Origin of the sequence: Vibrio sp. A8-1 (assembly GCF_013048685.1) — a bacterium.
Taxonomy (GTDB): Bacteria; Pseudomonadota; Gammaproteobacteria; order Enterobacterales; family Vibrionaceae; genus Vibrio; species Vibrio metschnikovii.
Genome location: NZ_VHTC01000022.1, coordinates 1 through 57671, shown reverse-complemented (window position 1 = coordinate 57671; position 57671 = coordinate 1). Strand labels below are relative to the sequence as shown.

The following is a 57671-nucleotide window of genomic DNA, read 5'->3' as shown; positions in this document are numbered from 1 at the left end:
AGCACGCTCAGCAACAATGTCCGCGTAAGCATTAATATTAGCAGCACTTGGCGTATTTTTAACCAGATCAGCCAAATAGGCAAAGCCGCCAACATCTTCTAACTGTTCGCGCAACTCGAGGTATTCGGAAAGGGTAATTAAGTCCAGCGGTTGCCCAGATTCAAGTAGGCTTTTCACTGCTTCAAAGATTAACCGATGAGGTCGACTATAAAAGTCTTGAGCAATCACACGTTCAGAAACTGTGTCCCAACGTTGATTATCTAGCAATAAACCGCCAATAACGGATTGCTCAGCCTCTAATGAATGAGGAGGAGTTTTCATTGCTTCAACTTGTGCATCGGCAGGTTTACGATTTCGGTTATCTATTCGGGGATCAGCCATCACTTCACTCAGTCACTCTTTTTAATAACCGCTCATTATAGCGAGAATAGAACATTTGTAATTAGGCATCGAAAAGTTTGTCTATGACTTAAATAGAATTAACCTTAATATGACCCAATTTCAAAAACTGATGCTTATTATTCAGCGATTCTATTCTTTGAGAGAGGTTTCATGTGTCCAAAACTTGGCTTCTAAGTCTGGCTCTGTTGACAAGTTTCCATGTCCACGCCAACAAACAGACAAATCGCAGTAAGGACATTAACGCACCCTCACCTTGGCAAAGTCAAATCGAATTTGGCTATCAAGCGCACTCTGGTAACACAGACTCAGAAGCCCTTAATACGCGTGTTAAAGGGGAATACACCCGTGGTCGTCATCGAACCAATGGCGAGTGGCGTTTTTATAAATTAGATAAAAATGGCAAAGAGAATAAACGGCAATCCAGCTACAGCTTACAAAGCGACTATAAGCTAGGTCCTAAAACCTACTTATATGGCAGTTTTAAAGGGTCTGATTCACGCTATAGCGCCTACTTTTCAGATTACACTTGGTCTGGTGGTCTTGGCTATCAGTTTACTCATACCGACGATTTACTGATTGAACTCGAAGTCGGACCGGGCTACCGCTATCAAGAGCCGAATTTGGATAAAATTAGCAGTGGCGACGTCGTCTTCCCACACTTAGTCAAAGAGCCGATTTATCGCGGCAACCTTAAAGTTGAATGGCAAGCACTGAGCAATTTTAAATTACTCACCGATCTAACCTTGGTTGGCGGAGAAAGTAACACTCGATTTGACAGTGATATCAGCATTATCAACAATATTACCGATGACATTGCTCTTAAAGTAAGTCAATCACGTCAATACCATAACCGAGTCCCTACGGGTTTAAGTAAAGCTGATAGCGTGATATCAGTAAGTTTGATTTTCTTATTCTAACCATCAACACTCAATATCCCACCTCGCCAAACTTATTATCTTCATCGCTAAACGACATAAATTGGACATAAAAAAACACCAGCCTGAGCTGGTGTTTAAACGAGTTTAGAAACTGAAATTATTCAGCAACAACTTGTAATTTCACTGTAGCGAAAACTTCTGAATGAAGTTGAACGCTAACTTCGAATTCACCTGTAGTACGTAGAGCACCTTCAGGTAGACGAACTTCGCTTTTCTCAAGCTTAACACCGGCTGCAGTTACTGCATCAGCGATGTCACGAGTCCCGATAGAACCGAACAGTTTGCCTTCATCACCAGCTTTAGAAGCAATAACAACCGCTTCTAGTGCGTTAACTTGGTCAGCACGAGCTTGTGCAGCAGTAAGTTGCTCAGCAACTTTTGCTTCAAGTTCAGCGCGACGAGTTTCAAACATCTCAACGTTAGATTTGGTTGCCATTACAGCCTTACCTTGTGGGATAAGGAAGTTACGAGCGTAACCAGATTTAACATTAACTGCATCGCCAAGGCTGCCTAGGTTACCGATTTTATCAAGTAGAATAACTTGCATTACTTAATCCTCTTTCTTAATAAACGGTGCCGATTACTGATGCTTGTCAGTATATGGCAGTAGAGCTAGGTAGCGAGAGCGTTTGATTGCACGAGCTAGCTGACGCTGATACTTAGCACTTGTGCCAGTGATGCGGCTAGGTACAATTTTACCAGCTTCAGTGATGTAATTCTTAAGAGTCGCTACATCTTTGTAATCAATCTCTTGAACGCCTTCTGCTGTAAAACGGCAGAATTTACGACGGCGGAAGAAACGAGCCATGGGCTATCTCCTGATCTAAATTTGAAAAATGTTGTAGACGTTAAGTATGGCTATAACGAACACTTTGTTTCGACTGGAGAATGAATCATTCTCTATAGCAATACCGCCTAATACTAAATGATGAGTGAATGCGTTTGACCGTTGCCTACATCCTACGTTAAGGAACCGAAATTCGCTTAACCCAACATGACTTATCACTAAAAGAGGAAGACCACGATTAATAATAAGAGTTAGCTTGATTCAACCTTCTTTAATGATCAAGAACGTTGACTCAGACGGTCATCTGAAATTACTCAGCGTCTGCTTCAAATTTCACTTCTTCACGCTTAGAACGCTCGTCACGAGCTTTAAGCATGATTGAAGGTTCAGTGATAGCAGCTTTAGTACGCATGATCATGTTACGTAGAACAGCATCGTTAAAACGGAATGCAGTTTCTAACTCATCAATCACAGCTTGATCAGCTTCAACGTTCATTAGAACGTAGTGAGCTTTATGAAGCTTGTTAATTGGGTAAGCCATTTGACGGCGGCCCCAATCTTCTAGACGGTGAACTGTACCGCCAGCTTCAGTGATTGAACCAGTGTAACGCTCGATCATGCCAGCAACTTGCTCGCTTTGATCAGGGTGCACCATGAATACGATTTCGTAATGACGCATTGATTTTGCTCCTTACGGATTATTCAGCTTCCAGATTTGGCCCGGTCATCCAAAGGAAGCAAGGAACGAATGAAAATTGACCGAGAATTAAGGAGCGAGAATAGTACAGAATGGCTAGTCGTTTAGCAAGTGAAATATACTTGTCGCAGACTAAAGATAGACAGGCCGTCTAAAGAGAAAGATGAAGAGAATGTGAAAAGAAAAAGACTGAGAAAAGACCGGATTTACAGGCGATAAAAAAGGGAAGCAAGGCTTCCCTTTTAATAGTGATAACAAAAGATTATCGAAATTAAGCGATAACTTTAGCTACAACACCAGCGCCTACTGTACGGCCACCTTCACGGATAGCAAAACGTAGACCTTCGTCCATCGCGATTGGTGCAATTAGCTCTACAACCATCTTGATGTTGTCGCCTGGCATTACCATCTCTACGCCTTCTGGTAGAGAAATGTCACCAGTTACGTCCGTTGTACGGAAGTAGAACTGTGGACGGTAGCCTTTGAAGAATGGAGTATGACGGCCACCTTCATCTTTTGACAGTACGTATACTTCTGATTCAAACTTCGTGTGTGGAGTGATTGAACCAGGCTTCGCTAGTACTTGACCACGTTCTACGTCATCACGCTTAGTACCACGTAGTAGTGCACCTACGTTCTCACCTGCACGACCTTCGTCAAGCAGCTTACGGAACATCTCTACACCTGTACAAGTAGTAGTCGTTGTATCTTTGATACCAACGATAGCAACTTCGTCACCTACACGTAGAATACCACGCTCGATACGACCTGTTACTACGGTACCACGACCTTGAATTGAGAATACGTCTTCGATTGGCATTAGGAATGCTTGGTCTACTGCACGCTCAGGCTCTGGAATGTATGAATCTAGCGCTTCTGCTAGTTCTACAATCTTCGCTTCCCACTGCTCTTCACCGTTCAATGCACCTAGTGCTGAACCTTGAATTACTGGTAGGTCGTCGCCTGGGAAATCGTACTCAGAAAGAAGTTCACGAACTTCCATCTCTACAAGCTCTAGCAACTCTTCATCGTCTACCATGTCACATTTGTTCATGAATACAACGATGTAAGGAATACCAACCTGACGGCCTAGTAGGATGTGCTCACGAGTTTGTGGCATTGGGCCATCTGTCGCAGCTACAACTAGGATACCACCGTCCATTTGCGCAGCACCAGTGATCATGTTTTTAACATAGTCAGCGTGTCCTGGGCAGTCTACGTGTGCGTAGTGACGTGATGGAGTTTGGTATTCTACGTGTGAAGTAGAAATAGTAATACCGCGCTCACGCTCTTCTGGAGCGTTATCGATTGACGCGAAGTCTTTCGCTTCACCGCCGTATACTTTTGCAAGTACAGTACAGATAGCTGCTGTTAGAGTGGTTTTACCGTGGTCAACGTGGCCGATAGTACCAACGTTTACGTGCGGTTTCGTACGTTCAAATTTTGCTTTAGACACGATCGTGTTCCTTCCTAGTTATGATTCGCCTTAAGTCAAGTGCACTCAAAGCGCGCCAGAAATTGCTATTTTATGCGCCAACGCTCGTTAGCGCAATAGATTCGTTATTAATCAAATAACAACTACCCACGTTCAGCAATGATTGCATCGGCAACATTTTTCGGAACCTCGGCGTACTCAGCAAACTCCATTGAGTAAGAAGCACGGCCTTGGGTCGCAGAACGTAGATCTGTTGCGTAACCAAACATCTCTGAGAGTGGAACTCGAGCACGGATAATTTTGAGGCCAGCATTGCCATCATCCATGCCTTCAATGATGCCACGACGACGATTTAAATCGCCGACTACATCACCCATCCAATCTTCAGGTGTGGTTATTTCAACTTTCATTAGCGGTTCAAGAATGACTGGGTTTGCTTCTAGCGCGCCCTTCTTGAATGCCATTGAGCCGGCGATTTTAAACGCCATTTCACTTGAGTCGACATCGTGGAATGAACCGTCGAAGAGTGTCGCTTTAACATCCAAAATAGGATATCCCGCTAACACACCGTTGTTCATTTGCTCCTCGATCCCTTTCGCTACCGGGTTGATGAACTCTTTAGGAATTGCACCGCCCACGATGGCGTCAACAAAGACAAAGCCTTGTCCTAACTCTGCAGGTTCAACTTTCAACCATACGTGACCGTATTGACCACGGCCACCAGACTGGCGAACAAACTTGCCTTCAACTTCCGCTTGACCACGAATGGTTTCACGATACGCAACCTGAGGTTTACCCACGTTGCAATCAACGCTGAACTCACGTTTCATACGGTCAACGATGATGTCTAAGTGAAGCTCGCCCATACCAGAAATTAGCGTTTGTCCTGTTTCCTTATCCGTTTCGACTCGGAATGACGGGTCTTCAGCCGCTAATTTACCTAGCGCAATCCCCATTCGTTCCTGATCCGCTTTTGAGCGAGGCTCAACGGCGATTTGGATAACAGGCTCAGGAAACTCCATGCGTTCAAGAATCACTTTATGATCTTGATGACAGAGCGTGTCACCCGTGGTGACATCTTTCAAGCCAATAGCGGCGGCGATATCGCCAGCACGAACTTCTTTAATTTCTTCACGTTTATTAGCATGCATTTGTACAATGCGCCCAAAACGCTCTTTCTTTTGTTTGACTGAGTTATAGACCGCATCACCCGAGTTAACCACTCCAGAATAGACACGAATAAACGTCAAAGTCCCAACAAATGGGTCGGTGGCAATTTTAAATGCCAAAGCAGAAAATGGTTCGTTATCGTCAGCGTGACGTTCTACTTCATTCTCGTTCTCATCAATACCTTTGATCGCCGGAACTTCTACTGGCGATGGCAAAAATTCGACAACCGCATCCAAAACCGCTTGCACACCTTTATTTTTAAACGCACTGCCACAAGTGGCAAGAACGATTTCGTTATTCAGCGTGCGCTGACGGAGCGCTTGTTTGATTTCAGCTTCAGTAAGTACGCCGTCTTCAAGGTATTTATCCATCAATTCTTCGCTCGCTTCCGCAGCGACTTCAACTAAGTTGTTGTGCCACTCTTCAGCCAGCTCTAGCATATCATCCGGAATCGCTTCATAAGTAAAGCTCATGCCTTGATCGGCTTCATTCCAGTTGATGGCTTTCATCTTGATAAGGTCGATGACACCTCTAAAATCCTCTTCTGCACCAATATTTAATTGGATAGGAACGGGAGTTGCACCAAGACGATGTTTAATTTGATCTACTACGCGTAGGAAGTCTGCGCCAGTACGGTCCATCTTATTAACAAACACAATGCGAGGAACATGGTATTTATCTGCTTGACGCCACACTGTTTCAGACTGAGGTTCAACACCAGATGAACCACAAAAGACAACCACAGCTCCATCAAGTACACGCAGCGAACGCTCTACTTCGATGGTGAAGTCAACGTGTCCAGGGGTATCAATGATGTTAATGCGATGATCTTGGAATTGTGCATCCATACCACGCCAGAAGGCAGTTGTTGCAGCAGAGGTAATAGTAATACCACGTTCCTGCTCCTGCTCCATCCAGTCCATGGTGGCAGCACCATCGTGAACTTCGCCAAGTTTGTGAGAAAGGCCGGTATAGAACAGAATACGCTCAGTAGTGGTTGTTTTTCCTGCATCTACGTGAGCACAGATACCGATATTACGGTAGCGCTCAATAGGAGTTTTACGAGCCACGATTGTATCCTCTTACTAAGGGAAACCTTAGAAAATAGAAATGTGCTGCGAGAGGACCTCGCAGCACAGAAGGTATTACCAGCGGTAATGAGCGAAAGCTTTGTTCGCTTCTGCCATACGGTGAACGTCTTCACGTTTCTTAACAGCAGTACCTTTGTTTTCTGACGCATCTAGCATTTCTGCAGCTAAGCGACCAGCCATAGATTTTTCACCACGCTTACGCGCAGCTTCAACCAACCAACGCATAGCAAGTGCGTTACGGCGAACCGGACGTACTTCTACTGGCACTTGGTAAGTTGAACCACCCACACGGCGAGATTTAACTTCTACCGCTGGACGTACGTTTTCAAGAGCTTGTTCAAAAACAGCCAAGTGATCTTTACCAGATTTCTCAGCCATAGTGTCTAGTGCAGTGTAAACAATTTTCTCTGCAGTAGATTTTTTACCGTCAACCATAAGGATGTTAACGAATTTTGCCAGCAGTTCAGATTTGAACTTTGGATCTGGAAGGATCTTACGCTGACCAATAACGCGACGACGTGGCATGGAATATTCTCCGTTGTCTTCTTCAGGTTTTTTCCAAAACTATACAGTTTTTTCAAAATAACAAATTAATTTAGTGTTTGGCCTTACTTAACGGAATCCATTAAGACTTAGGACGCTTCACACCGTACTTAGAACGACCTTGTTTACGGTCGTTAACGCCTGAACAGTCAAGCGCACCACGAACAGTGTGGTAACGAACACCCGGAAGGTCTTTTACACGACCGCCACGGATAAGAACAACGCTGTGCTCTTGTAGGTTGTGACCTTCACCGCCGATGTATGAAGTCACTTCGTAACCATTGGTTAGACGAACACGACATACTTTACGTAGTGCTGAGTTAGGTTTCTTTGGTGTAGTAGTATATACGCGAGTACATACACCACGTTTTTGTGGGCACGCTTCGAGTGCAGGCACGTTGTTTTTTGCAACTTGCTTCACACGTGGCTTGCGTACCAACTGGTTAATAGTTGCCATTAGCTAGCTCCTGAATTTACTTAACGTAAGCTTTATGAAAAATCTAGCCCTGATTGTGATTTGCACAAATAGGGACGCAAAATTCTATGCAGCAGTGAGAGGTGTGTCAAGAAATATACAGATCTTTTTTATCCACCAACATCAGTATGGTGGATACTTTTACGGACACTCGATAAAAATCAAGACCAACTTATTGATTTATCTTCATTTACTGTCATTTCAACAAAATCATTCATCGTGACTTGCTCAATAGAACCTGAACACATTTCTAACCAACCACGAGCAGAAAGATCCTCACGCAATGCATAGACCGACTTAATGGTCTGTAAATCGGTGAAATAAGGGCTGTTTGGGTTAGTAAGATAAACGGCATTTTCGACCAGCAATAGGCTATCATGAGCTTGAAAATAACGACGAACTAATTTTAGCTGTTGAGGATGTTTAATAATATGCAGCACACGTCTATCCTGTGGTATTAAAAAGTCACAATGTGATCAAAAGATTGCCACATTGCCCCAATAGCTTGAGGAGAAAGTGGCGAGACATCAATAAGTAATGCTTCGCTGGTTAAGCCCCATTCGGCAAGGCTTTGTTCACAGACATAACACGACTCAATCTCATACAAATCGAGCAGTTTGAATGTGCTAATGTAGTCTCGACTTAAAATCGCCTTAGGATCTTGCCCAGAGACCAATTGCAAAACCCCTTCACCGACAAAAAAGACCGCTAAATCATCACTGTAAGCCGATGCCGCGAGCACGGCATCGAGTCCTTCTCGTCCAGCACTGGTGGCGTGAGGAGGAGAATGAAAAACAAAGGCGATTTTCTTCAAAATTGTACCACTCTATCCTCAGTTAATAGCGCTTCTGCCAGCGCTCCCAGCCCCGCTTGTGTCACTCCCATCGCCAAACTCGATGTTGATAATTGATGCTGTTCAGCTTCGCTTTGGCTGACAATACCACGTCGTAACGCTGCAGCAACGCAGGTTTCTAAGCGAATCTGATGCTTCATCGCCATGGCTTGCCATGCTTTCACAAGATCAAATTCATCGTTAGCAGGCACAGTTAAGCCCGACCCATTCAGCACACCTTCTTGATAGAAGAAAATACGCTTAATACTATGGCCTTTCTCGAGCACCGATTGAGCAAAAAGATAAGCATTACGGGCAGACTGAGTTCCATAAGCTGGACCCGTTACCAATAGAGCATAGGTCAATGGTGTACTTGACTGACTCACGATCACTCATCCTCGGTTTTACGTTGGCGGATATACAAATAGACCGTATGTTTGGAGATATTTAATCGTTCAGCAACACGATTAATCGCATCTTTAATATCAAAAATACCTTTATCATACAACGCCATGACAATCTGACGATTTTTAGTATTGTTTGAGACTGATTTATCGGCATTAATCTCTTCAATAGTCCGCTCAACAGTTTGATCAACCAACTCGACCACATCACTGGCAAAGTTAACCGGAGCAGCAGCCTCTTGAGCTTCTGGTGTCGGCATAAAAGAGTGCAACACCTGTGAAAAAGGCGCATCAAGATTGACGTTAATGCATAACAAACCAATCACTCGATGTTCTCCATTACGAATGGCAACCGTAATAGATTTCATCAATACCCCACCTTTCGCTCTGGTGAAATACGAGCGAGAAAAGTTGCGTTCGGAGCCTTCAATATCACGCAGCATTTTTAACGCTAAATCGGTGATCGGCGATCCCACTTGACGACCTGTATTCTCGCCATTGGCAATTTTTATCGCCGAAGTATTCAGATCTTCTAACGAGTGCAAAACAATTTCACAAAAGGGGCCAATTAAACTCGCTAAACCATCCACCATCGCTTCATAGGAACGTAAAATCACTTTATCGTGCTCAGTAAATGGCTTTACATGCACAAATTCCATATCCATGAGCATATCGGCGTTAATGCTTTCTGTCGTTGTCACTGTATCTAGACCTTAGAACGTAAAATCAACAAATTGATGTAAGTTTATCAGAAAATTTTAAACCTAGACTAGGCTATCTTACGATGCAGTGACTTAGAACAAATTATACGATGAATATCTCCCTAGCAAAGCATCAGTACTTTTACCATTTGACAAGGGATGATAAAAAATTGGTTAAACAAGTGAGTTTTACTTATAAAAAAGGCCTGAATCTTCAGGCCTTTGATACTTTTAATAAAGGATGAATGGCTATCCCTTATTTATTGCGCTGCATCGCCATTTTCTACTTTCAACAGCTCCACTTCAAAAACTAGAGTAGAGTTTGCAGGAATGGTTGGCGTATCTTGCTCGCCATAGGCTAATTCTGGCGGAATGACGAACTTATATTTAGAACCTACTTGCATCAGTTGCACGCCTTCTGTCCAACCAGGGATCACACGGTTTAGCGGAAAAGTTGCAGGCTCACCACGATCGTAAGAGCTATCAAACTGAGTACCATCAGTCAGAGTGCCTTTGTAATGCACTTGTACGGTATCGGTCTCTTTTGGTGACTCGCCTTGCGCTTCAGTTAAGACTTGATAAAGCAATCCTGAATCAGTTTTTTTGACGCCTTCTTGCTTCTCAAACTCAGCACGGAACGCATCTCCAGTTTGCTTATTGGTGGCGGCTTTTTCAGCCGCTTGTGCTTGCATTGACGCAGCAACACGCTTATCCAACGCTTCTAATGCTTCACGAGTCTGCTGTTCATCCATTTGCGGTGCACCAGCAAAAACATGCTCGATACCTCTCAGCACCATGTCTTTATTAAGATCAATACCAATTTCATTAGGCTTTTCGATACTACTGGTTAAATAATTAGCAAAAGAAACACCTATCGCGTAAGCCGCTTTATCATCCTCTGACTTAAAAGTGACACTTTGAACGGCAACAGAGGCATTTGGGGTAGCCGTTGTCTCTTCTTTCTGACAACCAGCAGCTAGCGCAACCGTAGCGGCAAGCAATGACACTTTAAAAAACGATTTCATTCAATTCTCCAACTTTGTAGGTAAACCTTTCTGTTATTGAGCACAAACCGACGAATTAAACTGGTGCACAATAGTATGTTGTACCAATATAACGGTATGTTTCGTAATTGTCTTTACTACTCAACGGATAATTAATTGTGCTGCGGATAATTTCTCATTTCATAGTACCAACGGTTGTCATTTTTCTGTTAAATGGCTGTTTCTTCTTTAATCAAGAGACTGACCGCTGGGTTTTAGAACCCAATGGTTCGACCGGATTTGGCTTAAGCCGCGACGGACGCTTTGCATTAATTTATTCCCAAGAGCACCAACTGGTCTTATGGGATTTAGCACAACGGCAAATTCTAGCAGAGCTAGGCGCACAAGACCCAGAAGCCAACCCTGTCTCGTACATTCGTATTACTGATAATGGCCGTTATGCGATTACTGCCACACAAATTAATTTTGCCGTATGGGACTTAAGCTGGACCCAAGCTCAAGGGTTATGGTCCATTTCTGATGGTTTAATCATGGATGTCGCTCTGAGTAACGACGGGCAACAAGTGTTGCTGGGTGTATCCAACGGTAAAGCCATTTACGTTGATTTAGTCACTGGACGACGACTTGAGTTCCTTGCTCACCAAGAAAAAGTAAATTCTGTCGCTTTATCCCCCAACGGGCGTTATGCCTTAACTGGCGGAAATGATTATACCGCTTATCTATGGGATACTCAGAGTGGACAGATTATCTACAGCTTTGAACATCAACAGCGGGTTAACCGGGTTGCTTTACAGCGTGATGGTCAGTTAGCTTTTACTTCTGATGGCGGTAATCAATCGATTATTTGGAATTTACAAACGGGTGAAAAGCAAGCCAAACTACGTAGTCTTTCTAGACAGCTTATTTTCTCTAGCGCACGATTTTCAGATGATGGGCGTTATCTACTCACTGGAACGCCATCTAGTCGCATCGAAGTATGGTCTACTGATCACGGCAAAAAATTAGCTCGCTTCGAAGCTCAACCACAAAAAGATGCGCGCCCGCCAAGAGCGGTGGTGTATGATGCGGTTTTTAATCCACAATCCAGCGTTATTTCTGGCACCTCTGCGGGAATCGCTCAAGAATGGGAGTTCAATCCATGATCATGCAAAACGCAACCGAACAACAACTACAACAACTACAACAACTACAACAACGAATTGATGATTTAGAGTGTAAACTCGCTTTTCAAGAACAAACCATTGACGAACTCAATGCTGCTCTAACCCAACAGCAGCTATTAATTAATAAAATGCAAGATCAGATGAAATATGTGGTCGGGAAAATGAAAAATATGGATACATCAAACTTAGCGGATCCAGCCAATGAAACGCCACCACCACACTATTAATAACCTTGAATAACTCAAAAACCGTCACTCAAAGCATGAAGACATAAACGATTACCGCCCCTATTACAACTAAACACCCCCCTATTCGCCGCAATTGATTATCTTCTTGCTGTGCGAGTTGCTGCATCATAGTCCGCCACCCTTGAGGAGCAATCAGCGGCCCTAAGCCTTCAGCGATAAGCAATAATCCTATCGCAATCCATAATGATGTAGTCATGTTCTGCCTTACTAAAAAAGAAAGGCTCCTTAGGAGCCTTTCTGAATAATATTCTAATAATCAGTTTGTTATCATCTCTATAATGGTATTAAACCGCTTAGAATAGGCGTCTAGCCATTATTTTGCTGATGAACCTTTAGCGCTATTCATGTATTGGAAGAAGTCACTCTTTGGATCCAAGACTAAGATATCACTTTTCTGGCTAAATGAGTTTTCATACGCTTGCAAAGAACGCAAGAAGCTAAAGAACTCAGGATCTTTGCTATAAGCGTCAGCATAAACTTTGGCTGATGTCGCATCAGCCTGACCACGAGTAATTCGCGCAGTTCTGTCTGCTTCAGCTAAAATAGTTGCCACTTCAAGATCCGCCTGAGCACGAATTACTTCTGCTCTTTCACGGCCTTGTGAACGGTGACGACGAGCAACCGCTTCACGCTCAGCACGCATACGACGATAAATCGACTCACTGATTTCATCTGGAAGGTTAATCTTCTTCATTCTGAAATCAACCACATAAACACCCAAGTCTTTGCTTGCATTGACTCGAGTATCTTTCAGAACATTCGCCATGATCTGATCGCGTTGGCCATCGACTTCTAAAGCTTGTCTCGCGGCTTCTGTGGTGACAATCTCATCATCAGGACTATCAGGGAGTACTGCATCATTACGTGGGCCCGATACAATTTGTTTGATGTCTCGAGAACCGATCTCTGCCCTTAATACGTCCGTAACCCGACGTTCAAGGAGAGCTTGTGCGGTAAAAATGTTACCTCCTCCCGTCGCTAAGTAGAATTGGCCAAAATCTTCAATTCGCCACTTAACGTAGGTATCGATAATAACGTCTTTTTGCTCAGAGGTTACAAAACGGTCTGAACGTCCATCCATGGTTTGAATACGAGCATCAAGAGTTTGCACTCGATCAAAGATCGGCATTTTAAAATGCAAACCAGGTTCATAGATTTTAGACATTTCATTGTCGTCTTGAATCACTCGTCCAAAACGAATGACAATGCCTCTCTCACCTTCTGGAACCACAAACATCGACATCAAGAGCAATGCTAAAAAGACGACAATGACCGGGATCATTAACTTACGCATGTTTAGTTTCTCCCTTGACGAGTATTAGTTGAGCGAGGAGGCGTATTACTGCTTGGGTCATTACGTTGTGACTGCAGTCCAGCTTCATCTTGCAATGATAATGAGCGAGTCTGACGAGACTGGCTAGCCCCTTCTTGACCTGCGAGTTTATCAATCGGCAAGTAGAGCAAGTTACCACTCGATTCTGAATCAATCAAAATCTTCGAACTATTGGTATACACTTGTTCCATTGTATCGAGATACATACGATTACGCGTTACTTCTGGAGCGGCTTGATACTCAGGTAACAGTTTCTCAAATTGAGCAACCTGACCAAATGCTTCATTAATGATTCGCTCGCTGTAACCTAATGCTTCTCGTTTAACACGTTCAGCACGACCTGTGGCTTGAGGTAAAATCTCATTCATGTACGCCTCAGCTTCACGAATGAAACGCTCTTCATCTTCTCGAGCAGCAATCGCGTCATCAAAAGCATCTTTAACTTGCTCTGGTGGACGTGATGACTGGAAGTTAACGCCAACCACTAATAAACCCATATCATAATCATCGATGATTTGGTTGAGTGTTTGTTGAGTACTTTGACGAATTTGTTGACGACCTACCGTTAAGATACTATCCATCAATGAGTCACCAATCACCGCACGTAGCGCTGAATCGGTGGCTTGATGCAAACTATCATCAGGATTAACAACTCGATACAAATACTTGTATGGGTCAACGATACGATATTGGACATCCATCGCCACGTTGACGACGTTTTCATCTTTGGTCAACATGATACCAGAAGCGCTCAACGAACGAATCGTTTGAATATTGACGGGAGTTACTTCATCAATAAAACGAGGGCGCCAGTTCAAACCAGGATTAACTACACGATCGTATTGACCCAATCTTAAGACAACGCCTCGTTCGGCTTCTCCAATTGTATAGAAGCCTGAGAAAAACCAAATGGCAACAGCAAGCACGGCGATAACGCCAAAACCCATTGCTCCACCACCAGCAAACGAAGGCCCATTGCCTCCTTTACCAAACTTTCCGCCCAGCTTCTGACTCAGTTTATTAAACACTTCGTCTAAATCTGGCGGACCTTGATCACGACCACCTTTGTTACCGCGATTATTATTTCCCCAAGGGTCATTATCGCGGCCGTTGTTGCCGTTGTTATTTCCGGGCTCATTCCACGCCATTAGAAAGCTCCATCATTTGATATGACGTTATACTCTAGCAGTCCTTTAAGTGACGATAAAGTCACGTAAAACTGCCTCTTCTCTTTTCTCTAGTCTAGACCAATCCACTTGTTGCATACGAACTGATATTAGCAGATTGCCCTCTGGATCATACTCTTCCTTTTCAATGCAGTTCATTTGGAAGAAAGTGCTCCGAATTCGACCTTGATGTTCAGGAGGAACGCGTAAACAATATTGGACGATGTTACTGGCCAGACGTTCGGTCAGCGCAGTAAACAACTGATCCATCCCCAGCCCATCCATCGCCGATACCCAAACAGCTCTAGGAACACCTTCATCATCTCTTTCTATACGAGGATATTGGCCTTCTAGATTATCGATTTTGTTCATAACCAGTAAACTTGGCACTTCATGTGCGTCAATCTCTAGTAGAACATCATCAACCGCTTGGATATTCTCACGAAAGCGGTCGTCACTGGCATCCACAACATGTAACAAAATGTCAGCTTGCTGAGTTTCTTGTAACGTTGCTTTGAATGCCGCCACTAAATCGTGGGGTAAATGACGAATGAACCCTACCGTATCAGCCAAAATAGCTGGCCCAACATCCAGTAGTTCGATCTTTCGTAGCGTTGGGTCTAACGTAGCGAACAGTTGATCCGCAGCGTACACTCCAGCGGAGGTAATTTGATTAAACAGAGTCGACTTACCTGCATTGGTATAACCAACCAGTGAAATCGTTGGAATTTCTGCACGGTTTCTCGCTCGGCGTCCTTGTTCACGCTGTTTTGCCACTTTCTCTAAACGGCGTAAGATCGCTTTAATTCGCTCACGCAATAAACGTCGGTCAGTTTCTAACTGAGTTTCTCCTGGCCCACGTAAGCCAATCCCACCTTTTTGTCTTTCTAAGTGAGTCCAACCTCGAACTAAACGGGTCGAAATATGACGCAACTGAGCTAATTCAACTTGCAACTTCCCTTCGTGAGTACGAGCTCGCTGAGCAAAGATATCCAGAATAAGACCGGTTCTATCAATCACTCGACATTGGCAAAGTTGTTCTAAATTTCGCTCTTGAGCAGGAGAAAGGGAATGGTTAAAAATCACCACGTCGGCTTCAGTTGATTGCACAGCTTGAGCAATCTCTTGAGCTTTACCCTCTCCAACGAAATATTTAGGGTGAGGAGACTGGCGGCTACCAGTCACTACCTGCAGAGTTGATACTCCAGCAGAAGAGACCAGCATTTCGCACTCTTTGAGATTTTCCCACTCACCCTTTTGCGTAAAGTTGATATGAACAAGTACCGCTCGCTCACCGGCTTCATAACGGTCAAACAAGCGTTCAACTCCTTAATGAATGATAATATGACGTCAAATAATTAATCGTCGGATTTCTCTGTGCCACGCTCACCTGCAGGTCGATCACCAGTGTGATGGCTAACCGGGCGCGCAGGTACAACGGTAGAGATAGCATGCTTATAAACCATCTGATTTACGGTGTTTTTTAACAAGATCACGAATTGATCAAACGATTCAATTTGACCTTGTAACTTAATGCCGTTTACTAAATAGATAGAAACTGGAATACGCTCGCGGCGTAGTGCATTTAAGAATGGGTCTTGTAGAGATTGCCCCTTAGCCATTTTATTTTCCTTATTTGTATTTTGTTGTAGTTATTTAGCTAGTGGTGCACATAAGTTGGTGCGGCCTTTACATCTGAGCTAAACGATAAAAACACCCTATGCCACTGATCTATCAACACAATATTGATCAACAAGTGACGGTTCCTTTACAGGGTACATCACGCAAAAGCGATCACATTATACACAGCTTACTCAATCAGATGCTATGGCATTTGCAAGAGTTTCTACCGCGCGTTCAATGTTCTCACTATCCAACCAAGTTAACTCATCCCAGCTGCGTAACCAGGTGAGCTGACGCTTGGCTAACTGACGGGTGGCACAAATACCACGATAAATAGCCTCATCAAGCGTGCTATTTCCGTCAAAGTAATCCCACATCTGTCGATAACCGACACAACGTATTGAAGGTAGATCAGGATGAAGATCATTACGATCATAGAGCGCTTTAACTTCTTCTTCAAAACCTGATTTGACCATCTTCTCGAAGCGGAGTTCAATTCGACGGTGGAGCTCAGCCCTATCCATGGGCGCGATGGCAAACTGTTTGACTCGAAAAGGGATTGATTCTCCTTTCGTTTGTGTCAGTTCAGTAAGAGTTTTACCTGAAATTTTATAAACTTCCAATGCTCTCGACAATCTTTGTGGATCATTTGGATGAATTCTTGCCGCTGAAATTGGATCAATTTGTTGCAGTTGGGCATGCAGAGCGGCCCAACCTTGCTCTTGAGCTTGCGACTCGATTTGCTGACGAACCGCTGGATTGGCGGCAGGTAAAGGCGATAAACCATCTAACAAGGCTTTATAATAAAGCATGGTCCCACCAACCAGTAACGGGATTCTTCCCTCACTAACAATGGTCTGCATTTCTCGTAGCGCATCTTGTCGAAAATCTGCAACTGAGTAAGCTTCACTCGGATCTAAGATATCAATCAATCGATGGGGAGCCAAAGCCAACTCTTTGGCATCAGGCTTTGCTGTGCCAACATCCATTCCTTTATAGATCAATGCTGAATCAACACTGATGATTTCGACAGGATATTTCTGACGTAAACGAATGGCTAAATCGGTTTTACCGGAGGCGGTTGGGCCCATTAAAAATAAAGCTAATGGTAGTGGTTTGGTCATTAATTTAATGCTGCAATGGTTGCCGAAAAATCGACAGGTTGAATAAAGTGGCCATCATGTAATGGCAGTTTACCTGACCATAATTGCTCAAGCTCGGCAATTAATTGAATGGCTTCTGATAAAGTGTAGTCGTTTTTTTCTATCAAGACGCGCTGGCTAAGCCACGTGACGATATTGTCGACATTTAAAGTCAACACTCCTGAAGCGCCATGTAAAGCAAGGTAAGATAACAGATCCGGAATCAAAAGCTGTAGATTTTGCTGTCTTAATGGCTGAGGAACCCCCATCACCATCACCGTCTGATGAGAACGAGTCACCAGATGAATCCCTAAACGTTCGAGCAACTCGCGGTATAATTCGAAACCACGGATCTCCTCGTTAGACACTTTTACACTCAAAGGGACCAATAACGGCTGACTCTTTAATGGCTCTTCTTGACTATTTAATTGACCACGAACTCTCCACTCAACTGCTTTCGTTAGCGCCAGTAAGACACATCCTTGTTCCGTAGTCATCAGCAGATATTGTCCATCAACGACAGCGATGGCTTTACCTAATTTAGTCACTATCAGTGACAGCGTTGACGATTTTTCAGTGGTTGATAAATGATTATCTATTGAAACTGGCGCTTCACTCACTTTCATTAACTGTTGATAAGCTTGACTTTGCTCAGCCATAACTGGCGCAGACGATCGTGGCTTAGCCGTCGTCGGACGGTTCCATGAGTGAGAGGCTTTTGCTTCTTGAATGACCGCTTGCAATGGACGTTCTGTCGTTAAATACTGACGAGAATAACCGTCTTTATCACTCAGATTGCGAGCTGGCTGATCAGGATCCGTTGACCGCTCATTCGACATATGTGTCGGAACAGGAGCAGAGAAAGCAGCTTGGTTAAGCTCAGGAGTTTCAATATATTCACTATCAGCAAGAGCGTCGCTTAGTGCTTGATAAATAAAATCATGCACTAAGCGAGCTTGATGAAAACGAACCTCATGTTTCGCAGGATGTACATTGACATCAACCAAATGAGGATCCAGTTCAATGAACAGTACATAGGTTGCACATTGATCTGGCCTTAAACTACTCTCATAACTTTGTCGAATCGCATGATTGATCAGCTTGTCACGCATCATACGTCCGTTTACATAACAATATTGCAAATCACTTTGCTGACGAGCGCCTTGTGGCGTTGTTATCCAGCCATGCAATCTTAACCCTTGATGGGCTAACTCTATTTTCAGCATATGCTTAACAAAAGACGCACCACATACCGCAGCCAAACGATTTTCTTCTTGCCGTTCACTGCTCGCGGCACGGTACTGACGGATAATTTTCCCATTATGGCGCAGCGTCAAGCTGACATCAAAACGGCTCAACGCAATACGCTTTAAGAGTTCATCAATATGGGTAAACTCTGTTTTTTCTGTACGTAAAAATTTGCGTCTTGCCGGTGTATTGAAAAACAGATCCAAAACTTCAACCGTGGTCCCTATCGGATGGGCACTAGGCTGCAGTTTGACAGCCATATCGCGCCCTTCACTGTACGCCGACCATGCTTCTTCTTGAGTAGCAGGACGTGAAGTGATGGTTAAGCGAGAAACCGAGCTAATACTGGCTAACGCTTCCCCACGAAATCCTAGGCTGATGATCGCTTCGAGATCGTCCAGTGTTTGTATTTTCGATGTCGCATGACGACTTAACGCCAAGCCAAGCTCATCCTTATTGATCCCAGAACCGTTATCGCGAACACGAATTAACTTAGCGCCACCTTTCTCAATATCAATTTCAATCCGTGTGGCCCCTGAATCCAAGCTATTTTCTACCAGCTCTTTTACTACTGAAGCCGGCCTTTCCACCACCTCACCCGCGGCAATTTGGTTTGCTAAACGGGCGGGTAGAATACGAATCGTCATAACCTGCCTATTTTATCGGTTGGGAATGATCAGTACTTGGCCTACCGCCAATTGATCTGAGCGCAATTGATTAGCCTCACGAATACTTTGTACCGTTACATTGTACTGATTGGCGATCCGACCAAGAAACTCACCGCTCTGCACCGTGTGTTTACGCAAAGGTTTATCTTTTAAGCTCACCGTAATATTAAGCTTTTGACCAACAAATAACGTATCAGACTTAAGGTTATTTTCTCGGCGTATCGCATCAATTGAAATTTTATAATTCGCCGCTAAACGGCCTAAAAACTCTCCCGATTTAACCACATGGGTAATGGTTTCGGTTTCCACTGGATTATTGACCACCGGTACCGGAATAGGACCACGTTCTCCCCCGGGAATGGTTAATCGCTGCCCCACCGTTAAGCGAGAATCTTTTAATTTATTCGCTTGCATGATCCCAGAAACGGTCGCTCCATATTTTTGGGCAATCACGGATAACGACTCACCTCGTTGTACTTGATGTTGCTGAGTTTTACCTCGGTTAGCAAACAAGGTTCCTTCTGGAGGATTTTCCTCAAAGTATTGCACTAACGCTTTGCCCATCGCTCGTGCGAGCTTATCTTGGTGGCTACGTTGAAAAATCAATCGCTCTTCGATAGGGTTAGAGATAAAACCAATCTCTACTAATACTGAAGGAATATCGGGCGACTTCAATACTGCCAGACTGGCATTCACAGGCTCCGCTTTATGTAAGTGAGCGACTTTGCCTAGCTCTTGTAAAAGGTTAGTCGCCACTTTATGGCCTTCTTTTTGCGAGTGGCTAAACTGTAAATCTAATAATGTTTGACTGACATTACGGTCGTTATTCGTCCGCGCCAAAACTTCACCGGCACCTCCGAGTAACTCCGATTGCTGCTCATGATTTTCAACCCAACGCGCAATTTCAGTGTTGGCCCGCCGAGTATTAAGCACAAAAACTGAAGCCCCTCTTGGCTGTGGGCTATGGAAAGCATCCGCATGAACAGAAACCAGTAGATGAGCGCGATTACGACGAGCAATTTCAGTCCGATTATTCAAGCTTACGTAATAGTCACCGGTTCGTGTCAATACGGCTTTCATACCCGGAACCGCATTAATTTGATCCGCCAATTTTTTAGAAACGCTTAATGTCGCATCTTTTTCAAATTTACGAGTTGGACCAATAGAACCAGGGTCTTCACCACCATGTCCCGCATCGATAGCAATAATAATATCTGCAGTACCGACTAACTGAGACGCATCGCGGCTCACTACATTGGGTGAACGAGCGGGCGTACTCGACGTCGCCGCTGCAGGAGCTGGTGAATGAGGTAAATCAATCACCAAACGATGACCATATTGCCCACCTGGTGTGGGAGGTAATTTAAAAATATTGGGTGTCGACTTATTGGCTAATTCAAGTACTAAACGAAAAGTTGTTTTTTCTGGTGGTGTACTAGCGCGAATCCGTTTCAATATCGCACTATCAGAGACCGTCACTGGCAAAGCGGCGGCTAATGAAGTCTGTTTTAGATCGACCACCAAACGTTCTGGGCTGCTTAGCGTGAAATAACTAAAGTCCGCTTCAGACTTTAAATCGATCACTACGCGAGTGGCATCAGGTGAAGGCCAAACTCTAACCCCTTCTAATACATTAGCCTGAACGCTACTGATACCAGATAATAATGTGACCAATAGCCACCAATAACGCAAAAAACGACCGTAATTAATGCTCAACATAACTCCAACTGACTCAATAAGGTGCATCCATACTCGCTATTTGCGCTCACACTCGCTCGACGTTGTTCACCATCGTAGCGAAGCAATATTGTTAAATCTGGTGTTGGCAATAAACCTTGGCCTTTTTCAGGCCACTCCACCAAGCAAATAGCATCATCGGTAAAATAGTCACGAATTCCCATAAACTCGAGCTCTTCAGGATCCGCCAATCGGTAAAGATCAAAATGATAAACCTGCCAATCCGCTAATTGATAAGGCTCAACTAAAGTATAAGTTGGGCTTTTCACATTTCCTTCATGGCCTAACGCTCGAATGAAACCGCGACTTAAGGTAGTTTTCCCTGCGCCTAAATCACCGTAAAGATAAAGTGTCGTCTGCTGGGAACATAATTGAGCTAAGCGCATTCCTAGCATTACCGTCTGTTGTTCATCTTTTAAAGTAAAGGTTTTTATGCTCATGAATCGGATCTCTAAAGCGTCTAGCTAGCACTATATAAAAATAAAAAGAGAACGAATAGTAAACTGGGTTAGTTTTAAGAGACAAGCTCTGTTCTGTAAGTAAACAGAAAAATCTTCATATCAAATCTAATATCGATACAACTAGCCACTCACTGGCTGGATCAATCGAATGAGATCCGTTAAGATCCGCCGCCCAATGACCATGACCAATACTGATAATGGACCTTCATTTACTAGCCGAACAAATCAAACGATGGGCAAAAGAACTCGGCTTTGACAAAGCAGGGATCTGCGACGTCGATTTAAGTCAGCATGAAGCAGCTTTACAAGCATGGTTAGATGCAGGGTATCACGGTGAGATGGAGTGGATGGCTCGCCATGGTATGTTACGTGCTCGCCCAGCAGAACTTTTACTGGGTACACTTCGAGTGATCAGTGTCCGCATCAACTACCTTCCACCACAAGCGCAATTTGCCGCGAATTTATCAGATCCAACCCAAGCTTATATTAGTCGCTATGCACTTGGACGCGATTACCATAAATTGGTTCGTAATCAACTCAAAAAATTAGCTGATAAAATCGAGCAAGAAGTCGGTCAATTGGGTTATCGTCCTTTTGTTGATTCTGCACCTATTTTAGAAAGGCCTCTTGCACAAAAAGCTGGGCTTGGCTGGACGGGAAAACATTCTTTAATTCTCGATAAAGAGGCAGGATCATGGTTCTTTTTAGGCGAACTGCTTGTTGATATTCCTCTGCCAGTCGATACACCTTCAGAAAATCAATGCGGACAGTGTCGAGCATGTATGACCTCATGCCCGACTGGTGCGATTGTCGAAGAAGGGGTTGTCGATGCACGGCGCTGTATCTCTTATTTAACGATTGAGTATTCAGGGGTGATCCCAGAAGAATTTCGAACTGCAATCGGTAATCGTATCTATGGTTGTGATGACTGCCAACTCGTCTGCCCTTGGAACCGTTTTGCTGATCTTACCCAAGAAGACGACTTCCATCGACGAGATGTGTTGAATAATGCCGATCTTGTTGCTTTATTTTCATGGGATGAGAAAACCTTTTTACACCATATGCAAGGTTCTGCCATACGCCGTATTGGTCATCAACAATGGCAACGCAATTTGATTATTGCAATGGGTAATGCGCCCTATTCACAAAGAATCATCGATGCCTTAGAGCAAAAAACAGGAGAAAGTGAACTATTAGATGAGCATATTGAATGGGCATTAACACAACAGAGAGAGCAGTTGGCTAGCATTACGAATAAACAGCAAAGACTAATTAGAATTATTGAAAAAGGCTTGCCGAGAGATGCGTGAGTATGAAATAACGCAACATCATTGATGTACATTCTTTGATGCACTTCGCAAATTCTTAGGTGTGGAAAAAATATTAAATGAGACAGCGTTTGCTAAACTTCAAAAAAGTTAATCACATTAGTAGGAAATGATAAGGATCAAAGAAAATACAGTTAATGATCGTTCTCGCGGCTCTTACACCACAGGAAATAAATAAAAATACCACTTAAAATCATCAACTTAATAAAAAACCATCACTCTCACATTATTCCCCATCAGCAAAAAGATCGTCTGAACAAGCCTCTATCTTCAAGCTAAAAACACGTTATGCACCAAGTTATCCACAAATTTAAAATGTGGATAACTCTGTGCATGGATAAAACAAAGCCTGACTACGTCAGCGGTAGACTCCGTTTTTAGTCATGTATCTAATACGATTTCTGGCCAAACTTTCTTGGCAGAAAATAAGATGCTTTTCTTGATGGGATTATGCTTCACAGCATGATAAAGAGCATTGACATGGTGTCAATTTTTCAGAATAGACAGAAAAAACCACGCAATAGCGTAGTCTTTTGTTTTTAAATTGGTTGCGGGGGCCGGATTTGAACCGACGACCTTCGGGTTATGAGCCCGACGAGCTACCAGGCTGCTCCACCCCGCGTCCGTATTGCTCACCGTTAAGCACGATGTAGGCTTGAAACTGGAGCGACACACGAGGTTCACTTTCTTTAAACAAAAAGGCGTGACCTCAACCTTAGCAAGGTTGCGCTCTATCAACTGAGCGAGTGTCGCATCTCATTACTAAGCGCAATGAAAGCTTGAATCTGGAGCGACACACGAGGTTCGAACTCGTGACCTCAACCTTGGCAAGGTTGCGCTCTACCAACTGAGCTAGTGTCGCATTTCACCGTTAAGCACGATAAAGGCTATCTGTTTGGTTGCGGGGGCCGGATTTGAACCGACGACCTTCGGGTTATGAGCCCGACGAGCTACCAGGCTGCTCCACCCCGCGTCCGTATTACTCACCGTTAAGCACGATGTAGGCTTTGTAACTTTATTGTTTTATCGCCATCAGTAATAAAAGCAAATCTGGAGCGACACACGAGGTTCGAACTCGTGACCTCAACCTTGGCAAGGTTGCGCTCTACCAACTGAGCTAGTGTCGCATTTCACCGTTAAGCACGATAAAGGCTATCTATTTGGTTGCGGGGGCCGGATTTGAACCGACGACCTTCGGGTTATGAGCCCGACGAGCTACCAGGCTGCTCCACCCCGCGTCCGTATTGCTCATCGTTAAGCACGATGTCAGCTTGAAACTGCAGCGATACACGAGGTTCACTTTCTTTAAACAAAAAGGCGTGACCTCAACCTTGGCAAGGTTGCGCTCTATTAACTGAGCGAGTGTCGCATCTCATTACTAAGAGCAATGAAAGCTTGAATCTGGAGCGACACACGAGGTTCGAACTCGTGACCTCAACCTTGGCAAGGTTGCGCTCTACCAACTGAGCTAGTGTCGCATTTCACCGTTAAGCACGATAAAGGCTATCTGTTTGGTTGCGGGGGCCGGATTTGAACCGACGACCTTCGGGTTATGAGCCCGACGAGCTACCAGGCTGCTCCACCCCGCGTCCGTATTACTCACCGTTAAGCACGATGTAGGCTTTGTAACTTTATTGTTTTATCGCCATCAGCAATAAAAGCAAATCTGGAGCGACACACGAGGTTCGAACTCGTGACCTCAACCTTGGCAAGGTTGCGCTCTACCAACTGAGCTAGTGTCGCATCAACAACGTTTTGTGCTGTTCAGGGCTGCGAATTATAAGTGCATTTTTTTGTGATGCAAGTAGTTAAAGCAAAAAAAATCATTTTTCTTTTCGTATGACGATAAAAAAAACCACTTAAACAAAAAACACACAGGTTCAGGCGAAATTGCAACCGTTCGATTTAAGAAAAGCGGTCAACCATACCGCCCTTCACCGCTCGATAGCTAGGATTGTTAAATTTTGAAAACGTGAGAGCGATAAAATTTAAGCTCGGCGATAGATTCTCGAATATCATCTAAGGCAAGATGAGTTCCTTGTTTACTGAATCCCGCAGCAATCTCAGGCTGCCAACGACGAGTCAGTTCCTTGATAGTGCTCACATCAATACAACGATAATGAAAATACACTTCTAGGCTTGGCATATGTCGGTAAAGAAAACGTCGATCTTGACCAACGCTATTTCCACAAATCGGTGAAGCACCAGCAGGAACCCAGTGTTGTAAGAAATCAATCGTCTGTTCTATCGCTTGAACTTCATTGATCGAACTGCGGCGCACTCGGTCCACTAGCCCACTATGGGTATGGGTACGAGTACACCACTCATCCATTTTTTGTAACTCGGTTTCGGATTGATGAATAGCTAACACCGGTCCTTCTGCCAATACATTCAGTTGACTATCGGTAACAATGGTTGCTATTTCAATGATCTTATGGACATCAGGGTCTAACCCGGTCATCTCCAGATCAATCCAAATCAAGTTTTGATCACTAAAAGACATATAATTAAGTGCCTATAGGGGTTTGCCAATAAAAAAGGTACTATAACCTAAATTCCCCTAACCACGATACCGCCGTGCAGCGCACAGTGATAAATTGAGTTAGGCATCGTTCTAAGTTAAAAAACTTAAAGTGAAAAAACGTGACAAAGAAGAAAAAACTCACTAAAGGCCAAGTGCGCCGAGTTAGAAATAACCAGCACCGTAAGTTAAAACAAGAAGACTCCGTACAGTGGGACGAATCGATGCTGGAAAATGCCAAGTCCGGTCTAGTGATCACACGATTTGGTCAACATGCCGATATAGAAGACCCCGAGACAAAGATCGTCCATCGATGCAATTTACGTCGCGGAATCGAAAGTTTGGTGTGTGGCGATCAGGTCATTTGGCGGCCTGGCGTAGAAACTCTTGCTGGAATTTCAGGCGTGGTCGAAGCAGTAGAGCCTCGCAGCTCAGTTCTGACTCGTCCAGATTATTACGATGGTTTAAAACCCGTCGCCGCTAATGTTGAGCAAATGATCATTGTCTCTTCTGTCTTACCTGAATTATCGCTGAATATCATCGATCGTTACTTAATTGCTGCAGAAACACTATCTATCGCCCCTGTCATCGTTCTTAATAAAGTCGATTTACTCAGCGAAGCACAGCGGATGGATTATCAACAGCAATTGGCCGCTTACCAAGAAATTGGCTATGACGTCATTTTTGTCAGTAAAGAAAGTGGCGAAAATATCGCGTTATTAGAGAGTAAGTTAAGTCATAAGATTAATATCTTTGTCGGTCAATCCGGAGTAGGAAAATCAAGCTTAGTCAATGCGTTGATGCCTCAACTCGGCATCATTGCTGAAGAGGGTAAAATCTCTGAGAACTCAGGACTTGGACAGCATACGACTACCGCAGCTCGCTTATACCACATCCCATCCGGTGGCGATTTGATTGACTCTCCGGGTATTCGTGAGTTTGGTTTATGGCACTTAGCCGCAGAGGAAGTAACCAAAGCCTATGTAGAATTTCGTCCCTATTTAGGGGGATGTAAATTTCGTGACTGTAAACATGGTGATGACCCGGGTTGCTTACTGAGAGAAGCCGTCGAAAACGGTAAAATCAGCGCACAACGCTTTGATAACTATCACCGTATTATTGAGAGCATGTCGGAAAATAAAGCCAATCGACAATATTCTCGCAATAAAAAATCAGACCAACAATAAATACTCACAGACGAACAGAGTCTGATGACACGCGGATTATTTTTCAGTACCATTTCGCGCCAAAATAAAGATGATAGATTGGAAATAACATACGATGGATAAATTTAAAGTTAGGCTGCAATATTGGCTGCCACAACATGCTTTAACCCGTTTAGTCGGTAAACTCGCGTCAGCGAAGGCAGGTAGTCTAACCACCGCCATCATTCGCTGGTTTATTAAACAATACAATGTCAACATGAGTGAAGCGTTACATTCCGATCCAAAACACTTTGCGACATTTAACGAATTTTTTGTCCGTGAGTTAAAGCCTGGCCTACGCCCCGTTGTCGATGACGAAGCGACACTCGTTCATCCAGCCGACGCTTGCGTCAGTCAATTCGGCCCAATAACTGACGGCCAACTGATTCAAGCAAAAGGCCATCATTATTCTGCTCAAGTACTGCTTGGGGGTGATGCTAAACTGGCTGAAGAGTTTCGTGATGGTGAGTTTGCCACTCTCTACCTATCACCACGAGATTATCACCGAGTGCATATGCCATGTGATGGTACATTACGACAAATGATCTATGTGCCTGGCGATCTATTTTCTGTTAACCCACTGACCGCAGAGAATGTGCCCAATTTGTTTGCCCGTAACGAACGAGTTGTCTGTATTTTTGATACCGAATTTGGCCCACTGGCTCAAGTACTGGTCGGTGCAACCATTGTTGGCAGTATCGAGATGGTATGGGCAGGAACCATGACTCCACCGCGTGGTAATACCGTGTATCGTTGGGATTATCCAGCAGAAGGTATCAATGCTATCCGATTGAAAAAAGGCCAAGAAATGGGTCGATTTAAGTTGGGGTCAACCGTTATCAATCTATTTGCGAAACAACAGATTCGTTTTGATAGTAGCATGCAGTTAAATACGCCAACCCTGCTCGGTTCTGCTTACGCCCACAAAGCCTAATCAAGTTCCTCCTTATTTCCAACGCGTTAAATGAAACATTGTCGCCATTTTTTATCACTAAAAGTGGCGACTATGTTTGCTCTAAGCCGAGCTTTCCACTGATTAACTGTGTCTAAGCTAACAATTTTCCATTCCCTATTACGATCTTTTCATAGCAATGCTTTACCCTAGATGACATTCGGATATTTTTGCAAAGGACGCTCTTATGTCAACGTTATCGACCGGTTTACTGACTCGGCTTGCGATCTGTTTTTTGATTCCTGTCGGTGTACTCTTACTCCCCATAGACACCATTCCTATTGATGAATTGACGCTCGTTCAGCATCGCTTGCTGGCTATTTTTTTACTCGCGGCTCTACTCTGGGTCTTAGAACCGGTACCCGTTTTTGCTACTTCTATTCTGATCATCGCTCTATTATTAATTATGATTTCAGACAAGGGGTTACATTGGTTCCGCTCCCCAATTGAACAACATGAAGTCGGGCATTTAATCCCTTACACTGACATTCTTGGTGCCTTCTCTTCACCGATCATTATTCTGTTTATGGGTGGATTCGCCTTAGCGATCGCGGCGTCAAAATATCAACTGGATAACAACTTAGCACGTGTATTACTGCGCCCGTTTGGTCATCAACCTAAATTTATTATGCTTGGATTGATGCTCATCACCTCCGTATTCTCAATGTTCATGTCAAATACGGCTACGACAGTAATGATGTTGGCTCTACTTGGACCCATTGTCGCCTCTGCGCCGAAAGGGGAGCTAGGCATTAAAGCTTTGGTGCTATCCATTCCGATTGCTGCGAATACGGGAGGCATCGCGACGCCGATTGGTACGCCACCGAATGCGATTGCTTTACAGTATTTAACGGGGGAGAACAGCATAGACTTTCTATCTTGGATGATGATGGGTCTACCATTTGTGATTGTTCAATTAACCATTGCTTGGTTTTTATTGCAGTATTTATTTCCCTCATCACAACAACAAATGACGCTAAAATTGCAGGGAACATTTCAACGCTCTTGGCGAGCAATCGTCGTGTACATCACTTTTGCAACGACGATTTTATTGTGGATGAGTACCGCTCTGCATGGCATGAATACTTATGTGGTCTCGATCATTCCACTAGCTGTATTTACGTTAACAGGCATTATGGGCAAAGAGGAACTCAAGCAAATTAATTGGGATGTACTTTGGTTAGTGGCTGGGGGGATTGCGATCGGTATTGGGTTAGAGCATACCGGACTTGCCGTTGCCTTAGCCCATGCCATTGACTATGAAAGCTTATCACCGATGTTCATCGTCATTTCGCTATCGATGGTCTGCTGGCTAATGGCGAACTTCATGTCCAATACGGCAACAGCAAACTTATTAATGCCAATTGCTGCCGCTATTGGTGTCTCGATGTCCAGTTTAACGGAGATTGGTGGCCTACAAGGGTTATTGGTCGTGGTCGCGTTCTCCGCTTCTTTAGGCATGATCCTTCCAGTCTCAACACCGCCTAACTCATTAGCTTACTCCACAGGCTTAATTGAAAGTAAAGATATGGCTAAAACCGGTTTAATTCTTGGACTAGTAGGATTATTTATTGTGTATTTGGCCACTTGGGCGTTAACTTAATGAGAGCGTAACATCAATCGATTGCCGTAGAGAGAAGCAAAAACAATGAATGTTGATCCATAGACAACATTCTTCGGATTGATAGGCAGAATCATTGATCTTAACCTACTGCAAAGCGGAGAAAGTGTAGTAAAATTACGCTAGTTTTTTATTTCTCATTACCATGAATTTGACGAGGTTATAATTATGTCTGCTAAGAAGCCTATGGCTCTAGTGATTCTTGACGGTTGGGGCTACCGTGAAGATAACACCAGCAACGCGATCAACAATGCGCACACACCAGTACTTGATGCGTTGATGGAAAATCATCCTCATACTCTTATTTCTGCTTCTGGCATGGATGTGGGTCTACCTGACGGTCAAATGGGAAACTCTGAAGTTGGCCATACTAACATCGGTGCAGGACGGATTGTTTATCAAGATTTAACCCGCATTACTAAATCAATCGCAGATGGTGAATTCCAGCATAATGAAGCGATTGTGAATGCGATTGATAAAGCGGTAGCCGAAGGCAAAGCGGTTCATCTCATGGGATTGATGTCGCCAGGTGGTGTGCACTCTCACGAAGATCATATCTATGCGGCAGTAGAGCTAGCCGCTGCTCGTGGCGCAGAGAAAATTTACCTACACTGCTTCCTTGACGGACGTGATACCCCACCACGCAGTGCTGAGGGCTCACTGGCACGTTTCCAAGACCTATTTAGCAAACTTGGTAAAGGACGCATCGCTTCTCTGATTGGTCGTTATTATGCCATGGACCGTGATAATAACTGGGATCGCGTTCAGCAAGCTTATGACTTATTAACTCAAGCTAAAGCAGAGTTCACCTATGACTCTGCCGTTGCTGGCCTTAATGCCGCTTATGCGCGTGAAGAAAACGATGAATTCGTCAAAGCCACAGAAATTCGTAGCGCAGATCAAGAATCAGCAGCCATGCAAGATGGTGATGCGGTACTATTTTTAAACTATCGTGCTGACCGTGCTCGTGAAATCACCCGCACATTTGTCACCGATTTTGATGGTTTCACTCGTCAAGTGTTCCCTAATGTCAATTTCGTGATGCTAACTCAGTATGCAGCCGATATTCCACTAGCGACCGCTTTCCCACCAGCATCGCTAGAAAACACTTATGGTGAATGGCTTTCTAAAGCGGGCAAAACTCAGCTGCGTATTTCAGAAACAGAGAAGTACGCCCACGTGACCTTCTTCTTTAACGGTGGCGCAGAAAACGAGTTTCCTGGTGAAGAGCGCCAGCTAGTGGCCTCTCCAAAAGTCGCGACTTACGATCTTCAACCAGAAATGAGCTCCAAAGAACTCACCGATAAATTGGTTGCAGCGATTAAATCTGGTCAATACGATGCGATCGTTTGTAACTATCCAAATGGTGATATGGTCGGCCATACTGGTGTTTATGAAGCGGCGGTTAAAGCTTGTGAAGCGGTCGATGAATGTATTGGCCGAGTAGTTGAAGCGATTAAAGAAGTCGATGGTCAGTTACTCATCACCGCAGACCACGGTAACGCTGAAATGATGATTAACCCTGAAACCGGTGGCGTACATACGGCTCACACCAGTTTACCAGTACCGCTGATTTATGTCGGTAATAAATCAATTACTCTACAAGAAGGCGGTAAACTGTCGGATCTCGCACCAACCATGTTAGCGCTGACTGACATGGAAATTCCTGCTGAGATGTCAGGTAAAGTGCTTTATTCATAACGCTTGTTCCTAGCATACGATTTTTAAAGCATGGATCCCCTTAAATTCACCATTTAAGGGGATTTTTTTATCGATGGATTTTACTTAACGGTTTCTTATTTAGCATCGCTATCATCGTTAGTTGTCGCCAACGATGAATAGCTTTAGACTCAGACCACCGCTTCCCTCATCCATGATGTATTTATGACCTTTTCTGAGCTTAACTTAGCTTCTTCTCTACTTAGTGCACTACCCGCTGAGTTACATACTCCGACCACAATCCAACAGTTGGCGATTCCTGTGATTTTATCTGGTCGTGATCTGCTCGCTCTCGCTCAAACTGGCAGCGGTAAAACCTTCGCTTATGGTTTACCGCTATTACAAAAAACACTCCCGATGACACCACACATTCAAACCTTGATCATCGTACCGACGCGTGAACTGTCAACCCAAGTCAGCCAAGCGCTTGGCTTAATCGCTAAACCGATGCACATCGATGTGTGTCCAGTTTGTGGAGGGGTTGACCAGCAATGGCAACAGGATCAATTAGCGCAAAATCCTCAGCTCATCGTTACTACGCCAGGGCGATTATTGGATCTTATTGAGCAACAGATCATAAACTTATCATCGCTACAACATCTGGTACTGGATGAGGCTGACCGGCTATTAGAGATGGGGTTTTGGCCAGATGTTCAGCGGATCATGGCCCATTTACCCGCGAAAAAACAAACCCTGCTATTTTCTGCAACCTTACTCCCCGAGCTTGAAGAAAAAGCCCTCCAGCCGTTAAACGATCCCATTAAGATCAGCGCTAATCCGCCGAATCAAACCGTGCCAGAGATCGAAGAACAGTTGTACTTGGTCAATAAAGGCAGCAAAGCACAAGTCTTGATTCATTTACTTAAGCAACATCATTGGTCTCAAGTCTTGGTCTTTATTAGCGCTCGAGATAATGCAGACGCACTGGCCAAAAAACTCCTTAAAGCAGGAATTCGTGTTGCCGCACTCCATGGCAATAAAGATCAAACCGAGCGTGAGCAAATCTTAACTCAATTTAAACAGCAGAAAATTGAAGTGCTAATCGCAACCGATTTATTGGCAAGAGGTATTCATATTGAACAGCTTCCTGTGGTCATCAATTTTGATTTACCGCCAAGCCCGGCAGTGTATATTCACCGCGTTGGGCGAACCGCACGAGCTGGGCAAACGGGTCTCGCTCTCTCTTTAGTTTGTCATAATGAAAACGCGATCCTCGATGCCATTCGTCAACTGACTCAGCGCCCTCTTGTTTTGCAAACGTTGGCCGATTTTCCCGTTACAGATCAACCCGCCACCACGGTGCCAAAACGTCAACCACGAGATAAACAAGCCAATCGACGGAGTGCCCAAAAGCGCAGTGTGAAACAGTTTCAACCGAAATCATCTCGCTAAACGCCGATCCTTAACGACAAATGAGCAGTATGACAAAAAACCGCACAAAGTTTACATTATGCTACTCGCCTGACACGTGACTTTGAGTATACTGGGCATTCAACAATTTTAATGGTGATGATTGCCTAAACATGACGTTGTCTATTCTAAAACTTACTGTGCGATTATTGGCGGTCTGCTTAGCGATTACCACCTCATCAGGTGCTGCTTATGCCGCTTCGCAACAAGAGCTTTCTGGCGTCAAAAACGAAATCTCTCGTCAACAGCAATCACTGAGCCAACGACAAAAAGAACTGGATCAATTACAGCGTTCACTTAGACAACAAGAGTTGTCTATCTCTCAGCTAGAAAATCAAATTAAAAATACCCAACGTGATGTCGTGACTGCTAATGACAATCTCGCCAATATTCAAAAAAACCGACTTGAATTAGAACAGCAGCGCCAACAACAGACCGAAAAACTCACGCAACTGTTACAGACGTACTATGTGACTCAGCGAGCACTGGCCAGCGGCGATCTCCTCAAAAGTGGCGTCGAACAAGACAGAATTAGTCAGTATTATCAACATTTGGCCAAAGCGCGTACGGAAACCTTACGCCGTTTACAAACAACCCATCAAGCGCTCAACGAAAGTGAAAAGCAGCTGCAGCGTGAGCGTGATCAAATCACCGCCCTATTGCAACAACAAACCGATAAGCGTGATAAGCTCGCCAGCACTCAAGCGGAGCGGCGTAAAACCGTCAATACCATTCAACAAAGTATCTCGGGCGATCAAGTTTATCTTGCCGAACTGCAACGCAATGAAACTCGCTTGAAAGCTGAAATCGCCAAAGCAGCGAAGCGTAATGCGGTACCAATGGATGGACTCGCCCAGCAAAGAGGTAAGCTACCCTGGCCACTGCAAGGTAACGTGTTGCACCAGTTTGGAGAGAAACAAACTGGTCAAGTCGATTGGAAAGGAATGGTGATCAGCGCCAATTATGGGCAAGCCGTCAAAGCCGTCTATCCGGGAACGGTCGTATTTGCGGAGTATTTACGTGGCTATGGATTAGTGATTTTACTTGACCACGGCAAAGGTGATATGACCTTATACGGTTATAACCAATCACTCATGAAAAAAGAGGGCGATAAGGTCGTCGCAGGAGATACGCTCGCCTTAGCCGGTGATACTGGTGGGCAATCTCGCCCCGCTTTGTACTTTGAAATTCGTCGTAATAGCCGAGCTGAAAACCCACGCCAATGGCTGAGACGATAAGTCTCACCAGCGCTATCGACGACGATTAATATCGATAATAAGTTTCGACCCTCTCTATCAGTTGGCTCAATTGTGATTTGGCTAGACGATTTACCCCTCCCGCCGCTTCTCGCCCACCACCGCTAACAAACTGAGCACAAATGGCTCCTGCACCTTGTTTATTCGCTAAAGGAGCCCGTAATGACACGGTATAACTCTCACTGTCCGCTTCAGTCACGATCAAGTGAGCTTGGCTCGGTTGTTGATTGGCTAGCAGATTACCAAAGACACCACTGACTCGATGTGAGGCCGATTGATTGGGTAACACAAACACGCGTAATTCTCGACTTTGGTAATATGCTTCTAGGCTTTGTACTTGCGCCATGTCTTGCTGATAAGCCTGCTTGAGACGATGATAAGGGGAATGATGATCATCGATAAGCATAAAAGGACAAGGATAGTTCAATAAACTTCGCAGCAATTCTGCGGGATGAAAGTGCAAATCTTCCAATTGTTGCCCATAGCCGTTGTAATTGAGCAAAGTGCCGATTGACTGCAACTGCTCGGCTTGAAATGTCGTTAATCCAGCTTGTAATGCCAGTTGATTGGCGGTTGCGATCAAATTATCGCCATAAGCAGCGGCAATCGCCCAATGATGAAAACGGCCCGCCAGTAATCGATCAATAATCAATCCTGTACAAGTATTGGCACTTAAATCAATGTTCGCGGTTAAATGGGGATGGGTAGGGATATCACCGGATTGATGATGATCAGCATAAAAAACGCTTGCTCCCTCGGAGAGCAGGCGCTGTAAATCAAAGGCATTTTTCGCCATCGAAATATCCAGTACAGTCAGAGAATCACCAGGATTAACCGTTAGTTTTTTCAGTAACTGTATGTCACGCTTCACGCCAGTCACTAGCTGACTTTCGATAGGCTCGGCTAAGCGCAGTTGTAATAGCGCGATGATGCCATCAGCATCACCATTAAAAACATCATAGTGCATGGTTATTCACAGGGGTATTTAGCGGACATAAGCACACTTTATCTAAATCGGCCTATGATGAGTAAGATAAAAACGTTATATCTCCAAACTTATTACTCAGCATCGCTATAACAGCCGCAACCATATGGTAACCATTGAAAAGTCAACGCACTCTAACCATTGATGGTGCTGGCGTGCATGGCTCTGACACCTTCTTCTAATAATTGTAATTGTTCTAAACCTTGGGGGGTAGCATTAGGTTTCATCACTGAGATAATTTGTAGCATCCCCTGATGAATAACACGCTCGGTAATGGACGCGTTAGCCGACATCGCAGACTGATACGCCAACCAGCTTGAAGCGATCAAATGCAGCGTTGTCACTAGCTTTTTCATCTCTTGATCATCAATCACCAGCAGCTGCATATCGATAAACACTTGCATAATATTAATCAAGTTCACTTGGAGCTTATCTTGAACTTGAATATACGATTGATGAAGCTCAGGATCGCGTTGCAAAATCTCCGGTAAATTGGCGTAGAAAAATCGATATTTCCACATCAAATTAAAAATAGAATCCAAATAATGTTTCAGCAGCGTTAAACTCTCATATTGCCCCTGCCAAGGGCTAAAACGCTCGATAAGTTCAGCCGAGTACCAAGCAAAAATTTCACGCACGATCTCTTGTTTATTACGAAAATGATAATAGAGATTACCGGGGCTAATATCGATATGAGCCGCAATATGGTTGGTGGTGATCGGTCTTTCACCATGTTCATTAAACAAGGCTAATGCGGCATGAATTATTCGCTCTCGGGTTTTCATTGTCGAACCATAATCTTTAGTGGTGAATTTATCTCAGTATATACCAAACAAGATAAAGAGGCAGATAGGCCCACCTCTTCGCTATTCAAAGGAAAGCGGGCTCAATACTGAACCTTTTTATCGGTGATAAGGGGTCGAAAGTTGATGAACCGCATCGACAAACACTCCAGCATTCTCTGGTGGAACGTCTAAATGGATACCATGGCCTAAGTTAAACACATGACCACTACCGGTACCAAAACCCTCAAGAATACTTGCTACCTCTTGACGAATTCGCTGAGGGCTAGCATAAAGCATGGAAGGATCCATATTGCCTTGCAGCGCAACTTTATCACCCACTCGTGCTTTAGCATCAGCAATATTGATGGTCCAATCGAGTCCAATCGCATCACATCCCGTCGCCGCAATCGACTCAAGCCACATACCACCATTTTTGGTAAATAATGTAACAGGGACTCGTCTTCCTTCGTGCTCACGGATCAATCCATCAACAATTTTATGCATGTAATGTAGCGAAAACGACTGATAATCTCTTGGCGTTAATACGCCTCCCCAAGTATCGAAGACCATCACTGATTGCGCTCCAGCTTTAATCTGTGCATTCAAATACTCAATGACACTATTTGCCAATTTATCGAGTAACCGATGCAATAAAGCAGGTTCGGCATACATCATCTTTTTGATTTTGGTGAACGCTTTTGAACTTCCGCCTTCGACCATATAGGTTGCCAACGTCCAAGGGCTGCCAGAAAAACCAATCAAAGGTACTTCGCCTTGCAGATCTTTACGAATTTGGCGTACAGCATTCATCACATATTGCAGCTCGCCTTCTGGATCAGGTAAACCAATTTTATCCACATCCGCTTTACAAGTGATGGGACGCTCGAACTTTGGCCCTTCACCGGCTTCAAAATACAAGCCTAAACCCATGGCATCAGGAATGGTTAAGATATCGGAAAACAAAATGGCAGCATCGAGTGAAAAACGGCGTAGCGGCTGCAAGGTAACTTCAGAAGCCAGCTCGGCATTTTTGCATAACGACATAAAATCGCCCGCTTGTGCACGTGTCGCTCGGTATTCTGGTAGATAGCGTCCCGCTTGACGCATCATCCATACTGGCGTGCAATCGACAGGTTGCTTGAGTAATGCACGCAAATAGCGGTCATTTTTTAATTCAGTCATGGTCTTTTCCCATTTTTCTATCAAGCGGTAATCAATCGCTCATTCTAACATTGATTGACCAAGCATCGCAGAGTGCTTTGCAACCGAGATCAAGTTATTAACTTTTAAATCAATGCTTAAATTGCGTGCAAAAGCATTAACTGTTACAAATTTATTCGCTAGCGAAAACGATAATAATAGCTAGACATTTAATGTCTAGCATCTCATAACGACATCTTACTTACCCCCTCCCTTGCGGAGGTTTTTTTTATGAGTGTTTTTTCTAAAAAGAACGACTGTCGATCTTATCATTCTCGACTCGTATGTCGGTCAAGGTTTGTTCGATTAAAGCTCGTGCTATCGTTCCGTGTGGAGCAAGCTCAGGTAAATGAAGTTCACTAAACCACTGAGCATCGGTCAGTTCTGAATAATCGGGGTTTAACTCACCTTCCGCATAATCGGCTAAAAAACCCATCATCATACTGGAAGGAAACGCCCAAGGTTGACTGCCCACATAGCGAATATTGTCGATAATAATCCCCGTTTCTTCTTGTACTTCACGCGCGACACATTGCTCAAGGGTTTCTCCTACCTCTAAAAAACCAGCAATCACCGTATACATCCCACCGCGATGACGAGGATGCTGAGCAAGTAAAATCTGATCATCTTTGCGAACCGCGACAATAATGCACGGAAAAATACGAGGATAATGTAAAGTGCGACACTCCTGACATTGCATCGCTAACTGATGATGATTGAGCCGATTACGCCCACCACATTGTGAACAAAAACGCTGAGTTTGACTCATATGCCCATATTGAACCGCTTTACTGGCTAGCAAAAATAGCGCCGAATCCATCGATAATAGCGTCCGCAAATTCACCATTGGTAACTCATCAGCTATCTCTTGAGCATTTATCCAATAAACGGGGGCTTGGTTATGCTCACCAATCAATACCGCATACTCAATCGGCAATCGCCATTGCTGCGCACAACCAAAAGGGATACTCCCATCAATGGTCCAGATCTCACTTCCTGAAACAACACACCAATAAGCGGCTTTTGCGTCACTGTCTTCTAACATACTCACTCCTGATTGCTTGCAGTTCAACCATTTTACTGGCAATCTAAATTCATACCAGAGTTTGTAGTCATTTGATTTTCAAACCTATAAATTCTCGTTAGGACAACAGGTTGTAGTACAACACTACAATGGGTGTGCAAGGAAAATCATCGGTAAGATGATGAGATCATGAGGGCATGGTCATGCTAAATAAATTAAAGAAAACACAAGAGCAGTGGGGCGGATCCAGTGAAGTTATCGATCACTGGTTGGATAACCGTCAACACCTGATCGTTGAGTACTGCAAGCTTGCAGCACTACAGCCTTTAACCCCCGAATCTTCACTGAATGAGTTACCAGCGCCTAAAGCGTTGCACCGCTTTAGCCAAGAACTGGTTGATTATATCTCCGAAGGCCATTTTAAAATTTATGATATGGTCATGCAAAAATGGCAAGCGACTGGTTTTAAAGCAACGGATGAGATCAACCAAACCTATGGAAAAATCGTCCAAACGAATGATGCCTTATTAGATTTTGCGGATAACTATGCCACTGTGGCTGATGACGATGATTTAGATAGTCTCGATAATGATTTATCGATGGTTGGTGAAGTACTTGAGTCGCGGTTTGCGTCTGAAGATTACCTGATTCAATTAATCGCAGACAGCCTTACTATCCCACCAGGCGCATGAGCAAGCGTGAGCTTTCGCTTTTCATCTAAGTAAATTGAAAGCAGCACAACATAATTGACCTGAACAATGAGTTAAAAAAGGCACCCGAAGGTGCCTTTTTTGATCATGCGATACGATTACTCGTCCGATGAAAAACCAGCATTCAATAGCGCAGCAAGATTATCCGTCGCTTGTTCCGCTGACGTACCTTCTTTTTGAGCTAGACGCTTCGCTTGGCGATCTTGGTGATACGCAAAACCCGTACCGGCAGGGATCAAACGACCTACGATTACGTTCTCTTTCAGACCACGTAAATCATCACGTTTACCCGATACTGCTGCTTCAGTCAGTACGCGCGTTGTTTCTTGGAACGACGCCGCTGAAATAAACGATTCGGTTGCCAGAGAGGCTTTGGTAATACCTAATAGTTCGCGTTCGAAACGAGCCGGTTCTTTACCATCAGCTTCCAATAAACGGTTAGCAATCTTAACTTGAGCGTACTCAATTTGCTCACCAGGTAAGAATTCCGAATCACCTGAATGGGTGATGGTACACTTACGTAGCATCTGACGAACAATCGTTTCAATATGCTTATCGTTTATCTTAACGCCTTGTAGACGGTAAACTTCCTGAACTTCGTTAGCAATGTATGAAGTCACGGCGTGGATACCACGTAGACGCAGAATATCATGCGGTGACTCTGGGCCATCAGCAATGACATCACCACGTTCAATTCGCTCACCTTCAAACACGTTGAGCTGACGATGCTTAGGAATCATCTCTTCATACACATCACCGCTATCACGAGTGATCAGTAGACGACGCTTACCTTTAGTCTCTTTACCGAATGAAACCGTACCCGTATGCTCAGCAAGAATCGCAGGCTCTTTCGGCTTACGCGCTTCAAACAAGTCAGCTACGCGTGGTAGACCACCGGTGATATCTCGGTTACCGCCAGATTTTTGTGGGATACGTGCTAACGTGTCACCGATGTTTACTTCTGCGCCATCTTCGATGTTCACAATCGCCTTACCAGGTAAGAAATATTGCGCTGGCATATCAGTACCAGGGATCAAGACATCTTTACCTTTCGCATCAACCAGTTTAATCGCAGGACGCATATCTTTACCTGCAGCTGGACGAGCGGCGGCATCAGTGACTTCACTTGAAGACAGACCCGTTAGATCATCAGTTTGACGAGAAACCGTTACTCCATCAATCATATCCACGAACTGGATACGACCAGCCACTTCAGTGATGATAGGTAGTGTGTGCGCTTCCCAGTTAGCAATAACTTCACCGGCGTCAACAGCATCGCCATCGGCTTTGCTTAATAACGAACCGTAAGGCAGTTTGTGCTTCTCTTTGGTACGACCAAATTCATCAATAATCGTCATCTCTGATGCACGCGAAGTGATCACCAGTTTACGATCTTTGTTGATTACGAATTTAGCGTTATGCAGCTTCACAGAACCTTTATTCTTCGCTTGAATACTGTTCTCTGCAGCGGCTGTTGATGCAGCACCACCGATGTGGAAAGTACGCATCGTTAACTGTGTTCCTGGCTCACCGATAGATTGAGCAGCAATAACGCCGACTGCTTCACCTTGGTTAACCAAGTGACCACGAGCCAAGTCACGGCCATAACACAATGCACAACAACCAAAGTCAGCATCACAGGTTACTACCGAACGAACGCGGATACGGTCAACTGAGTTATCGTTAATGATCTGACACCATTTTTCATCCAGTAAGGTATTACGTGGAATCAAGACTTCTTCAGTACCAGGCTTAATAATATCTTCTGCAACTACACGTCCAAGCGCTAACTCAGTCAGAGCAACTTTAACGTCACCACCCTCGATATGAGGCATCATATCAACGCCTTCGTGGGTGCCACAGTCGTGTTCAGTAACCACTACGTCCTGTGCTACGTCAACCAAACGACGAGTCAGATAACCTGAGTTTGCCGTTTTCAATGCGGTATCGGCTAGACCCTTACGCGCACCGTGGGTTGAGATAAAGTACTGGAGTACGTTCAGACCTTCTTTAAAGTTCGCAGTGATTGGCGTTTCAATGATCGAACCATCTGGACGAGCCATCAGACCACGCATACCCGCTAACTGACGAATCTGAGCCGCAGAACCACGTGCGCCTGAGTCGGCCATCATGTAAATGCTGTTGAAAGACTCTTGACGCTCTTCCTCACCATCACGGTTAATAACTAACTCAGAAGAGAGGTTTTCCATCATTGCTTTCGCAACGCGATCATTGGTTGACGCCCAAATATCGATCACTTTGTTATAGCGCTCACCGGCTGTCACTAGACCAGATTGGAACTGCTCTTGAATTTCGCGCACTTCTTCTTCTGCATCAGCAATTTCCGTGTATTTAGCCGCAGGAACAACCATGTCATCGATACCTACCGATACGCCAGACAATGCCGCATAAGCAAAACCGGTGTACATGATTTGGTCAGCAAAAATAACCGTGTCTTTCAGACCAAGCTTACGATACGCCTCGTTGAGCAAGTTAGAAATTTGCTTTTTACCTAACTTTTGGTTGACGATGCTATAAGGCAAGCCTGTCGGTACGATCTGCCACAACATGGCACGACCAATCGTTGTATCGACCAATTGGGTGTTAGTAGTGCTGTGACCATCTTCATCAACGACCGTTTCGGTAATACGTACTTTAACTCGCGCATGCAGTTCCGCGTTCTTAGTGCGATATGCCTTTTCAGCCTCTTCAGGGCCAGCAAGGTACATACCTTCACCTTTCGCATTGATCTTTTCACGAGTCATGTAATACAGACCCAATACAACGTCCTGAGAAGGAACGATGATCGGATCGCCCGATGCTGGCGACAGAATGTTGTTCGTCGACATCATCAGTGTACGCGCTTCAAGCTGTGCTTCTAGAGTTAGAGGCACGTGTACCGCCATTTGGTCACCATCGAAGTCCGCGTTATACGCCGCACACACGAGTGGATGCAACTGAATCGCTTTACCTTCAATAAGAACGGGCTCAAACGCTTGAATACCCAAACGGTGCAGTGTTGGTGCACGGTTGAGTAGCACTGGGTGTTCACGGATCACTTCATCCAAGATATCCCAAACGACGGCTTCTTCACGCTCAACCATCTTTTTAGCCGCTTTAATCGTCGTTGCTAGGCCACGAGTTTCAAGTTTGCTATAGATAAATGGCTTAAATAGTTCAAGTGCCATCTTCTTAGGAAGACCACACTGATGTAGACGTAAGTATGGACCAACGGTAATAACCGAACGGCCAGAGTAGTCTACACGTTTACCCAGTAGGTTCTGACGGAAACGACCTTGTTTACCCTTGATCATATCAGCAAGAGATTTCAGAGGACGCTTGTTAGAACCAGTAATAGCACGACCACGACGACCGTTATCTAATAGTGCATCCACCGACTCTTGTAACATACGTTTTTCGTTACGTACGATGATATCTGGTGCAGCAAGCTCAAGTAGACGCTTCAAACGGTTGTTACGGTTGATCACGCGACGATACAGATCATTCAGATCCGACGTAGCAAAACGTCCGCCATCTAGTGGAACGAGAGGGCGAAGATCTGGCGGCAGTACTGGCAAGACTGTCAGGATCATCCATTCAGGTTTGTTACCTGAAGAGAGGAACGCCTCAACCAGCTTCAAACGTTTGGTCAATTTCTTACGCTTGGTTTCAGAGTTAGTCGTTTCTAACTCTTCACGCATTTGCTCAGTTTCAACCTGTAGATCCATTGAAGACAAAAGATCTTTAATTGCTTCTGCGCCCATCTTAGCGGTAAATTCATCACCCCACTCTTCAAGACGATCCAAATACTCTTCTTCTGTGAGCATTTGTCCTCTTTCAAGATCAGTCATGCCTGGCTCAGTCACTACGTACATTTCGAAGTAAAGAACACGTTCGATATCACGTAATGGCATATCCATCAGCAAACCGATACGAGACGGTAGTGATTTTAAGAACCAAATGTGTGCGACAGGTGAAGCCAGCTCGATGTGGCCCATACGGTCACGACGAACTTTAGTCTGGGTTACTTCAACGCCACACTTCTCACAAATCACACCACGGTGTTTCAGACGCTTATATTTGCCACAAAGACACTCGTAGTCTTTTACCGGACCAAAAATACGCGCACAGAAAAGACCATCACGCTCAGGCTTGAACGTACGATAGTTGATGGTCTCAGGTTTTTTCACTTCACCAAATGACCATGAACGGATCATATCTGGAGAAGATAGACCGATTTTGATTGCATCAAATTCTTCGGTCTTATGCTGTGCTTTTAGAAAGTTTAATAAGTCTTTCACAATCAGCTCCTGTAAGGAGTTAAAAGGGCCCGCTGCTTAATGTAGCGAGCGCCTTCCTACCAGAAAACCAGTTAGTCCCCCAAAGGGGAACCTTAAGGTTTACTCTTCGTCTTCTAGCTCGATGTTGATACCTAGCGAGCGAATCTCTTTCAACAATACGTTGAACGATTCAGGCATACCAGGTTCCATCGCGTGGTTACCGTCTACAATGTTCTTATACATCTTCGTACGGCCGTTAACGTCATCAGACTTAACGGTAAGCATTTCTTGTAACGTGTAAGCGGCACCGTAGGCTTCTAGTGCCCACACTTCCATCTCACCAAAACGCTGACCACCGAACTGTGCTTTACCACCCAGAGGTTGCTGAGTAACCAAGCTATAAGAACCAGTTGAACGGGCATGCATCTTATCATCCACTAAGTGGTTCAATTTCAGCATGTACATATAACCAACCGTAACCGGACGCTCAAAGGCATCTCCCGTACGACCATCAAACAGAGTTAACTGTCCTGAAGTCGGCAGGTCGGCCAATTGCAACATCTCTTTAATAGACGCTTCATTCGCACCATCAAAGACTGGAGTCGCAACCGTTAAGCCATTGCGTAGGTTATTGGCTAAAGTACGCACTTCATCATCAGATAAAGCCGCGATGTCAACCGACTGACGAGTCTCGCCGAGGTCGTAAACCTTTTGTAGGAACTCACGCAGCTTCGCTAGCTCTTGTTGTTCCTTGATCATCTGGTTGATCTTATCGCCGATACCTTTGGCCGCGAGACCTAAGTGAACTTCTAAGATCTGACCGATGTTCATCCGCGATGGTACACCTAGTGGATTCAGTACGATATCGACTGGCTGACCATTCTCATCATACGGCATGTCTTCCACAGGGTTGATCTTCGAGATAACACCTTTGTTACCATGACGACCCGCCATCTTATCACCCGGCTGGATGCGACGCTTAACCGCTAAGTAAACTTTTACGATCTTAAGAACGCCAGGTGCTAAATCATCACCTTGAGTGATCTTACGACGCTTGGTTTCAAACTTCTTATCAAAGTCAGCTTTTAGCTCATCCCACTGCTCAGCAAGCTGTTCAAGTTGGTTTTGTAGCTCCTCGTCTTCCAAGGTTTGCTCTAACCATTTCTTGCGCTCAATAGAATCAAGCTTCGCGTCCGAGTAACCACCAGCAACAAGTACAGAACGAACACGTGCTAATAGACCACCTTCAAGAATCTGGAACTCTTCAGTTAGGTCTTTTTTAGCTTCTTTCAGCTGCATGTGCTCAATTTCAAGCGCACGCTTGTCTTTCTCTACACCATCGCGAGTGAAAACTTGTACGTCAATAACCGTACCAGCCACTGAATTTGGAACGCGTAATGAGGTATCTTTAACGTCAGAAGCTTTCTCACCGAAGATAGCACGTAATAGCTTCTCTTCTGGAGTGAGCTGAGTTTCACCTTTTGGTGTTACTTTACCCACAAGGATGTCGCCACCCTTAACTTCTGCACCGATATAAACGATACCTGACTCATCAAGTTTAGATAATGCCGCTTCACCAACGTTGGGAATATCCGCCGTGATCTCTTCGGCACCAAGCTTAGTATCACGAGCCACACAAGACAGTTCTTGAATGTGGATGGTGGTAAAGCGGTCATCTTGAACAACGCGCTCTGAAACTAAGATTGAGTCTTCGAAGTTATAACCGTTCCAAGGCATGAACGCGATACGCATGTTCTGGCCTAGTGCTAGCTCACCTAAATCAGTAGATGGGCCATCTGCCAATACATCACCACGCCCCACAGGTTCACCAGGCATCACACAAGGACGCTGGTTAATACAGGTGTTTTGGTTCGAACGGGTATATTTGGTTAAGTTATAGATATCAATACCAGCTTCGCCAGGAATTAACTCTTCTTCATTAACCTTAACCACGATACGAGATGCATCAACCGACTGGATAACACCGCCCCGATTCGCAACCACAGTTACACCAGAGTCAACAGCTACATTGCGCTCAATACCCGTACCAACAAATGGCTTTTCAGCACGTAGTGTCGGTACTGCTTGACGTTGCATGTTTGCACCCATCAAAGCACGGTTCGCATCATCGTGTTCTAGGAACGGAATCAAAGATGCAGCTATCGATACCACTTGGTTAGTCGCAACGTCCATGTAATCAACATGTTCGCGCGGGTGAAGACCTGATTCACCTTTCTGACGAGCAGTGATCAGTTCATCAGCAAAACGGCTATCATCAGTAAGCTTGGCGTTTGCCTGAGCAATAACAAATTGGCCTTCTTCAATCGCTGATAAATAATCAACTTCATCAGTCACAACACCATCGACAACTCGACGGTATGGTGTTTCAAGGAAGCCATATTCATTACAACGAGCAAAAGCAGACAAAGAGTTGATTAGACCGATGTTTGGACCTTCTGGTGTTTCGATTGGACATAAACGACCATAGTGGGTTACGTGTACGTCACGAACTTCGAAACCAGCACGTTCACGAGTCAAACCACCCGGACCTAAAGCAGAAATACGACGCTTATGCGTGACTTCTGATAGCGGGTTGTTCTGATCCATAAACTGAGACAGTTGTGAAGAACCAAAGAATTCTTTTACTGCAGCAGAAATTGGTTTGGCATTGATCAAGTCTTGTGGCATCACGTTATCGAGATCGCCTAAGCTTAGACGCTCTTTTACTGCGCGTTCAACACGGACTAGACCAACACGGAATTGGTTTTCTGCCATTTCGCCAACACTACGAATACGACGGTTACCAAGATGGTCGATATCATCAACCTCCCCTTTACCGTTACGAATCGCGATTAGCTTTTTCATCACTTCGATGATATCAGTTTCATCGAGTGTGCCTTGCTCTTCTGCGTCTGTACGCTCAATAGAACTATTGAACTTCATACGACCTACGGTTGATAAGTCATAACGCTCAGGAGAGAAGAATAAACTTTCGAATAGCGCTTCAGCCGCTTCTTTCGTTGGCGGCTCGCCAGGGCGCATCATGCGGTAGATTTCAACTAACGCCGAAATTCGGTCAGAGGTACTGTCAACACGTAGTGTTTCAGACATGAACGGACCGTTATCAAGATCGTTAGTAAAGAGAACTTCCAGCTTTTTGTAACCCGCTTGAGATAAATGAGCGAGTACTTCCAAAGTAACTTCTTGGTTAGCGGCAAGGATCACTTCACCCGTCGCTTCATTGATGTAGTCTTTGGCTGAAATCTTGCCGACAATATAATCAACAGGAACTTCAATAAAACTGACTTCATCTTTTTCAAGCTGACGAATATGACGCGCAGTGACACGACGACCTTTTTCGACATAAACCTTACCATTAGATTCAATATCAAACGTTGCCGTTTCACCACGTAAACGTTCAGGCACCAACTCCATCATCAGAGTTTGGTCTTTGACTTCAAACTTCACTTTGTCAAAGAAGGTGTCTAGAACTTGTTCTGTGGTTTTACCTAGCGCACGCAAAATAATTGACGCAGGCAGCTTACGACGACGGTCAATACGTACGTATAGGTTATCTTTAGGATCGAACTCAAAGTCGAGCCATGAACCACGGTAAGGGATCACGCGTGCGTTATAAAGCACTTTACCAGAAGAGTGGGTTTTACCCTTATCGCTGTCGAAGAACACGCCTGGGCTTCGGTGCAGCTGGGATACGATAACCCGCTCAGTACCATTAATGACAAAGGTACCATTATCTGTCATGAGTGGAATTTCACCCATGTAGACTTCTTGTTCTTTAATATCTTTAACCGTGCCTGCTGGCGCGTCTTTGTCAAAGATCACTAGGCGTAATTTTACGCGTAGAGGTTTAGAATAAGTTACACCACGGATTTGACATTCTTTAACGTCAAAAACTGGCTCACCAAGACGGTAGCTAACGTATTGCAGCTCTGAATTGCCGTTGTAGCTCTGGATTGGAAATACAGAACGAAAAGCAGCTTCAAGACCGTATTGCCCTTCTGGATCCTGTTCGATAAATTTTTCGAACGAATCAAGCTGGATCGATAGCAGGTATGGAATGTCCAATACTTGTGGACGAGTACCAAAGTCCTTACGGATGCGCTTTTTCTCGGTATAAGAGTAAACCATGGGGTTCCTCAGCTCGCTGATAAGTGACCCAAACTGTCCGCCTTTATTAAAAGGGGTAGGACAGTGACTAAATCGCTGTTTACTGTAGTGGCATCTCGTATCGTTATGATTTAGATGCTTTTTGCAAGAATATGGAACGCTTAAACAGCGGGAAAATTCGTCCATACCCTACAGCGCAAAAAGGCTGGTGGTCAATAAACCACCAGCCATTAGCCTTTCGGCTAAGGAATTAAGTAATAATTACTTAACTTCAACAGTTGCACCAGCTTCTTCTAGCTGAGCTTTAAGAGCGTCAGCTTCAGCTTTGTCGATGCCTTCTTTTAGAGGTGCTGGAGCGCCGTCAACTAGAGCTTTAGCTTCTTTTAGGCCAAGACCAGTTGCGCCACGTACTGCTTTGATTACAGCAACTTTGTTTGCGCCAGCAGCAGTTAGAATTACGTCGAATTCAGTTTGCTCTTCAACTTCAGCAGCAGCAGCGCCACCAGAAACTACTGCAGCTGCAGCAGAAACACCGAACTTCTCTTCCATAGCAGAGATAAGTTCAACAACTTGCATTACAGACATTTCTGCAATAGCGTCTAGGATTTGCTCGTTAGTAATAGACATAACAATTCTCTTTTAAGTCAACAATAAGTTTATTTAGCAACCAATAAAAAGCAAGGCAATTAAGCCGCTGTAGCTTCTTTTTGATCGCGGATAGCAGCGATAGTACGCGCCAGCTTGCCAGCAGAAGCTTCTTTCATGCACATCATTAGGCGTGCAATTGCTTCGTCGTAAGTTGGTAGTGTCGCTAGTACTTCAGCGTCAGTAATTACGCCTTCAAATGCAGCTGCTTTGATCTCAAATGCTTTGTTCTCTTTAGCGAAGTCTTTAAAAAGACGTGCTGCAGCACCTGGGTGCTCGTTAGAGAATCCGATCAAAGTAGGACCTACGAATACGTCTTTCAGACATTCGTAAGCTGTGCCTTCTACAGCGCGACGTGCTAGAGTATTACGAACAACTCTCAGGTAAACACCCGCTTCACGCGCTTGTTTACGTAGAGAAGTCATCGCGCCTACTTGAACGCCACGAGAGTCAGCAACAACTGCAGAAAGTGCACCACTGGCCGCTTCGTTGACTTCAGCAACAATTGCTTTTTTGTCTTGAAGATTTAAAGCCATCTTGGATTGCTCCTGGTTGTCGTTACACCACTCACTATTATCACAACAGTGAGAGATTATTAGGTGCAGTCCCAGAAGAAAGGTAACTTATAAAAATAAGAGCTTTCTGTCAGTTCGGGCACCATCTACGTAGGTTTTATTAAGTTATCTAACTGATAACGCCTACGGTCTTGGACGGAGACTGTGTCATAGTTCAAAGAACCAAAGTTCAGCCCCAACCACAAATATTAGGCGCAAAATTATACATAAATTTCGCGCCTAAGCAAAGGAATTATATTTTAGTGTTCAGCGTTAACTGATCAACAGCAACACCTGCACCCATCGTCGTAGAGATGCTTACTTTCTTCACGTAAGTACCTTTCGCTGATGATGGTTTTGCTTTCTTAAGCGCAACAAGCAGAGCTTCTAAGTTCTCTTGCAGTTGGTTAGCTTCGAAAGTCACTTTGCCGATAGTGCTGTGGATAATACCGTTCTTGTCATTACGGTAACGAACCTGGCCTGCTTTCGCATTTTTTACTGCTTCAGCAACGTTAGGAGTTACAGTTCCAACTTTCGGGTTTGGCATTAGACCACGAGGACCAAGAATGGTACCCAATTGACCAACAACACGCATTGCATCTGGAGAAGCAATCACAACGTCGAAGTTCATTTCACCTTTTTTCACTTGCTCAGCAAGATCTTCCATACCCACTAGGTCTGCACCAGCAGCTTTAGCCGCTTCAGCATTAGCACCTTGAGTGAATACTGCAACGCGGACGTCACGACCAGTACCGTGTGGTAGTACAGTTGCACCACGTACGTTTTGGTCAGATTTACGAGCATCGATACCGAGGTTCACAGCAACATCTACAGATTCAACAAATTTAGCTGTCGCTAGTTCTTTAAGAAGAGCAACTGCTTCGTTGATTTCGTATTCTTTTGTTGCGTCAACTTTTTCACGAATTGTACGCATGCGCTTAGTTAATTTTGCCATGATCTTAACCCTCTACCACTAGGCCCATTGAACGAGCAGTACCCGCAATAGAACGTTTCATCGCTTCAATATCAGCACCAGTCATATCAGCAGCTTTTAGTTCTGCGATTTCTTGGATTTGTGCGTCAGTGATCGTACCCACTTTTTCAGTGTTTGGACGACCAGAACCAGACTTAAGGCCAGCCGCTTTCTTAAGTAGAACTGCTGCAGGAGGAGTCTTAGTGATGAACGTAAAAGAACGGTCGCTGTATACAGTGATAACAACTGGAGTTGGTAGACCTTTCTCCATTGATTCTGTTTTTGCGTTGAACGCTTTACAGAATTCCATGATGTTAACACCTTTTTGACCTAGAGCAGGACCAACTGGTGGACTTGGGTTTGCCATACCAGCTGCAACTTGCAACTTGATATAAGCTTCAACTTTCTTAGCCATGATATTTCCTAATGATTGGGTGCAAACGCTAATATATTTATCAGCTCCCCAGTTTTACATAATGCCCGTAAAAAGGCGCGAAATTATAATCTTATCTCACGCTTTTCACAAGACTTAAATAGATGCTATTTTAGTCAAGTTTTTCTACTTGACCAAATTCGAGTTCAACTGGCGTTGCACGACCAAAGATAGAGACAGACACTTTCAGGCGACTTTTATCGTAATCGGTCTCTTCTACCGTACCATTGAAATCAGCAAATGGACCTTCTGTAACACGGACCACTTCACCGACCTCAAACATCGTTTTCGGACGTGGAGCTTCACTCGCTTTTTCTAAACGGTTCAAGATCGCATCGGCTTCTTTATCAGTAATTGGTGCTGGTCTATCCGAAGTGCCACCAATGAAGCCCATTACACGAGGAACACTACGTACCAAATGCCATGACTCATCATTCATAACCATTTGTACCAGCACGTAACCTGGGAAGAATTTACGTTCGCTCTTGCGACGTTGGCCTGCGCGCATCTCCACCACTTCTTCCGTTGGAACCAGCACTTCACCAAAGTGCTCTTCCATCGCATGCATTTTTATATGCTCACGAAGTGATTGAGCGACACGACCTTCAAACCCAGAAAAGGCTTGAACGACATACCAGCGTTTTTTTGGAGCTTCACTCATGTATTAAACCCTCTATACTCCAGTCACAAAAGACACTAGACGAACCATAATTCCATCAATGCCCCAAAGTGCTAAAGCCATTACAATACTTACAGCTAACACGATTAATGTTGTTTGCATGGTTTCTTGACGCGTAGGCCACACCACTTTACGAACCTCCATCCGAGATTCGCGTGCAAAAACAATCGCAGCTTGACCTTTTACTGTGGTTGCCGCAACGCCAAGAGCGCCGGCAATTAACACAATGACACCTGCAGCACGTGCGACTACAGACCACTCACCATACAGGTAATTACCTACAACAGCAGCGGCCAACAATACGAAGGTAATGACCCACTTCAACGTATCTAGCGCATTTGAGCTATCAGGAGTTTCAGCATTATTAGCTTTCATAAACCAACCTGTCACAAGTCTTACTATAGACGACAACAGCCCCGCTGTTGCAGGGCAAATCCATTTCATCAGCTACACGGCTGATATACTGATTTTGACCAAGAAATAGTCTCGGCCCCTAAATTTCATGCTAGCGCTTGATGATAAAACAAACAAAGTGACTAACTGTGTAGAAAAAGGGCATCAAATGATGCCCTTTTTGCTACTGGATAGTCAAATCATTCTTCACAGAAACTGTGATTAAGCGATAACTTTAGCTACAACACCAGCGCCTACTGTACGGCCACCTTCACGGATAGCAAAACGTAGACCTTCGTCCATCGCGATTGGTGCAATTAGCTCTACAACCATCTTGATGTTGTCGCCTGGCATTACCATCTCTACGCCTTCTGGTAGAGAAATGTCACCAGTTACGTCCGTTGTACGGAAGTAGAACTGTGGACGGTAGCCTTTGAAGAATGGAGTATGACGGCCACCTTCATCTTTTGACAGTACGTATACTTCTGATTCAAACTTCGTGTGTGGAGTGATTGAACCAGGCTTCGCTAGTACTTGACCACGTTCTACGTCATCACGCTTAGTACCACGTAGTAGTGCACCTACGTTCTCACCTGCACGACCTTCGTCAAGCAGCTTACGGAACATCTCTACACCTGTACAAGTAGTAGTCGTTGTATCTTTGATACCAACGATGGCAACTTCGTCACCTACACGTAGAATACCACGCTCGATACGACCTGTTACTACGGTACCACGACCTTGAATTGAGAATACGTCTTCGATTGGCATTAGGAATGCTTGGTCTACTGCACGCTCAGGCTCTGGAATGTATGAATCTAGCGCTTCTGCTAGTTCTACAATCTTCGCTTCCCACTGCTCTTCACCGTTCAATGCACCTAGTGCTGAACCTTGAATTACTGGTAGGTCGTCGCCTGGGAAATCGTACTCAGAAAGAAGTTCACGAACTTCCATCTCTACAAGCTCTAGCAACTCTTCATCGTCTACCATGTCACATTTGTTCATGAATACAACGATGTAAGGGATACCAACCTGACGGCCTAGTAGGATGTGCTCACGAGTTTGTGGCATTGGGCCATCTGTCGCAGCAACAACTAGGATACCACCGTCTATTTGCGCAGCACCTGTGATCATGTTTTTAACATAGTCAGCGTGTCCTGGGCAGTCTACGTGTGCGTAGTGACGTGATGGAGTTTGGTATTCTACGTGTGAAGTAGAAATAGTAATACCGCGCTCACGCTCTTCTGGAGCATTGTCGATTGACGCGAAGTCTTTCGCTTCACCGCCGTATACTTTTGCAAGTACAGTACAGATAGCTGCTGTTAGAGTGGTTTTACCGTGGTCAACGTGGCCGATAGTACCAACGTTTACGTGCGGTTTCGTACGTTCAAATTTTGCTTTAGACATGAGTTGTCCCTCTAGGTACGGATGTATGTGGCTTTGTTTATGACCACGCAACCAAAAAAAGTTCGGTAATAATTATATAGTAAAAGGAAATCTTTGCTTAGAGCTGGTGCTGATAGGCAGACTCGAACTGCCGACCTCATCCTTACCAAGGATGCGCTCTACCACCTGAGCTATATCAGCACTCTAAAATGAGTGGAGCGGGCAGCGGGAATCGAACCCGCATCATCAGCTTGGAAGGCTGAGGTAATAGCCATTATACGATGCCCGCAACACGTAACTCTGTGAGCTATTTCCTTTACAATATGGTGGAGGGGGACGGATTCGAACCATCGAAGGCGGAGCCGGCAGATTTACAGTCTGCTCCCTTTGGCCACTCGGGAACCCCTCCAAATTTTTATCTTCCGATTAAAGAAGATGGTGCCGACTACCGGAATCGAACTGGTGACCTACTGATTACAAGTCAGTTGCTCTACCTACTGAGCTAAGTCGGCATAAGTGGGGCGCATTCTATTGAATGATCTCAGCGCTTGCAAGTCTAATCGGCAAAAAAAAGCATTTTTTATTCGGCCTGAGCTTATTCGCTGTTTTTTTATTCATTTTTTTGCTTAATCGCCAATTCTCGTGCGTTTCTGATTTGCAATCTCAGTAGCATATTGTATGTTGCCTGCTTCTTCTAATACTACAACTGAACCTTTTATGAGCCCATATTTGTCTTTTGCTCGTCACCAATGGGCTGAGTTACGTAACTCAGTCACTATGACTCTGTCAGAACATGATCTGCAAGAATTACAAGGTATTAATGAAAGCCTAACGATGAAAGAAGCGGTAGAAATTTATCTTCCTTTGGCAAGGTTATTAAATTTGTATGTTGCGGCCAGACAAAGTCGTAATACCGTTCTCAACCAATTTTTAGGTCATGCAGAGAAAGCTCCGCCATTTATTATCGGTATTGCAGGTAGTGTAGCGGTAGGTAAAAGTACGACAGCACGCTTATTGAGAGCTTTGCTCTCTCGTTGGGATAATCATCCTAAAGTTGAGTTAATCACTACTGATGGTTTTCTGTACCCTAATAGAATCTTGCATGAACGGAATATCATGCATAAAAAAGGCTTTCCAGAATCATACGATATTCGACGCTTGGTGCAGTTTGTCTCTGATGTAAAAGCAGGACAACCTCATGTTACTGCGCCCATTTACTCGCATTTAACCTACGATATCACTTCTCAACAGAAAATTGTCGATCGGCCAGACGTTTTAATTATTGAAGGGTTAAATGTATTACAAAGTGGCATGGATTACCCTCATGATCCACATCGGGTCTTCATCTCTGATTTTTTAGATTTTTCTATCTATGTTGATGCCGATGCTGAATTAATTGAAAAATGGTATATCGATCGCTTTATGAAGTTTCGTCATGGGGCCTTTAAAAAGCCAGAATCATACTTCAATCACTATACACAGTTGACTGAGCAAGAAGCGAAAGCCAAAGCGCAACATATATGGAACTCAATCAATGGTAAAAATCTCCAAGAAAACATTTTACCCACCAAAGAGCGAGCTCAATTAATTTTAAGGAAAGGGCTTTGCCATAGTGTTGAAGAAGTACTGTTACGCAAGTAAATCAGACAATGCGATACTCTGGTTGAATTGAAAATGACTTGATCTAGTGAAGCTTAAACAGCACAACTTTAAAAAGTCATTTTCTACTCTAATGTCAAGTTATTATGGCAGAAGCTTTTCATCATTAATCGGTCGTTCAAAGGCAATAACTTATTCGTCATCACCTTTGCGTAAAGAAATTTCACCACCAAGATAACTTTTTATTCCTTCAGGCGTTTCAAGTAAAACACCACCACTCTGATCAATACCTCGCTCAATTCCAGTAATTTTATTCGGTCCAATGATGAGGTGAACTCGACGACCTAAAAAGTTATCCAACCGATTCCAACGCTCAACAAACTCTTGCATGCCGTGCTGTTCATAGTTCTCCAGTGATCGATTTAGAGCTTGTATAAGTTTAATCACCAATTGGTTGCGATCGATATCCTCTTGACCAAGCACTTGTGACAAACTGGTCCAAGGCTGATCAATAGCTATATTTTCATCTTGCATAATCAGGTTCATACCGATACCGATCACTAAGTGAGCCGCTCCGCCCGCTTGCCCCGACATTTCAACCAGAATTCCTGCTAATTTACGGTCTTGATAATAAAGATCATTCGGCCATTTCAATTTAATCCCATTAAGGCCCATTTCCTCAAGTGCTTCTACTATCGCAACTCCAATGACGAGGCTTAAGCCCATCGCGGCAGCCATACCCGCATCTAAACGCCAGTACATGGAGAAATAAAGGTTAGAACCAAAAGGCGAGACCCAATGCCGCCCCCGGCGACCACGACCCTTATTTTGATATTCAGCGATACAAACCGTTCCAGAGGAGATCATGTGCGAATTATCTAATAAATATTGATTGGTTGAATCAATAATAGGATGCAATTCAACAGGGTTAGTTACTTGAGAACGAATACGATGCTCATCCAACATCATCAGCGGTCGAGCAAGCTGATAACCTTTGCCTTGCACCCGATGAATATCCATTCCCCATTGTTGAATACCTTGAATATGTTTACTGATGGCTGCTCGCGACATGCCAAGCAATTCTCCCAGTGCCTCACCAGAGTGAAAATGTCCATCAGAGAGCATCTTTAATAAGCGTAACTTAACACTGTGATCTTTCATTATTTCGTCTCTATTAACGCTGATAAGTGAGTTTCTGAGACTGAACCAATAAAGCGCACTTCATGCTCAAGAGGGACTTTAAACTTATCGTATACCGTCTTACAAATTTGCTTTGCTAAACCAATAATATCTCGTGCCGTTGCATTGTTCTTATTGATGATGACTAAGGCTTGTTTGGGGTGCACTTGTGCTCCACCGAACGTATATCCCTTTAATCCTGCTTGTTCAATTAGCCAACCTGCCGCTAATTTAACACCTTGCTCTGTAGGATAAGCGACCAGATTTGGACACTGCTTTTTTAAAGTTTCAAACACGGCTTGATCAACCACTGGGTTTTTAAAAAAACTGCCCGCATTACCGAATACTACTGGATCTGGCAGTTTATCTTTTCTCACCTGACAAACGGTGTAATAGATATCCTCCGCCGTACAAGTCGATGGCAAAGCTTGCAATGGTCCGTAAGACAAAAGAGGTTTCCAATCCTTACTTAGGCGCAGTCCTACTGCGACTACAAGCGCTTTACCACATAAATCTTGTTTGAAAATAGAGTCACGATAACCGAATTGACAGTCAGAAACGCTTAATCTTTTAATAGTGAAACTCTCTAAGCACAAGTAATCGACATAATGACAAACCGCCTTAAATTCTATGCCATAAGCACCAATATTTTGAATAGGTGCAGAACCAGCACAGCCCGGGATCAAGGCTAAGTTTTCTAATCCTGGTAAACCTTGCTGAATAGACCATTCGACTAAACTTGGCCAATCTTCTCCGCCGGCAACATGTAAGTAGTGAAAGTCAGCATCTTGTCTATGCTCAATACCTAACAGGCGATTGACCATCACCAAGCCTTGATAAGGCTCGGTAAATAATACATTGCTTCCCTTGCCTAACATCAATTTCGGCCGCTCAGCCCACTCATCAGATTGATGCAGTACAATCAGATCATCGACAGATTCAATTACCGCTAAATATTGGCAAGTCTGATCAAGACCGAAAGTATGATAAGACTTAAGATTTGCATTATGGTGTAGTTGCATGAGACTCTTTGCCTAAATAAAACTCATGCTATTCTACAACAGATACTTTGATAAGACAGATGCAAATACCAATTCTTCACTTTGAGCACGTAGAGACGCTAAAACTACCACTGATTAAACGTTTTTATAAACAGCACTATCCATCAGCTAAACCGAAAAGTGATGAGCTGATCATCGCGGCTTATGAAAACCACCATATCAAAGCCGTTGTTCGTTTTCGCTCAATTGCTGATTATCGATTATTGACCGGAATGGCCGTGGTGAGTGAGGAACGTTCAAAAGGGATTGGCCAAGCATTATTGATCTACTGCAAAAAAAACATACTGAAACACAATGACTATTGTTTTGCTTATCCGCATCTGACATCCTTTTATACACTTGGTAATTTTTATACTCAGCGTCCAGACCAGCTTCCTGCAGAATTGCGAACCCTGCTTACGCGCTACCAAGCAAGTGGTAAATCTCTTATTCCGATGATGTATAAAGATGACTTCTTATGTTAAGAATAGAGCTCTTTTATAGCTATCATTCACGTTATTTTGGTAATATACCCTGCTCGCAATTTTGCACATACGTAAGGTAAAGCATCACTATGATTGCTCGTAGAAATACAGTCGAACAACTGCCCACTATTGCGCAAGATCCTAATAAGTTTGATGTATTGCTGTCAGCTCAAGAGTTTCGTACTCATCTTATTGAGTCTATTCGTCTAGCCAGTAAACGCATCTATATCGTGGCCTTATACCTAGAAAACGACGATGCCGGACGGGAAATACTCACAGAACTTTATAACGCTAAACAGCGTAATCCAGGATTAGACATTCACATTTGTGTCGATTGGCATCGAGCTCAGCGCGGGTTAATCGGTGCTGAGGCCTCTGCAGGGAATGCAACGCTGTATTGTGACTTTAAACAGCGTTACCCCCATGCTATCCCTGTACATGGCATTCCGGTTCGCGGAAGAGAAGTGTTTGGCGTGTTACACCTCAAAGGCTTTATCATTGATGATCAAGTAATCTATAGTGGTGCTAGTATTAATAACGTTTATCTTCACTATCAAGAACGTTACCGATTCGATCGCTACCATACCTTAGATAACCCATCTCTCGCTGATACGATGGTTAACTTCATTCAAGACACATTATTGGCTCATCCAGCCGTTAATGAGCTGTCTTGTGCTGATAGACCAAAAACAAAAGAGATCAAAACCGATATTCGTCAGTTCCGCGCTATGCTTACGGAAGCGAGCTACGACTTTTCGGCACAAGCGATTAATGCCGATCAAGTCGGTGTGACTCCACTTGTTGGTATTGGTAAGCGTCGAAATCATCTAAACCAGACTGTGATTGACCTACTTGCTCAGGCTGAACAAGAAATCTATATCTGTACACCCTATTTTAATTTTCCGCCTTCCGTGGCAAAAGAAGTAAAAAAAGCGATTAAACGAGGAGTCACCGTTCATATTATTGTCGGAGACAAAACTGCGAATGATTTTTATATAGCGCCTTCACAAGATTTCAAAACCATTGGCGGTTTGCCTTATCTCTATGAACTCAATCTACGTCGCTTTGCAAAGATTAATGAAGCCAATATCGCTAGTCGAAAACTGTCGATTCACTTATGGAAAGATGGTGACAACAGTTTCCACCTAAAAGGTATCTGGATAGATAAACGTTATATGCTGATCACTGGCAATAATCTTAACCCAAGAGCATGGAAACTCGATTTAGAGAACGCGTTACTTATCCAAGATAAACACGGACATCTCGTTGATAAATTTAGTAAAGAGATGGATAACATTTTACAGCATACGCAATTAGTCTGTACCTACAAACAAATTGAGAAGCTCGATAGTTATCCTGATGTCGTACAACGACTAATGAAAAGAATTACGCGTGTTAAAGCTGACCGAGTATTAAAGCAAATTCTTTAAAGAAAATAGCAGAAAGAAGCCGATAGTGATTCACTATCGGTTTTTTATTACTGATGAATCATTTTAACACAATCCTCATACAGCAATCTCGGTATTCTGTACTCCAACAGATAGCCAAAGAAAAGATCCAATGGATCCATTCTACTCTCTTCACACAGACCAAAACTTTTTATAAATTTACCCGATACAAAAAATCCCCAGCATTGCTGCTAGGGATCCTTTATCAGTGGCGGAGCGGACGGGACTCGAACCCGCGACCCCCGGCGTGACAGGCCGGTATTCTAACCAACTGAACTACCGCTCCACATTGTCTTGTTACTCGATAAAGTCTGATTGATGCTTTATTGAGTTTCTGCCTTCAGACCTTAGGTCTAAACACAAGTATTAAAGCCTGGCGATGTTCTACTCTCACATGGGGAGACCCCACACTACCATCGACGCTGTTTCGTTTCACTTCTGAGTTCGGCATGGGATCAGGTGGGT

Annotated in this window: 52 protein-coding genes, 14 tRNA genes and 1 rRNA gene (1 of these 67 running past the window's edge); 14 read left to right on the top strand and 53 right to left on the bottom strand. The window is 44.1% G+C overall.

What is annotated here, in order from left to right; genetic code table 11:
• Window positions 1-381 carry the 5' portion of a replicative DNA helicase gene (locus tag FKN93_RS12510; protein ID WP_158137745.1) on the bottom strand. 1026 nt of this gene lie to the left of the window's left edge, so the window shows 381 of its 1407 coding nt (coding positions 1-381); it begins with the start codon at window positions 379-381; the stop codon falls past the left edge of the window.
• A gap of 173 nt (window positions 382-554) precedes the next feature.
• On the opposite strand from FKN93_RS12510, the gene FKN93_RS12505 reads away from it, so the two are divergent.
• Entirely contained in the window at window positions 555-1319 is a 765-nt protein-coding gene (locus tag FKN93_RS12505) for a DUF481 domain-containing protein (RefSeq protein WP_154169322.1), read from the top strand.
• A gap of 118 nt (window positions 1320-1437) precedes the next feature.
• Here the strand turns inward: FKN93_RS12505 and rplI are convergent, their stop codons facing one another.
• The 12 genes from rplI to fkpA all read right to left on the bottom strand — a co-directional run bounded on the left by rplI (window position 1438) and on the right by fkpA (window position 10500).
• The gene (gene rplI / locus FKN93_RS12500) at window positions 1438-1887 is read right to left on the bottom strand and encodes a 50S ribosomal protein L9 (protein ID WP_004396134.1); all 450 of its coding nucleotides are present in this window, start codon (window positions 1885-1887) and stop codon (window positions 1438-1440) included.
• A gap of 33 nt (window positions 1888-1920) precedes the next feature.
• On the bottom strand, window positions 1921-2148 hold the full coding sequence (gene rpsR, locus FKN93_RS12495) for a 30S ribosomal protein S18 (RefSeq protein ID WP_000090472.1): 228 nt from the start codon (window positions 2146-2148) through the stop codon (window positions 1921-1923).
• Between the two features lie 289 nt (window positions 2149-2437).
• Window positions 2438-2806: a 30S ribosomal protein S6 gene (gene rpsF / locus FKN93_RS12490; RefSeq protein ID WP_004396135.1), complete on the bottom strand. Its 369-nt coding sequence runs from the start codon at window positions 2804-2806 to the stop codon at window positions 2438-2440.
• A 289-nt stretch (window positions 2807-3095) separates the two neighbouring features.
• Window positions 3096-4280, bottom strand: coding sequence for an elongation factor Tu (gene tuf / locus FKN93_RS12485; protein ID WP_004397651.1), 1185 nt, complete (start codon window positions 4278-4280; stop codon window positions 3096-3098).
• 122 nt (window positions 4281-4402) lie between these two features.
• Window positions 4403-6499 carry an elongation factor G gene (fusA, locus tag FKN93_RS12480; RefSeq protein WP_004397615.1) on the bottom strand — a complete coding sequence of 699 codons (2097 nt, stop codon included), beginning with the start codon at window positions 6497-6499 and terminating at the stop codon, window positions 4403-4405.
• Between the two features lie 75 nt (window positions 6500-6574).
• Window positions 6575-7045, bottom strand: coding sequence for a 30S ribosomal protein S7 (gene rpsG / locus FKN93_RS12475; protein ID WP_004397616.1), 471 nt, complete (start codon window positions 7043-7045; stop codon window positions 6575-6577).
• Between the two features lie 100 nt (window positions 7046-7145).
• On the bottom strand, window positions 7146-7520 hold the full coding sequence (gene rpsL, locus FKN93_RS12470) for a 30S ribosomal protein S12 (RefSeq protein WP_004397617.1): 375 nt from the start codon (window positions 7518-7520) through the stop codon (window positions 7146-7148).
• A gap of 179 nt (window positions 7521-7699) precedes the next feature.
• Window positions 7700-7978 (bottom strand): sulfurtransferase complex subunit TusB, encoded by a 279-nt coding sequence (tusB, locus tag FKN93_RS12465; protein WP_004397618.1) that lies wholly within the window; start codon window positions 7976-7978, stop codon window positions 7700-7702.
• Window positions 7979-7995: 17 nt separating this feature from the next.
• Window positions 7996-8352, bottom strand: a complete 357-nt coding sequence (gene tusC, locus FKN93_RS12460; protein ID WP_154169326.1) for a sulfurtransferase complex subunit TusC — start codon at window positions 8350-8352, stop codon at window positions 7996-7998.
• Window positions 8349-8756 (bottom strand): sulfurtransferase complex subunit TusD, encoded by a 408-nt coding sequence (tusD, locus tag FKN93_RS12455; protein ID WP_158144344.1) that lies wholly within the window; start codon window positions 8754-8756, stop codon window positions 8349-8351. Before tusD ends, tusC begins: the two co-directional genes overlap by 4 nt.
• Before the next feature lie 2 nt (window positions 8757-8758).
• Entirely contained in the window at window positions 8759-9475 is a 717-nt protein-coding gene (locus tag FKN93_RS12450) for a transcriptional regulator (protein WP_040905838.1), read from the bottom strand.
• 260 nt (window positions 9476-9735) lie between these two features.
• Window positions 9736-10500, bottom strand: coding sequence for an FKBP-type peptidyl-prolyl cis-trans isomerase (fkpA, locus tag FKN93_RS12445; RefSeq protein ID WP_170905210.1), 765 nt, complete (start codon window positions 10498-10500; stop codon window positions 9736-9738).
• 140 nt (window positions 10501-10640) lie between these two features.
• Here fkpA and FKN93_RS12440 point away from each other — a divergent pair, with 140 nt between their 5' ends.
• The gene (locus FKN93_RS12440; protein WP_158139003.1) at window positions 10641-11621 is read left to right on the top strand and encodes a hypothetical protein; all 981 of its coding nucleotides are present in this window, start codon (window positions 10641-10643) and stop codon (window positions 11619-11621) included.
• The gene (locus FKN93_RS12435) at window positions 11618-11869 is read left to right on the top strand and encodes a SlyX family protein (protein WP_170905209.1); all 252 of its coding nucleotides are present in this window, start codon (window positions 11618-11620) and stop codon (window positions 11867-11869) included. Before FKN93_RS12440 ends, FKN93_RS12435 begins: the two co-directional genes overlap by 4 nt.
• 28 nt (window positions 11870-11897) lie before the next feature.
• Here the strand turns inward: FKN93_RS12435 and FKN93_RS12430 are convergent, their stop codons facing one another.
• The 9 genes from FKN93_RS12430 to tsaE all read right to left on the bottom strand — a co-directional run bounded on the left by FKN93_RS12430 (window position 11898) and on the right by tsaE (window position 21247).
• Window positions 11898-12086 carry a DUF2065 domain-containing protein gene (locus FKN93_RS12430; RefSeq protein ID WP_040905840.1) on the bottom strand — a complete coding sequence of 63 codons (189 nt, stop codon included), beginning with the start codon at window positions 12084-12086 and terminating at the stop codon, window positions 11898-11900.
• Window positions 12087-12203: 117 nt separating this feature from the next.
• Window positions 12204-13184 carry a protease modulator HflC gene (gene hflC / locus FKN93_RS12425; RefSeq protein WP_170905208.1) on the bottom strand — a complete coding sequence of 327 codons (981 nt, stop codon included), beginning with the start codon at window positions 13182-13184 and terminating at the stop codon, window positions 12204-12206.
• Window positions 13185-13186: 2 nt separating this feature from the next.
• Window positions 13187-14371: an FtsH protease activity modulator HflK gene (gene hflK / locus FKN93_RS12420; RefSeq protein ID WP_170905207.1), complete on the bottom strand. Its 1185-nt coding sequence runs from the start codon at window positions 14369-14371 to the stop codon at window positions 13187-13189.
• A gap of 45 nt (window positions 14372-14416) precedes the next feature.
• The gene (gene hflX / locus FKN93_RS12415) at window positions 14417-15706 is read right to left on the bottom strand and encodes a ribosome rescue GTPase HflX (RefSeq protein ID WP_158137738.1); all 1290 of its coding nucleotides are present in this window, start codon (window positions 15704-15706) and stop codon (window positions 14417-14419) included.
• Window positions 15707-15747: 41 nt separating this feature from the next.
• Entirely contained in the window at window positions 15748-16011 is a 264-nt protein-coding gene (gene hfq, locus FKN93_RS12410) for an RNA chaperone Hfq (protein WP_004397627.1), read from the bottom strand.
• Between the two features lie 192 nt (window positions 16012-16203).
• On the bottom strand, window positions 16204-17136 hold the full coding sequence (gene miaA, locus FKN93_RS12405) for a tRNA (adenosine(37)-N6)-dimethylallyltransferase MiaA (protein ID WP_170905206.1): 933 nt from the start codon (window positions 17134-17136) through the stop codon (window positions 16204-16206).
• A complete protein-coding gene (gene mutL, locus FKN93_RS12400) occupies window positions 17136-19049 on the bottom strand; it encodes a DNA mismatch repair endonuclease MutL (RefSeq protein ID WP_170905205.1) in 1914 nt (637 codons plus the stop codon). Before mutL ends, miaA begins: the two co-directional genes overlap by 1 nt.
• Window positions 19050-19061: 12 nt before the next feature.
• A complete protein-coding gene (locus FKN93_RS12395) occupies window positions 19062-20789 on the bottom strand; it encodes a LysM peptidoglycan-binding domain-containing protein (protein ID WP_170905204.1) in 1728 nt (575 codons plus the stop codon).
• Window positions 20783-21247 carry a tRNA (adenosine(37)-N6)-threonylcarbamoyltransferase complex ATPase subunit type 1 TsaE gene (gene tsaE / locus FKN93_RS12390; protein WP_040905847.1) on the bottom strand — a complete coding sequence of 155 codons (465 nt, stop codon included), beginning with the start codon at window positions 21245-21247 and terminating at the stop codon, window positions 20783-20785. Before tsaE ends, FKN93_RS12395 begins: the two co-directional genes overlap by 7 nt.
• Before the next feature lie 218 nt (window positions 21248-21465).
• Here tsaE and queG point away from each other — a divergent pair, with 218 nt between their 5' ends.
• On the top strand, window positions 21466-22578 hold the full coding sequence (gene queG, locus FKN93_RS12385) for a tRNA epoxyqueuosine(34) reductase QueG (RefSeq protein WP_170905203.1): 1113 nt from the start codon (window positions 21466-21468) through the stop codon (window positions 22576-22578).
• Window positions 22579-23141: 563 nt separating this feature from the next.
• Here the strand turns inward: queG and FKN93_RS12380 are convergent.
• From FKN93_RS12380 to orn, 10 genes are all read right to left on the bottom strand, one after another.
• Window positions 23142-23218: transfer RNA gene (locus FKN93_RS12380), tRNA-Met, on the bottom strand.
• 40 nt (window positions 23219-23258) lie between these two features.
• Window positions 23259-23349, bottom strand: a tRNA-Ser gene (locus FKN93_RS12375).
• Window positions 23350-23382: 33 nt separating this feature from the next.
• Window positions 23383-23458, bottom strand: a tRNA-Gly gene (locus FKN93_RS12370).
• 34 nt (window positions 23459-23492) lie between these two features.
• A tRNA-Met gene (locus FKN93_RS12365) sits at window positions 23493-23569 on the bottom strand.
• 78 nt (window positions 23570-23647) lie between these two features.
• Window positions 23648-23723, bottom strand: a tRNA-Gly gene (locus FKN93_RS12360).
• 34 nt (window positions 23724-23757) lie between these two features.
• Window positions 23758-23834, bottom strand: a tRNA-Met gene (locus FKN93_RS12355).
• Window positions 23835-23998: 164 nt separating this feature from the next.
• A tRNA-Gly gene (locus FKN93_RS12350) sits at window positions 23999-24074 on the bottom strand.
• Window positions 24075-24108: 34 nt separating this feature from the next.
• Window positions 24109-24185 (bottom strand) — tRNA-Met (locus FKN93_RS12345).
• 78 nt (window positions 24186-24263) lie between these two features.
• Window positions 24264-24339, bottom strand: a tRNA-Gly gene (locus FKN93_RS12340).
• 214 nt (window positions 24340-24553) lie between these two features.
• Entirely contained in the window at window positions 24554-25099 is a 546-nt protein-coding gene (orn, locus tag FKN93_RS12335; RefSeq protein WP_170905202.1) for an oligoribonuclease, read from the bottom strand.
• Window positions 25100-25239: 140 nt separating this feature from the next.
• On the opposite strand from orn, the gene rsgA reads away from it, so the two are divergent.
• The 6 genes from rsgA (at window position 25240) to FKN93_RS12305 (ending at window position 33262) form a co-directional block, all read left to right on the top strand.
• On the top strand, window positions 25240-26304 hold the full coding sequence (gene rsgA, locus FKN93_RS12330; RefSeq protein WP_004397633.1) for a small ribosomal subunit biogenesis GTPase RsgA: 1065 nt from the start codon (window positions 25240-25242) through the stop codon (window positions 26302-26304).
• Between the two features lie 94 nt (window positions 26305-26398).
• Entirely contained in the window at window positions 26399-27256 is an 858-nt protein-coding gene (gene asd / locus FKN93_RS12325; RefSeq protein WP_170905201.1) for an archaetidylserine decarboxylase, read from the top strand.
• A gap of 205 nt (window positions 27257-27461) precedes the next feature.
• Complete coding sequence (locus FKN93_RS12320) at window positions 27462-28877, top strand: SLC13 family permease (protein WP_170905200.1); 1416 nt, start codon at window positions 27462-27464, stop codon at window positions 28875-28877.
• Between the two features lie 186 nt (window positions 28878-29063).
• Complete coding sequence (gpmM, locus tag FKN93_RS12315) at window positions 29064-30596, top strand: 2,3-bisphosphoglycerate-independent phosphoglycerate mutase (protein ID WP_170905199.1); 1533 nt, start codon at window positions 29064-29066, stop codon at window positions 30594-30596.
• Window positions 30597-30779: 183 nt separating this feature from the next.
• Complete coding sequence (locus tag FKN93_RS12310) at window positions 30780-32006, top strand: DEAD/DEAH box helicase (RefSeq protein ID WP_170905198.1); 1227 nt, start codon at window positions 30780-30782, stop codon at window positions 32004-32006.
• 131 nt (window positions 32007-32137) lie between these two features.
• A complete protein-coding gene (locus FKN93_RS12305; protein ID WP_158137728.1) occupies window positions 32138-33262 on the top strand; it encodes a peptidoglycan DD-metalloendopeptidase family protein in 1125 nt (374 codons plus the stop codon).
• A 25-nt stretch (window positions 33263-33287) separates the two neighbouring features.
• Here FKN93_RS12305 and FKN93_RS12300 read toward each other — a convergent pair whose 3' ends face one another.
• From FKN93_RS12300 to nudC, 4 genes are all read right to left on the bottom strand, one after another.
• On the bottom strand, window positions 33288-34247 hold the full coding sequence (locus FKN93_RS12300) for a DHH family phosphoesterase (protein ID WP_158144352.1): 960 nt from the start codon (window positions 34245-34247) through the stop codon (window positions 33288-33290).
• A gap of 152 nt (window positions 34248-34399) precedes the next feature.
• Window positions 34400-35050, bottom strand: coding sequence for a TetR/AcrR family transcriptional regulator (locus tag FKN93_RS12295; protein WP_158137725.1), 651 nt, complete (start codon window positions 35048-35050; stop codon window positions 34400-34402).
• Window positions 35051-35167: 117 nt separating this feature from the next.
• On the bottom strand, window positions 35168-36232 hold the full coding sequence (gene hemE, locus FKN93_RS12290; protein WP_154169359.1) for a uroporphyrinogen decarboxylase: 1065 nt from the start codon (window positions 36230-36232) through the stop codon (window positions 35168-35170).
• A gap of 262 nt (window positions 36233-36494) precedes the next feature.
• Window positions 36495-37295: an NAD(+) diphosphatase gene (gene nudC / locus FKN93_RS12285; protein WP_170905197.1), complete on the bottom strand. Its 801-nt coding sequence runs from the start codon at window positions 37293-37295 to the stop codon at window positions 36495-36497.
• Window positions 37296-37477: 182 nt separating this feature from the next.
• Here nudC and rsd point away from each other — a divergent pair, with 182 nt between their 5' ends.
• Complete coding sequence (rsd, locus tag FKN93_RS12280) at window positions 37478-37966, top strand: sigma D regulator (RefSeq protein WP_170905196.1); 489 nt, start codon at window positions 37478-37480, stop codon at window positions 37964-37966.
• Between the two features lie 116 nt (window positions 37967-38082).
• Here the strand turns inward: rsd and rpoC are convergent, their stop codons facing one another.
• The 13 genes from rpoC to FKN93_RS12215 form a co-directional block, all read right to left on the bottom strand.
• On the bottom strand, window positions 38083-42285 hold the full coding sequence (rpoC, locus tag FKN93_RS12275) for a DNA-directed RNA polymerase subunit beta' (RefSeq protein WP_004397644.1): 4203 nt from the start codon (window positions 42283-42285) through the stop codon (window positions 38083-38085).
• A gap of 99 nt (window positions 42286-42384) precedes the next feature.
• Window positions 42385-46413 carry a DNA-directed RNA polymerase subunit beta gene (rpoB, locus tag FKN93_RS12270; RefSeq protein WP_115152679.1) on the bottom strand — a complete coding sequence of 1343 codons (4029 nt, stop codon included), beginning with the start codon at window positions 46411-46413 and terminating at the stop codon, window positions 42385-42387.
• A 240-nt stretch (window positions 46414-46653) separates the two neighbouring features.
• Window positions 46654-47019, bottom strand: coding sequence for a 50S ribosomal protein L7/L12 (gene rplL / locus FKN93_RS12265; protein WP_004397645.1), 366 nt, complete (start codon window positions 47017-47019; stop codon window positions 46654-46656).
• Window positions 47020-47078: 59 nt separating this feature from the next.
• Window positions 47079-47573: a 50S ribosomal protein L10 gene (gene rplJ / locus FKN93_RS12260; protein ID WP_072671278.1), complete on the bottom strand. Its 495-nt coding sequence runs from the start codon at window positions 47571-47573 to the stop codon at window positions 47079-47081.
• Between the two features lie 271 nt (window positions 47574-47844).
• Window positions 47845-48546: a 50S ribosomal protein L1 gene (gene rplA, locus FKN93_RS12255; RefSeq protein WP_004397647.1), complete on the bottom strand. Its 702-nt coding sequence runs from the start codon at window positions 48544-48546 to the stop codon at window positions 47845-47847.
• Between the two features lie 4 nt (window positions 48547-48550).
• Window positions 48551-48979 (bottom strand): 50S ribosomal protein L11, encoded by a 429-nt coding sequence (rplK, locus tag FKN93_RS12250; RefSeq protein ID WP_004397648.1) that lies wholly within the window; start codon window positions 48977-48979, stop codon window positions 48551-48553.
• 130 nt (window positions 48980-49109) lie between these two features.
• Window positions 49110-49658 (bottom strand): transcription termination/antitermination protein NusG, encoded by a 549-nt coding sequence (gene nusG / locus FKN93_RS12245; protein WP_004397649.1) that lies wholly within the window; start codon window positions 49656-49658, stop codon window positions 49110-49112.
• 12 nt (window positions 49659-49670) lie between these two features.
• Window positions 49671-50051 (bottom strand): preprotein translocase subunit SecE, encoded by a 381-nt coding sequence (secE, locus tag FKN93_RS12240; protein ID WP_004397650.1) that lies wholly within the window; start codon window positions 50049-50051, stop codon window positions 49671-49673.
• A 240-nt stretch (window positions 50052-50291) separates the two neighbouring features.
• Complete coding sequence (tuf, locus tag FKN93_RS12235; protein WP_170905195.1) at window positions 50292-51476, bottom strand: elongation factor Tu; 1185 nt, start codon at window positions 51474-51476, stop codon at window positions 50292-50294.
• A 104-nt stretch (window positions 51477-51580) separates the two neighbouring features.
• Window positions 51581-51656: transfer RNA gene (locus FKN93_RS12230), tRNA-Thr, on the bottom strand.
• Between the two features lie 13 nt (window positions 51657-51669).
• Window positions 51670-51744: transfer RNA gene (locus FKN93_RS12225), tRNA-Gly, on the bottom strand.
• A gap of 35 nt (window positions 51745-51779) precedes the next feature.
• Window positions 51780-51864: transfer RNA gene (locus FKN93_RS12220), tRNA-Tyr, on the bottom strand.
• Window positions 51865-51891: 27 nt separating this feature from the next.
• Window positions 51892-51967 (bottom strand) — tRNA-Thr (locus tag FKN93_RS12215).
• A gap of 205 nt (window positions 51968-52172) precedes the next feature.
• Between FKN93_RS12215 and coaA the strand changes: the two genes are divergently transcribed.
• A complete protein-coding gene (gene coaA, locus FKN93_RS12210) occupies window positions 52173-53096 on the top strand; it encodes a type I pantothenate kinase (RefSeq protein WP_040905856.1) in 924 nt (307 codons plus the stop codon).
• Between the two features lie 150 nt (window positions 53097-53246).
• Here the strand turns inward: coaA and birA are convergent, their stop codons facing one another.
• Together birA and murB are read right to left on the bottom strand one after the other, a co-directional pair.
• The gene (birA, locus tag FKN93_RS12205) at window positions 53247-54215 is read right to left on the bottom strand and encodes a bifunctional biotin--[acetyl-CoA-carboxylase] ligase/biotin operon repressor BirA (RefSeq protein WP_004397653.1); all 969 of its coding nucleotides are present in this window, start codon (window positions 54213-54215) and stop codon (window positions 53247-53249) included.
• Complete coding sequence (gene murB / locus FKN93_RS12200) at window positions 54215-55255, bottom strand: UDP-N-acetylmuramate dehydrogenase (protein WP_170905194.1); 1041 nt, start codon at window positions 55253-55255, stop codon at window positions 54215-54217. The genes birA and murB overlap by 1 nt, the downstream gene beginning before the upstream one ends.
• 59 nt (window positions 55256-55314) lie before the next feature.
• On the opposite strand from murB, the gene FKN93_RS12195 reads away from it, so the two are divergent.
• Complete coding sequence (locus tag FKN93_RS12195) at window positions 55315-55758, top strand: GNAT family N-acetyltransferase (RefSeq protein ID WP_170905193.1); 444 nt, start codon at window positions 55315-55317, stop codon at window positions 55756-55758.
• A gap of 89 nt (window positions 55759-55847) precedes the next feature.
• On the top strand, window positions 55848-57188 hold the full coding sequence (pssA, locus tag FKN93_RS12190; RefSeq protein WP_170905192.1) for a CDP-diacylglycerol--serine O-phosphatidyltransferase: 1341 nt from the start codon (window positions 55848-55850) through the stop codon (window positions 57186-57188).
• A gap of 227 nt (window positions 57189-57415) precedes the next feature.
• On the opposite strand, the gene FKN93_RS12185 is transcribed toward pssA, so the two are convergent.
• A tRNA-Asp gene (locus FKN93_RS12185) sits at window positions 57416-57492 on the bottom strand.
• A gap of 85 nt (window positions 57493-57577) precedes the next feature.
• Window positions 57578-57671: ribosomal RNA gene (gene rrf, locus FKN93_RS12180) — 5S ribosomal RNA — on the bottom strand; the annotation flags it as partial.

Excerpts from the sequence above, each read along its gene's own strand:
- rplI (WP_004396134.1), bottom strand. The coding sequence starts at position 1,887 with ATGCAAGTTATTCTACTTGATAAAATCGGTAACCTAGGCAGCCTTGGC.
- rpsR (WP_000090472.1), bottom strand. The coding sequence starts at position 2,148 with ATGGCTCGTTTCTTCCGCCGTCGTAAATTCTGCCGTTTTACAGCAGAA.
- rpsF (WP_004396135.1), bottom strand. The coding sequence starts at position 2,806 with ATGCGTCATTACGAAATCGTATTCATGGTGCACCCTGATCAAAGCGAG.
- rpsG (WP_004397616.1), bottom strand. The coding sequence starts at position 7,045 with ATGCCACGTCGTCGCGTTATTGGTCAGCGTAAGATCCTTCCAGATCCA.
- rpsL (WP_004397617.1), bottom strand. The coding sequence starts at position 7,520 with ATGGCAACTATTAACCAGTTGGTACGCAAGCCACGTGTGAAGCAAGTT.
- fkpA (WP_170905210.1), bottom strand. The coding sequence starts at position 10,500 with ATGAAATCGTTTTTTAAAGTGTCATTGCTTGCCGCTACGGTTGCGCTA.
- FKN93_RS12435 (WP_170905209.1), top strand. The coding sequence starts at position 11,618 with ATGATCATGCAAAACGCAACCGAACAACAACTACAACAACTACAACAA.
- FKN93_RS12430 (WP_040905840.1), bottom strand. The coding sequence starts at position 12,086 with ATGACTACATCATTATGGATTGCGATAGGATTATTGCTTATCGCTGAA.
- hflC (WP_170905208.1), bottom strand. The coding sequence starts at position 13,184 with ATGCGTAAGTTAATGATCCCGGTCATTGTCGTCTTTTTAGCATTGCTC.
- hflK (WP_170905207.1), bottom strand. The coding sequence starts at position 14,371 with ATGGCGTGGAATGAGCCCGGAAATAACAACGGCAACAACGGCCGCGAT.
- hfq (WP_004397627.1), bottom strand. The coding sequence starts at position 16,011 with ATGGCTAAGGGGCAATCTCTACAAGACCCATTCTTAAATGCACTACGC.
- miaA (WP_170905206.1), bottom strand. The coding sequence starts at position 17,136 with ATGACCAAACCACTACCATTAGCTTTATTTTTAATGGGCCCAACCGCC.
- mutL (WP_170905205.1), bottom strand. The coding sequence starts at position 19,049 with ATGACGATTCGTATTCTACCCGCCCGTTTAGCAAACCAAATTGCCGCG.
- FKN93_RS12395 (WP_170905204.1), bottom strand. The coding sequence starts at position 20,789 with ATGTTGAGCATTAATTACGGTCGTTTTTTGCGTTATTGGTGGCTATTG.
- tsaE (WP_040905847.1), bottom strand. The coding sequence starts at position 21,247 with ATGAGCATAAAAACCTTTACTTTAAAAGATGAACAACAGACGGTAATG.
- queG (WP_170905203.1), top strand. The coding sequence starts at position 21,466 with ATGGACCTTCATTTACTAGCCGAACAAATCAAACGATGGGCAAAAGAA.
- orn (WP_170905202.1), bottom strand. The coding sequence starts at position 25,099 with ATGTCTTTTAGTGATCAAAACTTGATTTGGATTGATCTGGAGATGACC.
- asd (WP_170905201.1), top strand. The coding sequence starts at position 26,399 with ATGGATAAATTTAAAGTTAGGCTGCAATATTGGCTGCCACAACATGCT.
- FKN93_RS12320 (WP_170905200.1), top strand. The coding sequence starts at position 27,462 with ATGTCAACGTTATCGACCGGTTTACTGACTCGGCTTGCGATCTGTTTT.
- gpmM (WP_170905199.1), top strand. The coding sequence starts at position 29,064 with ATGTCTGCTAAGAAGCCTATGGCTCTAGTGATTCTTGACGGTTGGGGC.
- FKN93_RS12310 (WP_170905198.1), top strand. The coding sequence starts at position 30,780 with ATGACCTTTTCTGAGCTTAACTTAGCTTCTTCTCTACTTAGTGCACTA.
- FKN93_RS12305 (WP_158137728.1), top strand. The coding sequence starts at position 32,138 with ATGACGTTGTCTATTCTAAAACTTACTGTGCGATTATTGGCGGTCTGC.
- FKN93_RS12300 (WP_158144352.1), bottom strand. The coding sequence starts at position 34,247 with ATGCACTATGATGTTTTTAATGGTGATGCTGATGGCATCATCGCGCTA.
- FKN93_RS12295 (WP_158137725.1), bottom strand. The coding sequence starts at position 35,050 with ATGAAAACCCGAGAGCGAATAATTCATGCCGCATTAGCCTTGTTTAAT.
- hemE (WP_154169359.1), bottom strand. The coding sequence starts at position 36,232 with ATGACTGAATTAAAAAATGACCGCTATTTGCGTGCATTACTCAAGCAA.
- nudC (WP_170905197.1), bottom strand. The coding sequence starts at position 37,295 with ATGTTAGAAGACAGTGACGCAAAAGCCGCTTATTGGTGTGTTGTTTCA.
- rsd (WP_170905196.1), top strand. The coding sequence starts at position 37,478 with ATGCTAAATAAATTAAAGAAAACACAAGAGCAGTGGGGCGGATCCAGT.
- rpoB (WP_115152679.1), bottom strand. The coding sequence starts at position 46,413 with ATGGTTTACTCTTATACCGAGAAAAAGCGCATCCGTAAGGACTTTGGT.
- rplL (WP_004397645.1), bottom strand. The coding sequence starts at position 47,019 with ATGTCTATTACTAACGAGCAAATCCTAGACGCTATTGCAGAAATGTCT.
- rplJ (WP_072671278.1), bottom strand. The coding sequence starts at position 47,573 with ATGGCTTTAAATCTTCAAGACAAAAAAGCAATTGTTGCTGAAGTCAAC.
- rplA (WP_004397647.1), bottom strand. The coding sequence starts at position 48,546 with ATGGCAAAATTAACTAAGCGCATGCGTACAATTCGTGAAAAAGTTGAC.
- rplK (WP_004397648.1), bottom strand. The coding sequence starts at position 48,979 with ATGGCTAAGAAAGTTGAAGCTTATATCAAGTTGCAAGTTGCAGCTGGT.
- nusG (WP_004397649.1), bottom strand. The coding sequence starts at position 49,658 with ATGAGTGAAGCTCCAAAAAAACGCTGGTATGTCGTTCAAGCCTTTTCT.
- secE (WP_004397650.1), bottom strand. The coding sequence starts at position 50,051 with ATGAAAGCTAATAATGCTGAAACTCCTGATAGCTCAAATGCGCTAGAT.
- tuf (WP_170905195.1), bottom strand. The coding sequence starts at position 51,476 with ATGTCTAAAGCAAAATTTGAACGTACGAAACCGCACGTAAACGTTGGT.
- coaA (WP_040905856.1), top strand. The coding sequence starts at position 52,173 with ATGAGCCCATATTTGTCTTTTGCTCGTCACCAATGGGCTGAGTTACGT.
- birA (WP_004397653.1), bottom strand. The coding sequence starts at position 54,215 with ATGAAAGATCACAGTGTTAAGTTACGCTTATTAAAGATGCTCTCTGAT.
- murB (WP_170905194.1), bottom strand. The coding sequence starts at position 55,255 with ATGCAACTACACCATAATGCAAATCTTAAGTCTTATCATACTTTCGGT.
- FKN93_RS12195 (WP_170905193.1), top strand. The coding sequence starts at position 55,315 with ATGCAAATACCAATTCTTCACTTTGAGCACGTAGAGACGCTAAAACTA.
- pssA (WP_170905192.1), top strand. The coding sequence starts at position 55,848 with ATGATTGCTCGTAGAAATACAGTCGAACAACTGCCCACTATTGCGCAA.